The organism is Vibrio sp. CJQ_6 (assembly GCF_043106745.1).
GTDB classification, from domain to species: domain Bacteria; phylum Pseudomonadota; class Gammaproteobacteria; order Enterobacterales; family Vibrionaceae; genus Vibrio; species Vibrio furnissii.
Map to the genome: position 1 here is coordinate 1 of NZ_JBICMV010000037.1, position 57,671 is coordinate 57,671.

52 protein-coding genes, 1 tRNA gene, 1 rRNA gene and 1 other RNA gene (1 of these 55 running past the window's edge) are annotated in these 57,671 nt (G+C 51.0%); 35 read left to right on the forward strand and 20 right to left on the reverse strand.

The features are described from left to right. Nucleotides 1-57: 57 nt before the first annotated feature. Together ACF8PK_RS21680 and rrf are read left to right on the forward strand one after the other, a co-directional pair. Nucleotides 58-133, forward strand: a tRNA-Thr gene (locus ACF8PK_RS21680). A gap of 35 nt (nt 134-168) precedes the next feature. After that, nucleotides 169-284, forward strand: a 5S ribosomal RNA gene (rrf, locus tag ACF8PK_RS21685). A 126-nt stretch (nt 285-410) separates the two neighbouring features. Here rrf and ACF8PK_RS21690 read toward each other — a convergent pair. The 5 genes from ACF8PK_RS21690 to leuA form a co-directional block, all read right to left on the reverse strand. Next, the gene (locus ACF8PK_RS21690) at nt 411-1,196 is read right to left on the reverse strand and encodes a DUF547 domain-containing protein (RefSeq protein WP_014204423.1); all 786 of its coding nucleotides are present in this window, start codon (nt 1,194-1,196) and stop codon (nt 411-413) included. A 94-nt stretch (nt 1,197-1,290) separates the two neighbouring features. After that, entirely contained in the window at nt 1,291-1,893 is a 603-nt protein-coding gene (gene leuD, locus ACF8PK_RS21695; protein ID WP_004729205.1) for a 3-isopropylmalate dehydratase small subunit, read from the reverse strand. Between the two features lie 18 nt (nt 1,894-1,911). After that, nucleotides 1,912-3,318 (reverse strand): 3-isopropylmalate dehydratase large subunit, encoded by a 1,407-nt coding sequence (leuC, locus tag ACF8PK_RS21700; protein WP_208550287.1) that lies wholly within the window; start codon nt 3,316-3,318, stop codon nt 1,912-1,914. Nucleotides 3,319-3,376: 58 nt separating this feature from the next. Further along, entirely contained in the window at nt 3,377-4,468 is a 1,092-nt protein-coding gene (leuB, locus tag ACF8PK_RS21705; RefSeq protein WP_004729200.1) for a 3-isopropylmalate dehydrogenase, read from the reverse strand. Nucleotides 4,469-4,530: 62 nt separating this feature from the next. Continuing rightward, the gene (gene leuA, locus ACF8PK_RS21710) at nt 4,531-6,081 is read right to left on the reverse strand and encodes a 2-isopropylmalate synthase (RefSeq protein ID WP_392443538.1); all 1,551 of its coding nucleotides are present in this window, start codon (nt 6,079-6,081) and stop codon (nt 4,531-4,533) included. Between the two features lie 393 nt (nt 6,082-6,474). Between leuA and ACF8PK_RS21715 the strand changes: the two genes are divergently transcribed. The 7 genes from ACF8PK_RS21715 (at nt 6,475) to ilvN (ending at nt 14,746) form a co-directional block, all read left to right on the forward strand. Beyond that, on the forward strand, nt 6,475-7,107 hold the full coding sequence (locus ACF8PK_RS21715; protein WP_041942479.1) for a TetR/AcrR family transcriptional regulator: 633 nt from the start codon (nt 6,475-6,477) through the stop codon (nt 7,105-7,107). A 102-nt stretch (nt 7,108-7,209) separates the two neighbouring features. Then, nucleotides 7,210-7,743, forward strand: a complete 534-nt coding sequence (locus ACF8PK_RS21720; protein ID WP_004729194.1) for a phosphatase PAP2 family protein — start codon at nt 7,210-7,212, stop codon at nt 7,741-7,743. Next, on the forward strand, nt 7,740-8,786 hold the full coding sequence (locus tag ACF8PK_RS21725) for an MJ1255/VC2487 family glycosyltransferase (protein WP_158140172.1): 1,047 nt from the start codon (nt 7,740-7,742) through the stop codon (nt 8,784-8,786). Before ACF8PK_RS21720 ends, ACF8PK_RS21725 begins: the two co-directional genes overlap by 4 nt. Before the next feature lie 362 nt (nt 8,787-9,148). Next, nucleotides 9,149-10,108 carry a transcriptional regulator LeuO gene (gene leuO, locus ACF8PK_RS21730; protein WP_004729191.1) on the forward strand — a complete coding sequence of 320 codons (960 nt, stop codon included), beginning with the start codon at nt 9,149-9,151 and terminating at the stop codon, nt 10,106-10,108. A gap of 176 nt (nt 10,109-10,284) precedes the next feature. Further along, nucleotides 10,285-12,099 (forward strand): AMP-dependent synthetase/ligase, encoded by a 1,815-nt coding sequence (locus ACF8PK_RS21735; RefSeq protein ID WP_392443543.1) that lies wholly within the window; start codon nt 10,285-10,287, stop codon nt 12,097-12,099. 426 nt (nt 12,100-12,525) lie between these two features. Next, on the forward strand, nt 12,526-14,247 hold the full coding sequence (locus ACF8PK_RS21740; protein WP_004729188.1) for an acetolactate synthase 3 large subunit: 1,722 nt from the start codon (nt 12,526-12,528) through the stop codon (nt 14,245-14,247). Nucleotide 14,248: 1 nt separating this feature from the next. Then, nucleotides 14,249-14,746 (forward strand): acetolactate synthase small subunit, encoded by a 498-nt coding sequence (gene ilvN / locus ACF8PK_RS21745; protein ID WP_004729186.1) that lies wholly within the window; start codon nt 14,249-14,251, stop codon nt 14,744-14,746. Nucleotides 14,747-14,839: 93 nt separating this feature from the next. On the opposite strand, the gene serA is transcribed toward ilvN, so the two are convergent. The 5 genes from serA to zapA form a co-directional block, all read right to left on the reverse strand. Continuing rightward, a complete protein-coding gene (serA, locus tag ACF8PK_RS21750) occupies nt 14,840-16,069 on the reverse strand; it encodes a phosphoglycerate dehydrogenase (protein ID WP_004729184.1) in 1,230 nt (409 codons plus the stop codon). Nucleotides 16,070-16,322: 253 nt separating this feature from the next. Then, on the reverse strand, nt 16,323-16,979 hold the full coding sequence (rpiA, locus tag ACF8PK_RS21755) for a ribose-5-phosphate isomerase RpiA (protein WP_014204428.1): 657 nt from the start codon (nt 16,977-16,979) through the stop codon (nt 16,323-16,325). 119 nt (nt 16,980-17,098) lie between these two features. Further along, the gene (locus ACF8PK_RS21760) at nt 17,099-17,689 is read right to left on the reverse strand and encodes a 5-formyltetrahydrofolate cyclo-ligase (protein WP_014204429.1); all 591 of its coding nucleotides are present in this window, start codon (nt 17,687-17,689) and stop codon (nt 17,099-17,101) included. A 2-nt stretch (nt 17,690-17,691) separates the two neighbouring features. After that, a non-coding RNA gene (ssrS, locus tag ACF8PK_RS21765) (6S RNA) lies at nt 17,692-17,875 on the reverse strand. Between the two features lie 17 nt (nt 17,876-17,892). Continuing rightward, complete coding sequence (gene zapA, locus ACF8PK_RS21770) at nt 17,893-18,201, reverse strand: cell division protein ZapA (protein ID WP_004729178.1); 309 nt, start codon at nt 18,199-18,201, stop codon at nt 17,893-17,895. A 242-nt stretch (nt 18,202-18,443) separates the two neighbouring features. Between zapA and ACF8PK_RS21775 the strand changes: the two genes are divergently transcribed. Genes ACF8PK_RS21775 through ACF8PK_RS21785 form a run of 3 tightly spaced genes read left to right on the forward strand, consistent with a single transcriptional unit; the run spans nt 18,444 to nt 21,458 of the window. Continuing rightward, entirely contained in the window at nt 18,444-19,019 is a 576-nt protein-coding gene (locus ACF8PK_RS21775; protein ID WP_004729176.1) for a YecA family protein, read from the forward strand. A gap of 11 nt (nt 19,020-19,030) precedes the next feature. Further along, a complete protein-coding gene (gene ubiH / locus ACF8PK_RS21780; RefSeq protein WP_392443548.1) occupies nt 19,031-20,215 on the forward strand; it encodes a 2-octaprenyl-6-methoxyphenyl hydroxylase in 1,185 nt (394 codons plus the stop codon). 13 nt (nt 20,216-20,228) lie between these two features. Further along, nucleotides 20,229-21,458: an FAD-dependent 2-octaprenylphenol hydroxylase gene (locus ACF8PK_RS21785; RefSeq protein WP_004729173.1), complete on the forward strand. Its 1,230-nt coding sequence runs from the start codon at nt 20,229-20,231 to the stop codon at nt 21,456-21,458. A gap of 67 nt (nt 21,459-21,525) precedes the next feature. Here the strand turns inward: ACF8PK_RS21785 and ACF8PK_RS21790 are convergent, their stop codons facing one another. From ACF8PK_RS21790 to ygfZ, 3 genes are all read right to left on the reverse strand, one after another. Beyond that, the gene (locus tag ACF8PK_RS21790) at nt 21,526-21,732 is read right to left on the reverse strand and encodes a DUF1107 domain-containing protein (RefSeq protein WP_014204432.1); all 207 of its coding nucleotides are present in this window, start codon (nt 21,730-21,732) and stop codon (nt 21,526-21,528) included. 568 nt (nt 21,733-22,300) lie between these two features. Then, nucleotides 22,301-22,777 carry an aminoacyl-tRNA deacylase gene (locus ACF8PK_RS21795; protein ID WP_154181304.1) on the reverse strand — a complete coding sequence of 159 codons (477 nt, stop codon included), beginning with the start codon at nt 22,775-22,777 and terminating at the stop codon, nt 22,301-22,303. After that, nucleotides 22,770-23,741 (reverse strand): tRNA-modifying protein YgfZ, encoded by a 972-nt coding sequence (gene ygfZ, locus ACF8PK_RS21800; RefSeq protein WP_392443553.1) that lies wholly within the window; start codon nt 23,739-23,741, stop codon nt 22,770-22,772. Before ygfZ ends, ACF8PK_RS21795 begins: the two co-directional genes overlap by 8 nt. A 149-nt stretch (nt 23,742-23,890) precedes the next feature. Here ygfZ and ACF8PK_RS21805 point away from each other — a divergent pair, with 149 nt between their 5' ends. Then, nucleotides 23,891-24,151: a succinate dehydrogenase assembly factor 2 gene (locus tag ACF8PK_RS21805; RefSeq protein ID WP_004729165.1), complete on the forward strand. Its 261-nt coding sequence runs from the start codon at nt 23,891-23,893 to the stop codon at nt 24,149-24,151. A 130-nt stretch (nt 24,152-24,281) separates the two neighbouring features. Next, the gene (locus ACF8PK_RS21810; RefSeq protein ID WP_231623435.1) at nt 24,282-24,512 is read left to right on the forward strand and encodes a hypothetical protein; all 231 of its coding nucleotides are present in this window, start codon (nt 24,282-24,284) and stop codon (nt 24,510-24,512) included. A 15-nt stretch (nt 24,513-24,527) separates the two neighbouring features. On the opposite strand, the gene nadB is transcribed toward ACF8PK_RS21810, so the two are convergent. Next, entirely contained in the window at nt 24,528-26,138 is a 1,611-nt protein-coding gene (nadB, locus tag ACF8PK_RS21815; protein ID WP_004729161.1) for an L-aspartate oxidase, read from the reverse strand. A 460-nt stretch (nt 26,139-26,598) separates the two neighbouring features. On the opposite strand from nadB, the gene rpoE reads away from it, so the two are divergent. The 11 genes from rpoE to acpS all read left to right on the forward strand — a co-directional run bounded on the left by rpoE (nt 26,599) and on the right by acpS (nt 35,743). After that, nucleotides 26,599-27,171 carry an RNA polymerase sigma factor RpoE gene (rpoE, locus tag ACF8PK_RS21820; protein WP_004729159.1) on the forward strand — a complete coding sequence of 191 codons (573 nt, stop codon included), beginning with the start codon at nt 26,599-26,601 and terminating at the stop codon, nt 27,169-27,171. Between the two features lie 30 nt (nt 27,172-27,201). Continuing rightward, nucleotides 27,202-27,831: a sigma-E factor negative regulatory protein gene (locus ACF8PK_RS21825; protein WP_041942481.1), complete on the forward strand. Its 630-nt coding sequence runs from the start codon at nt 27,202-27,204 to the stop codon at nt 27,829-27,831. Then, nucleotides 27,828-28,796 (forward strand): sigma-E factor regulatory protein RseB, encoded by a 969-nt coding sequence (gene rseB, locus ACF8PK_RS21830; protein ID WP_004729155.1) that lies wholly within the window; start codon nt 27,828-27,830, stop codon nt 28,794-28,796. Before ACF8PK_RS21825 ends, rseB begins: the two co-directional genes overlap by 4 nt. Then, entirely contained in the window at nt 28,793-29,263 is a 471-nt protein-coding gene (locus ACF8PK_RS21835) for a SoxR reducing system RseC family protein (protein ID WP_004729153.1), read from the forward strand. Before rseB ends, ACF8PK_RS21835 begins: the two co-directional genes overlap by 4 nt. 113 nt (nt 29,264-29,376) lie before the next feature. After that, nucleotides 29,377-31,170 carry a translation elongation factor 4 gene (lepA, locus tag ACF8PK_RS21840; protein WP_004729151.1) on the forward strand — a complete coding sequence of 598 codons (1,794 nt, stop codon included), beginning with the start codon at nt 29,377-29,379 and terminating at the stop codon, nt 31,168-31,170. Between the two features lie 92 nt (nt 31,171-31,262). Continuing rightward, nucleotides 31,263-32,159: a signal peptidase I gene (lepB, locus tag ACF8PK_RS21845; RefSeq protein WP_004729149.1), complete on the forward strand. Its 897-nt coding sequence runs from the start codon at nt 31,263-31,265 to the stop codon at nt 32,157-32,159. A gap of 35 nt (nt 32,160-32,194) precedes the next feature. After that, the gene (gene rnc / locus ACF8PK_RS21850; protein ID WP_004729147.1) at nt 32,195-32,872 is read left to right on the forward strand and encodes a ribonuclease III; all 678 of its coding nucleotides are present in this window, start codon (nt 32,195-32,197) and stop codon (nt 32,870-32,872) included. Further along, on the forward strand, nt 32,865-33,830 hold the full coding sequence (era, locus tag ACF8PK_RS21855; protein ID WP_004729145.1) for a GTPase Era: 966 nt from the start codon (nt 32,865-32,867) through the stop codon (nt 33,828-33,830). The genes rnc and era overlap by 8 nt, the downstream gene beginning before the upstream one ends. A gap of 76 nt (nt 33,831-33,906) precedes the next feature. Next, entirely contained in the window at nt 33,907-34,632 is a 726-nt protein-coding gene (gene recO / locus ACF8PK_RS21860; protein WP_004729143.1) for a DNA repair protein RecO, read from the forward strand. After that, entirely contained in the window at nt 34,629-35,360 is a 732-nt protein-coding gene (pdxJ, locus tag ACF8PK_RS21865) for a pyridoxine 5'-phosphate synthase (protein ID WP_004729141.1), read from the forward strand. The genes recO and pdxJ overlap by 4 nt, the downstream gene beginning before the upstream one ends. A gap of 5 nt (nt 35,361-35,365) precedes the next feature. Then, the gene (gene acpS, locus ACF8PK_RS21870; protein WP_004729139.1) at nt 35,366-35,743 is read left to right on the forward strand and encodes a holo-ACP synthase; all 378 of its coding nucleotides are present in this window, start codon (nt 35,366-35,368) and stop codon (nt 35,741-35,743) included. Nucleotides 35,744-35,813: 70 nt separating this feature from the next. On the opposite strand, the gene barA is transcribed toward acpS, so the two are convergent. Next, nucleotides 35,814-38,615, reverse strand: a complete 2,802-nt coding sequence (barA, locus tag ACF8PK_RS21875) for a two-component sensor histidine kinase BarA (protein WP_392443559.1) — start codon at nt 38,613-38,615, stop codon at nt 35,814-35,816. A gap of 173 nt (nt 38,616-38,788) precedes the next feature. On the opposite strand from barA, the gene rlmD reads away from it, so the two are divergent. The 5 genes from rlmD to eno all read left to right on the forward strand — a co-directional run bounded on the left by rlmD (nt 38,789) and on the right by eno (nt 46,549). Further along, nucleotides 38,789-40,111 carry a 23S rRNA (uracil(1939)-C(5))-methyltransferase RlmD gene (rlmD, locus tag ACF8PK_RS21880; RefSeq protein ID WP_392443562.1) on the forward strand — a complete coding sequence of 441 codons (1,323 nt, stop codon included), beginning with the start codon at nt 38,789-38,791 and terminating at the stop codon, nt 40,109-40,111. Nucleotides 40,112-40,175: 64 nt separating this feature from the next. Continuing rightward, nucleotides 40,176-42,401, forward strand: a complete 2,226-nt coding sequence (gene relA / locus ACF8PK_RS21885; RefSeq protein WP_014204441.1) for a GTP diphosphokinase — start codon at nt 40,176-40,178, stop codon at nt 42,399-42,401. A 123-nt stretch (nt 42,402-42,524) separates the two neighbouring features. Continuing rightward, complete coding sequence (mazG, locus tag ACF8PK_RS21890; protein ID WP_154180397.1) at nt 42,525-43,325, forward strand: nucleoside triphosphate pyrophosphohydrolase; 801 nt, start codon at nt 42,525-42,527, stop codon at nt 43,323-43,325. 205 nt (nt 43,326-43,530) lie between these two features. Further along, nucleotides 43,531-45,168, forward strand: coding sequence for a CTP synthase (locus tag ACF8PK_RS21895; RefSeq protein WP_004729128.1), 1,638 nt, complete (start codon nt 43,531-43,533; stop codon nt 45,166-45,168). Between the two features lie 79 nt (nt 45,169-45,247). Further along, nucleotides 45,248-46,549: a phosphopyruvate hydratase gene (eno, locus tag ACF8PK_RS21900; RefSeq protein WP_143680329.1), complete on the forward strand. Its 1,302-nt coding sequence runs from the start codon at nt 45,248-45,250 to the stop codon at nt 46,547-46,549. A 117-nt stretch (nt 46,550-46,666) separates the two neighbouring features. Here eno and ACF8PK_RS21905 read toward each other — a convergent pair whose 3' ends face one another. After that, on the reverse strand, nt 46,667-47,881 hold the full coding sequence (locus ACF8PK_RS21905) for a multifunctional CCA addition/repair protein (RefSeq protein WP_392443565.1): 1,215 nt from the start codon (nt 47,879-47,881) through the stop codon (nt 46,667-46,669). A gap of 89 nt (nt 47,882-47,970) precedes the next feature. Between ACF8PK_RS21905 and ACF8PK_RS21910 the strand changes: the two genes are divergently transcribed. Then, nucleotides 47,971-49,563, forward strand: coding sequence for an AAA family ATPase (locus ACF8PK_RS21910; protein WP_392443568.1), 1,593 nt, complete (start codon nt 47,971-47,973; stop codon nt 49,561-49,563). Further along, the gene (locus ACF8PK_RS21915; protein WP_392443569.1) at nt 49,563-50,450 is read left to right on the forward strand and encodes a general secretion pathway protein GspB; all 888 of its coding nucleotides are present in this window, start codon (nt 49,563-49,565) and stop codon (nt 50,448-50,450) included. The genes ACF8PK_RS21910 and ACF8PK_RS21915 overlap by 1 nt, the downstream gene beginning before the upstream one ends. 40 nt (nt 50,451-50,490) lie before the next feature. On the opposite strand, the gene ACF8PK_RS21920 is transcribed toward ACF8PK_RS21915, so the two are convergent. The 3 genes from ACF8PK_RS21920 to ACF8PK_RS21930 form a co-directional block, all read right to left on the reverse strand. Further along, nucleotides 50,491-51,099 (reverse strand): TIGR04211 family SH3 domain-containing protein, encoded by a 609-nt coding sequence (locus ACF8PK_RS21920; protein ID WP_038152710.1) that lies wholly within the window; start codon nt 51,097-51,099, stop codon nt 50,491-50,493. Between the two features lie 167 nt (nt 51,100-51,266). Further along, a complete protein-coding gene (locus ACF8PK_RS21925) occupies nt 51,267-52,526 on the reverse strand; it encodes an inorganic phosphate transporter (protein ID WP_004729118.1) in 1,260 nt (419 codons plus the stop codon). Between the two features lie 152 nt (nt 52,527-52,678). Further along, a complete protein-coding gene (locus ACF8PK_RS21930) occupies nt 52,679-53,359 on the reverse strand; it encodes a TIGR00153 family protein (protein ID WP_038152709.1) in 681 nt (226 codons plus the stop codon). A gap of 205 nt (nt 53,360-53,564) precedes the next feature. Between ACF8PK_RS21930 and ACF8PK_RS21935 the strand changes: the two genes are divergently transcribed. Continuing rightward, on the forward strand, nt 53,565-55,082 hold the full coding sequence (locus ACF8PK_RS21935) for a CYTH domain-containing protein (RefSeq protein WP_392443573.1): 1,518 nt from the start codon (nt 53,565-53,567) through the stop codon (nt 55,080-55,082). A gap of 24 nt (nt 55,083-55,106) precedes the next feature. Here ACF8PK_RS21935 and ACF8PK_RS21940 read toward each other — a convergent pair whose 3' ends face one another. Then, entirely contained in the window at nt 55,107-55,892 is a 786-nt protein-coding gene (locus ACF8PK_RS21940; RefSeq protein WP_041942666.1) for a potassium channel family protein, read from the reverse strand. 93 nt (nt 55,893-55,985) lie between these two features. Here ACF8PK_RS21940 and ACF8PK_RS21945 point away from each other — a divergent pair, with 93 nt between their 5' ends. Together ACF8PK_RS21945 and glnE are read left to right on the forward strand one after the other, a co-directional pair. Then, nucleotides 55,986-57,242, forward strand: a complete 1,257-nt coding sequence (locus ACF8PK_RS21945; RefSeq protein ID WP_014204449.1) for a methyl-accepting chemotaxis protein — start codon at nt 55,986-55,988, stop codon at nt 57,240-57,242. A 101-nt stretch (nt 57,243-57,343) separates the two neighbouring features. After that, nucleotides 57,344-57,671, forward strand: the beginning of a protein-coding gene (gene glnE / locus ACF8PK_RS21950; protein WP_158140190.1) for a bifunctional [glutamate--ammonia ligase]-adenylyl-L-tyrosine phosphorylase/[glutamate--ammonia-ligase] adenylyltransferase. The gene runs 2,519 nt beyond the window's last position; only the first 328 of its 2,847 coding nucleotides appear in the window; its start codon is at nt 57,344-57,346; the stop codon falls past the right edge of the window.

Here is a 57,671-nt window from a genome sequence, read left to right on the forward strand (position 1 = left end):
TTTGAAGAGCCCGTTGCTAAACGGGCTTTTTTAGTCCACGGACAAAAGATTTCGTGTGCTGATATGGCTCAGTCGGTAGAGCGCATCCTTGGTAAGGATGAGGTCCCCAGTTCGATTCTGGGTATCAGCACCATTTATTCGACACGCGATACGCGGTCAAAAAATTTGTTTGGCGACCATAGCACTTTGGACCCACCTGATTCCATTCCGAACTCAGAAGTGAAACAAAGTAGCGCCGATGGTAGTGTGGGGTCTCCCCATGTGAGAGTAGGACATCGCCAGGCTCAATTCCAAAGCCCTGACTGAAAAGTCGGGGCTTTCTCGTTTCAGATGATAAGTTTTGCGAACGATCAGCATTATCCAATAGCAAACCTCAATAAAAAGCCTCGATGATTCGAGGCTTTTTATTATCAGTGTTTTTTGTCGTTCAGTTGCCAGTTGTATTCATAGCGTAACTCACCTTGATAATCTTTGAGTTCAGGGCGGTAGGTGGCCAAATGTTGAATTAAGGCGCGTTTAGAACCAAAGTCGTCACTGAACCAGTCATAAATAGAAGAAATCACCCACTGCTCTTCCCTTTGTTGTGCGCCTTTATTGCTATTAATAAACGTATGCGCTGCTCGTTCCAGTAGATGTTCACTGTTGTGAGCCGTGAACGCTTCACTTTGCAAATTGGGGCAGCCTAAGCTGGCACAATTCACAGCATAGTGCGTGCGAGGGTCGCGCCAGATAGGGCGCAAAATACGATGCTCAATGTCATTCAAGGAGATGTTCTGACCTTGAATGGTGAGCAGCTCTTGATCCCAAGGCCCAAAACTCAGCCATCCGCCCAGCTTTTTGATCGAAGAGATGGGGTAATTTTCTAGGATCAATTGCACGGTGAGCGCGTTATATAGGTTGACCCAATAGGCGTATTGCTGAGATTTGGTGAGCTGGCGAGGATCAAGCGTGCTGAGGCCTTGGATGTAACGGCTCAATGATTGTTGATCGGCATGCGTGACGGCTGCATAGTCAAATAAGGTGTTTTCACCTTGCGTCATGAGGTAACGGTCAAGTAATTGCTGCCAGGCTTGGTGCGAAACCGTCAGCGATTGTGTCGTGGCGCTACGGTTCCAGAATGGCCACAGCTCTGCGTTAGGCGCCGCCCAACTGGTTGTGGAGAGTGTGGACAGTAAAATGGCGATAAAAGGTTTCATAACATGGGACCGGTTTAGTATCGTGCTGATAAGACCCGATGCTGTTGAACTTTCTTTCAGGGATAAAAAAAGGGCTGCAAAGCAGCCCTGATGGTTATTTCAGAAAGCTTGGAATCTTCGCTTCATAATCGGCAATTTTGCTCTCATGTTGCAGGGTTAGACCAATGTTGTCCAAACCATTGAGCAAGCAGTGACGACGAAACTCGTCAATCTCAAATGAATACGTTTGACCATTAGCAGACACGGTCATCGATTCCAGATCTACAGTGATTTCTGCGCCTTCGTTGGCGTGAACATAAGTAAATAGCTCATCCACTTCCTGTTCGGTGAGGCGCACCGGCACCATCTGGTTATTGATGGAGTTGCCGTAGAAGATATCCGCAAAGCTGGGTGCGATCATGACGCGAATACCATAATCAGCCAGTGCCCAAGGTGCATGCTCACGCGATGAACCACAACCAAAGTTTTCTCGCGCCAGTAAAATACTCGCGCCTTGGTAACGTGGTTGATTCATGACGAATTGCGGATTTGGCTGTTTGCCAGCATCGTCGAGGAAGCGCCAGTCGTGAAACAGGTGCTGACCAAAACCGATACGGTTTACCTTCTGTAGAAATTGCTTTGGAATGATGGCATCCGTGTCGACGTTTGCTGCGTCCAGAGGAACCACTAAGCCTGTATGTTGTTGAAAACCTGCCATTGAATATGTCCTCTGTCCTTAGTTAATTTCACGAATATCGACGAAGTGACCTGCAATCGCGGCGGCGGCGGCCATCGCTGGGCTGACCAAATGCGTACGTCCATCACGACCTTGACGGCCTTCGAAGTTCCGGTTGGAAGTCGAAGCGCAACGTTCCCCAGGCCCTAAGCGGTCGTTGTTCATCGCTAGGCACATCGAGCACCCCGGCAAACGCCATTCAAAGCCTGCTTCGATAAAGATCTTATCTAATCCTTCCGCTTCCGCCTGTGCTTTGACTTGCTCTGACCCCGGTACGATCAACGCTTGAACGTGGCCTGCCACTTTTTTACCTTTGGCTACGGCAGCGGCGGCGCGCATGTCTTCAATACGTGAGTTGGTGCACGAGCCGACAAATACTTTATCAATCTTGTAATCGGCCAGCATTTTGCCCGCTTCCAAGCCCATGTAAGCCAATGCTTTTTCAGCTGAAGCGCGCTCAACCGGATCGTGGAATGATGCAGGTGTCGGAATTGGTTGGTCGACCGCGATCACTTGGCCTGGGTTTGTCCCCCAGGTGATTTGTGGTTTGATGTCGGCGGCATTGAGTGTCACCACGGCATCAAACTGTGCGTCTTCGTCCGTTTTAAATGTTTTCCAATAGGCCACGGCTGCATCCCAATCCGCGCCAGTTGGGGCGAACTTACGCCCTTGAATGTAGTTGAACGTGGTCTCATCTGGGGCAATTAAGCCCGCTTTTGCTCCCAGTTCGATCGCCATGTTACATACGGTCATACGACCTTCCATCGACAGATCGCGAATCGCTTCGCCGCAGAACTCAACCACGTACCCTGTGCCGCCTGCTGCGGTGGTTTTACCAATGATTGCCAGTACGATGTCTTTCGCGGTAATACCCGGCGCTACTTTTCCCTGAACATCAATTTTCATGGTTTTGGCACGCGCTTGCTTTAACGTTTGGGTTGCCAGGACATGTTCCACTTCGGAGGTTCCGATACCAAAGGCAAGGGAACCAAACGCGCCGTGAGTTGCGGTGTGGGAGTCACCACACACGATCGTCATTGCTGGTAGCGTAATGCCCAGTTCTGGCCCCATGACGTGAACGATGCCTTGATACTTATGGTTGATGTCGTACAAGGTTACACCGAACTCTTCACAGTTTTTCGACAGCGTTTCCATCTGGATACGCGCCATCTCGCCAGACGCGTTGATGTCTTTGGTGGTGGTGGATACGTTGTGGTCCATGGTGGCGAACGTTTTGCCGACCTGACGCACTTGGCGTCCTTTTTCACGCAAGCCATCGAAGGCTTGCGGTGAAGTCACTTCATGCACTAAGTGACGATCGATGTACAAAATTGGGTTTTCGCCTTGCGCCGCCACGACAACGTGCGCATCGTAAATTTTTTCGTATAAGGTTTTTGCTTGTGACATTGCTTCTTCCTTGAGCTCAAAGAGCTAGATGGAGCCGGAGCATCGCCGGCTCTGCGAATTATGCGTTTTGAATATAGGCGGCGATCACATCGCCCATCTCGCTAGTCGATAGCGCTGGTTTGTTTCCTGCCAAATCGCCAGTCAACTGACCAGCAGACAGTGCTTTGCTGACTGCGGTTTCAATCGCTTGCGCGGCGTCTTCTTCTCCGAGGCTGTATCGTAGCATCAGCGCGGCTGACAGGATCTGGGCAACCGGGTTGGCGATGTTCTTACCTGCGATATCTGGCGCGCTGCCGCCTGCAGGTTCATACAGGCCGAATTTGCTTTCGTTCATGCTTGCGGAAGGCAGCATGCCCATGGAACCTGTGATCATCGCGCATTCATCAGAAATAATGTCACCGAAGATGTTGGAACACAGCATCACATCAAATTGGGATGGATCTTTAATCAACTGCATGGTCGCGTTATCGATGTACATGTGTGATAGCTCGACATCTGGGTAATCTTTGGCAATTTCGCTAACCACTTCACGCCACAGAATTGAGCTTTGCAGCACGTTGGCTTTGTCAATCGAGCAGACTTTCTTGCGGCGCAGACGAGCAGATTCAAACGCTATTTTAGCGATGCGTTCGATTTCAAAGCGGTGGTACACCTCGGTGTCGAATGCTTTTTCATTGGCGCCTTCACCTTCACGGCCTTTGGGTTGGCCGAAGTAGATGCCGCCGGTTAACTCACGAACCACAACAATATCAAAGCCGCGGTCAGAGATGTCAGCACGCAGCGGCGAGAATGCTTCTAGCCCTTTGTGAATTTGCGCTGGACGTAAGTTGCAGAACAGTTGGAAGTGTTTGCGCAGTGGCAATAGTGCGCCGCGTTCCGGTTGATCGTTCGGGGGCAGATGTTCCCACTTTGGTCCGCCAACTGAACCAAAGAGCACGGCATCGGCTTCTTCACACGCATGCAGTGTGCTGTCGGGCAGTGGACAACCGTGGTTATCAATCGCAATACCACCGATATCATGTTCTTCACGCACAAACGCTAACTGAAACTTCTGTTCGATAGCATCCAGCACTTTGTGTGCTTGCTGCATTACTTCAGGGCCGATGCCGTCACCGGGAAGTACGGCGATCTTGTAAGTCTTGTCTGTCATGCGATTCCTTCACTTATAAAATAGTTTGTTCGTTTCATGTTGTGTCTGTTGTCGCAGCGAGATTACGCCGATGCGACTTTCTTTTTCTGTTTGATTTCGGCGATTTGGTCGGCGCGATGAATGCTGTTGATCACATGCAGCAACGCTTGACCCGAGGCTTCAACGATGTCGGTTGAGACGCCTGTACCGTGATATTTACGGCCTTTGTAATTCGCGATGATGTCGGCTTGGCCCAAGCCATCTTCCCCTTCACCTTTTGCTGTCAGATCGAATTTATCCAAAACGATCTCGTAACCGGTGACGCGGTAAATACATTGATAGAGCGCATCGACCGGCCCGTTCCCAACAGCCGCTTCACATTTCTCTTCATCGCCGCATTGCAGTTTGATTGATGTGGTCGCCATTACACTACCAGATTGCACGCTCAGATAGTTCAATTTAAAGAAATCATCTTCTTCACGGAGGTTGGAGAAGTGCATCAACGCTTCCAAGTCGTAATCAAACACCTGGCCTTTCCGGTCGGCCAATTTTAGGAAGTCTTCATACAACGCATCCAAGTTGTATTCGTTGTCGTTGTAACCCAGTGAATCCATGTGGCTCTTCACGGCAGCACGGCCGCTGCGACTGGTGAGGTTCAGTGCTTGGTTTTTCAGGCCAATCGATTCAGGGGTCATGATTTCGTAGGTGTTCTTGTTCTTCAACATGCCATCTTGGTGAATGCCCGATGAATGGCTGAAGGCATTTGCGCCGACAATGGCTTTGTTGCTTTGAATCGGCATGTTGCACAGTTGGCTCACCAATTTACTGGTACGGCTGATTTCATCGTGTTTGAAGTTCGTGGTCACGCCCAGCAAATCCTGGCGCGTTTTGATGATCATCGCAATCTCTTCTAGCGCACAGTTTCCGGCACGTTCACCGATACCGTTGATGGTGCCTTCAATCTGACGAGCACCGGCTTGTACTGCGGCAATGGAGTTGGCAACAGACAAGCCTAAGTCATCGTGGCAGTGCACGGAAATCACGGCTTTATCGATGTTGGGGACGCGATTAAACAGTTGTTCAATGATGCCACCGAATTCGCTTGGCAGGGTGTAACCTACGGTATCAGGAATGTTGATGGTGCTGGCACCGGCATCAATGGCAGCTTCGACCATGCGGCACAGATTGTCGATGGGGGTGCGCCCTGCATCTTCACAGGAGAATTCCACATCGTCAGTGTATTGGCGAGCGTGTTTCACCGCCTTCACCGCCATCTCGACGACATCGTCGTAGGTACGGCGCAATTTGTCTTTAACGTGAATGGTAGAGGTAGCAAGGAAGGTGTGAATGCGGAATGCTTCTGCGACTTTTAACGCTTCAGCTGCGGCATCAATGTCTTTCGCAACGGCTCGCGAAAGGGCACAGATACGGCTGTTTTTAATGTGTTTGGCAATGGTTTGTACGGATTCAAAATCGCCCGGTGATGATACAGGGAAGCCTGCCTCGATCACGTCAACGCCCAAACGCTCGAGTGCGAAAGCAATTTGCAGCTTCTCTTTGACGGTTAAGCTGGCTGACAATGCTTGTTCACCATCGCGTAAGGTGGTGTCGAATATAATGACCTGATCGTTCATGTTTGCTTCCTCATTCCGAGAGTTAATCGTTTACTTCCTGGATTTAGTTATAAAAAAACCCGCATCAAGTGCGGGTTTTTGTGATTCTGTTGTGGTGTTTTTCTGCCACTACCTACCCGCGCGATGGATTCACGATAAGGAGGAGGCTAAGGAGCAGTGAAAAACGTGTTGTCATTAGTAACAATCCACAAATTTAAGTTAACAAATTAGTACCGCACTCGCTGATTCACGTCAACCCTAAAGTTGATTTTTTATTCATGCTCAAGAGCTTTTGGTTTTAACGCGGTAAAAATTAGTATTTTCTACTGAGTCGGCGGTTTTTTATCCTGATGCTATTCAGTGCCCGCAGATGCTTCTATAATTCATCGATTGATGAATAGAGCGGTGTCGAGCATGAGTACAAGAAAAGCGGGGCGCCCGCAACAACCCACGGATGTGCGTGAGCTACTGTTGCAACAAGCCACGGAACTATTCACCGTGATGGACTACGACAAGGTCTCAACGCGCTTGATTGCCCAGAAAGCCGGTGTCGATATTGGCATGATTCGCTACTACTTTGGAAACAAAGGCGGCTTGTTTGAAACCATGCTGCGTGAAACGTTGGCGCCGATGAAAGCGCAGATCACGCAACTGCTGGCAGACAGCAATCACAAGAACCTGACGGAACTGATGCGTACTTACTATCGCGAGATGATCAAAGTGCCGCATTTTCCCCGTTTGATCATGCAAGTGATGCAGATGCCACCTTCTGAACTGCAACGCCAACTGATCGAAAAGGTTATATTGGATGTGACGAAGCCGGTACAAGACATGATGTTTCAAAAGCTGATTCAACGGGGTGTGATTCGGCCCGATGCGGATCCCCAGTTGTGTCGTGTCTCTTATATAAGCCTGATGGTCTTTCCGTTTATTGCGCCTCGAGCGTTACTTGCGGTGCATGGCATTGAACTGAATGAAGAATTTTTGGACCGGCTCATTGAGCACAATATTCGTTTAATGGAAGATGGTTTTTTGCTGGTGAAATAAACGGCAATTGTCATCCATTTACAAACAAAGCATCACGGAGTTGTCATCTCTCCCTCTTATCTTGTGCCTAGATAGGAGACTCAACAGGGAGAGGAGATGCGGATGCGTACCATCGAGCCTATCGCTAAGCTGGACTTAGCCTTTTCAATTTTCTGCTTACAACACAAGTTTAACCAACCCATTGCTCGGATAAGCAAAGCGGTATCGCACACGGGCGATGGCCATCTCTACGCGTTGTTTGGTGTTCTGGCTTGGTGGCTGGATGGCCAACACGGGCAATATTTTTTACTGGCGGGATTGCTCGCATTCGCGATTGAACTGCCGATTTATTGGGGCCTGAAAAACAGTTTTCAGCGCCGCCGACCTCAAGAGCTATCCCCACTGCTCACCGCTTTCATTACCCCTTCGGATCGCTACAGTTTACCGTCTGGCCATACGGCGGCTGCGTTTGTGATGGCGACTTTGATTGGTCAATGTTATCCCGATATTTATGGCGTCGCGTTGATGTGGGCGGCGCTGATTGGCAGCGCTCGAATTCTGCTTGGGGTGCACTTTTTATCGGATGTGATTATTGGCGCGCTGCTGGGAATGGGCTGTGCGACGTTGGCGATGACGTGGTTGGAGACGATGGCTTGAACATTTTGTATGGCGTGCAAGGCACTGGAAATGGACACATTACGCGTGCCCGCGTGATGTGTGAGGCGTTTCGTGAACGAGGCGTTCAGGTTGATTTTCTATTTTCTGGCCGCGACGAGAGCAAATACTTCTCGATGGAATGCTTTGGCCGCTACCAAACTCGCCGTGGACTGACGTTTGCAACCCAGCAAGGCCAAGTCAATTACGTCAAAACTGCTTTTAACAACAGTCCTGCGCAATTATGGCAAGAAATTAAACAGCTTGACCTCTCTGACTACGACCTCGTGTTGAATGACTTTGAACCCGTGTCTGCTTGGGCTGCCAAGCGACAAGGTATTCCGTGCATTGGGATCAGTCATCAAAATGCCTTTCGTTATCCCGTGCCGCTCAAAGGGGCGACGTGGTTGGATAAGCTCATCATGCAGCGCTTTGCACCCGCCGATTATCACTTAGGATTGCATTGGTATCACTTCGATCAGCCGATTCTGCCACCGATTGTTCACACCGCGGACACGGCCAATGTCAACCAAGATTACATTTTGGTGTACTTGCCATTTGAGCAGATTGAACAGGTGTGTGAAATGCTTTTTCGCTTTGTAAATCAACACTTTGTTTTCTATCACCCTCACGTCATTGAAGCGGAGTTGATTGAAAACGTGGAGCTTCGCCCGTTGTGTCACGCGCAGTTTCATCAGCATCTTCAATGCTGTGCGGGCGTGATTGCCAATGGTGGATTTGAATTGCCTTCCGAAGCGTTGTCGTTGGGGAAAAAGTTGTTGCTCAAGCCACTCAATGGCCAATTTGAGCAGCAGAGTAATGTGGCTACCCTCGATATTTTGGGGTTGGCCTCTGTGATGGACTTTCTGGATGCGTCGGCTGTCAGCAAATGGTTGGATGAAAAACAAGCAGAACGCGTCGTGTATCCAAACGTTGCCAGTGCGATAACAGAATGGGTGATGAAGGGACGCTGGGATGATCATTCTGAGCTATGCAACACATTGTGGCAACAAGTTGACTTCCCCAGTTACGTTTCGACAAACTAATGATGCTGTCGATTAACTTGCTCACCTCTCATAGCGCATGTGAATATTAGGTTTCGCGCATAATCCTATGTATTAATCTCGTCAATGTTTTGTAAAAATAGCATAAAAGTGATTTTTTATGTTTTTTTATAAAACATCAAATCATTGAAAAATATTGGATTTTTTTGGTGCTTGGTAAAATAAACTGAGATTTTATCAATCTTATTGCTATTCGATAAATGAATGGTTGATAGTAGCGTACCCCTTGGAAGTATCCGGGTAATAAATACTACAAACGACGGTTATCTATTCGCCAACCGAAATCATTTATGTCGTTGGGTCTCCGGCGACAGATATCAGAATAAAAATAAGAGGCGTGCCTAATGTTAGACAAAAAAGATCCGATGAGCGCGATTGCGAGCTATCGAATGGAGAGTACACTGCGTGGTGTGGACCTCAACCTACTGACTGTGTTTGATGCAGTAATGCAAGAGCAAAATATTACCCGTGCAGCGCACAACTTGGGAATGTCACAGCCAGCAGTGAGTAACGCCGTTGCGCGTTTAAAAGTGATGTTTAACGACGAACTGTTTATGCGCCAAGGTCGCGGGATTCAACCGACTCAGCGTGCGCGTCAACTGTTTGGTCCGATTCGCCAAGCGCTGCAATTGATTCGCAATGAGCTGCCAAGTTCGGTGTTCTCACCAGAAACGTCAACACGTTTGTTCAAGTTGGCGATCTGCAGCCCATGTGACATTCGTTTTGCACCTAAAATCATGTCCAGCATTTACGAACAAGCACCGAACGTGCAACTGCACTTGGATGCAGAATTCGACCGTAAACTGGCGGAGCGTATGCGCTACCAAGAAATTGATTTTGTAATTGATTACGCTCGTTTTGATGAGCAAGGTTTCTCAAGCACTGAAATCTTCCAAGACGAATTGGTGGTAGTGGCGGCGAAATCGCACCCACGCATTCAAGGTGCCGTGAGCCCAGAAGCGCTAGCGAATGAGCAACATGCAAAATTGTCAAAAATTCATGGTCAACGCAGCTTCTCTGAGCAAGCGTATCGTGACCTTGACTGCCAACCAAGCTACGAAGGTACGAGCCTAAGCAACGTGCTGTACGTGGTTGGTCAGTCTGAGTTGGTGACCATTGCACCTCGTTGGATGGTTGAAAACGCTGCCAACAAAGATCAGCTGCAAGTGCTCGAATTCCCATTCGATAACGGCAACATCAGCGGTTACCTGAGCTGGCATGAATCGAGTGAAAAAGACAAAGGCCACATCTGGCTGCGCGATCAATTGATGATGATCTGCGGCGAAGTGGTTGCATTCAAATAGTACTAAATGCCTCTTTATTTAGCCTTAGATTGGGTTGCCCCGATCTAAGGCTTTTTTATTGCGCTCACGCCAGACTTTCATCCATAACTATGACATCTGTCAGTTGCCTTTTTTATCACTGAATGTACACTTGTGCGCTCAAAAGAGCTTACATGTGTAAGCTATAGGTAAAGAAGATGGCCAATTTAGATTTTCATATCGTTAAACGCATTCGAGAGCAGGTTGCTCTTGGCGGTAGTCGTATCGCGTTGAAACATCAAGTGGACAACGAATGGCAAGGCATCAGCTGGACTCAGTTCGGTGAAGAGATGGATGCAATGTCGATGGCGTTACTGGCATTCGGGCTGGATGTTCAGGACAAGATCGGGATTTTTTCCAACAACATGCCACAATGGACGATCGCCGATTTTGCTGCACTGCAGATTCGAGCGGTGACCGTGCCGATTTACCCAACCAATACTGCTGAACAAGCGGCTTACATTCTGCAAGATGCGGATGTCAAAGTGCTGTTTGTTGGCGAACAGCCGCAGTTTGATGCGGCGGTGACCATGTTTGAACAATGCGATCAGCTGCAGCTGATCGTGGCCATGAGCGATGCGATTGCGCTTGGCGACTGTGATTTCGCCATGAGCTGGCAGGCGTTTGTTGCTTTGGGCGAGAATACATCCGGCGAACTGCTCGATGAGCGTTTGGAACAGGCCAATGATGATGACCTGTTTACCCTGATTTATACCTCCGGCACCACGGGCAAGCCGAAAGGTGTGATGCTCGATTATCGCAACGTTGGCGCGCAGCTCGAAGGGCACGATCAACGTCTGAACTTGAGCCAAGACGATGTCTCGCTCTGCTTCCTACCGCTGTCTCATGTATTTGAACGCGCCTGGAGTTTTTACGTGCTCTACAAAGGCGCGACCAACTGTTATTTGCAAGATGTTGGTCAGGTCCGTGACGCACTGAGTCAGGTTCGTCCTACCGTCATGTGCGCAGTGCCACGCTTCTACGAGAAAATCTTCTCGGCGATCCACGAAAAAGTGGCGCGTGCGCCATTGCACCGCAAAGTGATGTTTACATGGTCTGTGAACATGGGCGCTAAAATGGCGCGCTGTCATCAGGAAAAACGCACGCCATCTTGGGCGCTGAAACAGTGCCATCAGTTGGCCGACAAATTGGTGCTCAGCAAACTGCGTGGGCTGCTGGGAGGGCGCATTAACTTTATGCCGTGCGGTGGCGCGAAGTTGGATGAAACCATTGGCCGTTTTTTCCATGCCATCGGCATCAATGTCAAATTGGGCTACGGTATGACCGAAACCACCGCGACGATTTCGTGTTGGGATGACCAGTGTTTTGACCCAGACTCGATCGGCATGACCATGCCGGGCGCTCAAGTGAAAATTGGTGAGAACAACGAAATTCTGGTGCGTGGCCCCATGGTGATGCGTGGCTACTACAAAATGCCAGAAGAAACCGCGCAGACGTTTGATGAACATGGATTCTTGAAAACGGGCGATGCGGGTCATATCGATGAGCAGGGGAATTTGTTTATTACCGATCGCATCAAAGAGCTGATGAAAACATCTGGCGGCAAATACATTGCGCCGCAGGTGATTGAAGGCGCGATTGGCAAAGATCATTTTGTGGAACAGATTGCGGTGATTGCCGACACACGTAAGTTTGTCTCGGCACTGATTGTGCCGTGTTTTGATGCGCTTGAAGAGCATGCCAAAGAGCTGAACATCAAATACCACGATCGCTTGGAACTGTTGAAACACAGCCAGATCATCGAGATGTTTGAAAAGCGGGTGAATGAGTTGCAACATGGCTTGGCGAAGTTTGAGCAAGTGAAGCGGTTTAAGCTACTGCCAAAAGCCTTTTCCATGGATGATGGCGAACTGACACCAACGCAAAAACTGCGTAGAAAAGTCATTCATGACCGTTATCAGCACGAAATCGAAGAAATGTACCAAGACCGCCCAAAAGATAAACACTCTTAAGTGCCTTTGGCCGCCATGGTGATAAACGACATCCTCGCAGAGTGACCCTCGCGGGGATGTTTGTTTTTCTAGCGCTGAAAAATTGAATCACTCTGCGATTTTCTGTGGTTTTAATTGCCCCTCGACAAAATATTCCACTTTTTTTTATCCACTTCATTGTTCTCTCGCCTAATTCTGCTCCTACATTTGGAATTGAATACTTAATATCCGTTTTTTTGCCATATCTTATTAATAATGCGCCATTTTCGCCGTTAGACCTGATGAAAATAAAGCGTTACAGTTGTTGCGTTACCTTAGCGCTTGTTATGACAAGTGCGGGACATAGCCGAAAGCGGAGAGTTTTCGAATTAGGCTACGAATAAGCCCTAACTATGTATAACCAGAACCGTTGACTGACCTTGTGTTCGGCTCTGGTAAGGAGAAAATATGGCAATGTTATCCGGCGCAGAGATGGTGGTTCAATCTCTGATCGAAGAAGGCGTAGAGCAAATTTTTGGATACCCCGGTGGTTCCGTTCTTGATATCTACGACGCCCTCCACGAAAAAACCGACAAAATCAAACACGTCCTCGTTCGTCATGAACAAGCGGCAACCCACATGGCCGATGGTTACGCTCGCGCAACCGGCAAGCCGGGCGTGGTGCTTGTTTGCTCTGGTCCTGGTGCCACCAATACCGTCACCGGTATTGCGACGGCCTACATGGATTCCATTCCGATGATCGTTATCTCGGGTAACGTGGCGACCAATCTGATCGGTAATGACGCGTTCCAAGAGTGTGATATCGTCGGCGTCTCACGTCCGATCGTAAAACACAGCTTTTTGGTGAAAAAAGCGGAAGATATCCCTGAAACGATCAAAAAAGCATTTTACATCGCATCAACTGGCCGTCCTGGTCCGGTCGTGATCGACTTGCCCAAAGATGTGATGAATCCGCAGATCAAACTCCCGTACCAATACCCAGAATCGGTCAAAATGCGCTCTTACAACCCGACGACATCGGGTCATAAAGGTCAGATCAAAAAAGCACTCAAAGCGTTGTTGGACGCCAAAAAACCGGTGCTGTACATCGGCGGCGGCGCCATCATTTCTGAAGCGCATCAGCAAATTTTCAAACTGGCAGAGGCCTTGAATCTGCCCGTCGTGAGTACCTTGATGGGGTTGGGCGCGTTTCCGGGCACCCACAAGAATTTCCTAGGCATGTTGGGGATGCACGGTGTGTATGAAGCCAACATGGCGATGCATAACGCTGATCTGATCTTTGGTGTGGGCGTGCGTTTTGACGATCGCACGACCAATAACCTCGAAAAATACTGCCCGAATGCAAAAGTGATGCACATTGATATCGATCCATCGTCGATCTCGAAGAACGTCAAAGTGGATCTCCCGATCGTGGGGTCGGCAGATCAAGTGCTGGAAACCATGCTCAAACTGCTGGCGGATCTCGACACGCGCAACGATGAACAAGCCATGGATCATTGGTGGAGTGAGATTCAAAGTTGGCGTGAACGTCAATGCTTGGCGTATGAAACCTCATCTGAGCGCATCAAACCTCAGCAAGTGATTGAAACCTTACACAAGCTCACCAATGGCGATGCGTATGTGGCGTCTGATGTGGGCCAGCACCAAATGTTTGCAGCGTTGTACTATCCGTTCAATCAACCGCGTCGTTGGATCAACTCAGGTGGCCTTGGCACCATGGGCTTTGGTCTGCCTGCGGGTATGGGCGTGAAGTTCGCAATGCCGGATGAAGAAGTGGTCGTCGTGACGGGTGACGGCAGTATTCAGATGAACATTCAAGAGTTGTCGACTGCGCTGCAGTACGATATTCCGGTGAAAATCATCAACCTGAACAACCGTTTCCTTGGCATGGTGAAACAGTGGCAAGATATTATTTATCAGGGGCGTCACTCCAACTCATACATGAGTTCTGTGCCTGATTTTGCAGCGATCGCAGAAGCTTACGGTCACGTGGGGATCCGCATCTCAACACCAGATGAATTGGAATCTGGGTTGAAACAGGCATTGGAGATGAAAGATCGCCTGGTCTTTGTGGATATCAACGTCGATGAAACGGAGCACGTCTACCCAATGCAGATCAAAGGCGAGGGGATGGACAAAATGTGGTTGAGCAAAACGGAGCGTACTTAAGATGAGACAACACATTATTTCAATACTGCTAGAAAACCAGCCGGGTGCGTTGTCTCGTGTGGTGGGGTTGTTCTCTCAACGCGGTTACAACATTGAAAGCCTCAACGTGTCACCGACAGACGATGAAACCTTGTCACGCTTGAACATCACCACAACGTCAAGCGACATGCAGTTGGAGCAAATTCAGAAACAGTTGCACAAACTGATTGATGTTCTGAAAGTGCAAGATGTGACGGAGTTTGACCACATTGAGCGTGAACTGATGTTGGTAAAAGTCAAAGCCAGCGGTTTTGCGCGTGCGGAAGTTAAGCGCACGGCGGATATCTTCCGCGGCCAAATCGTTGATGTGACGGCTTCGCAATACACGGTGCAAATTGCAGGCGCGAGTGAAAAACTCGATGCGTTTATCCATGCGATTGCGGAAGTGACCGATGTGATTGAAGTTGCTCGCAGTGGAGTGGTTGGTATTGCACGCGGTGAACGTGCGCTACGTGGTTAACCCATGCTCGCGACTCACATAAAAAAAACCAGCCGAATGGCTGGTTTTTTTTGCTTTTAGCCAAGCGGCGTTGATACGCCGCTGGCGGGGCGCTTAGTGCAGGATACGCGCGCGAATGGTGCCGTCGATCCCTTTCAGTTTCGCGAGGGCTTCTTCTGAGCGCGCATTTTCAACGTCAATCACCACATAACCAATATTGGCTGAGGTTTGCAGGTACTGCGCGGCAATGTTAATGCCGTCTTGCGCAAAGATGGTGTTGATTTGCGTCAGAATACCGGGACGGTTCTCGTGAATGTGCAGCAGACGAGACGCTTGACGATGTTCTGGCAGCGACACTTCAGGGAAGTTAACGCTTGAGAGCGTTGACCCGTTGTCTGAGTATTTCGCCAGCTTGCCAGCCACTTCAATCCCGATGTTTTCTTGTGCTTCCTGAGTGGAGCCGCCTACGTGCGGTGTCAGGATCACGTTGTCAAATTGCATCAGCGGAGATTCAAACGCTTCTTTGTTGGACGCAGGTTCTGTTGGGAATACGTCAATGGCCGCGCCAGCCAGATGACCCGATTCCATCGCATCACACAACGCTGGAATGTCGACCACGGTGCCGCGTGCGGCGTTGATGAAAATTGAACCGGGTTTCATGCGTGCAAATTCGTCTTTGCCCATCATGTTCTTGGTTTCTGGTGTTTCTGGGACGTGCAGCGAAATCACGTCACATTTGTTCAGTAGCTCGCTCATGGTGTGCACTTGAGTAGCGTTGCCCAACGACAGTTTGTTTTCGATGTCGTAGAAGTACACGTGCATCCCCAAGTTCTCCGCAATGATACCCAACTGAGTACCGATGTGGCCGTAACCGATGATACCTAGGCGTTTACCACGAGCTTCGTAAGAGTTGTCGGCGCTTTTCTTCCAGATACCGCGATGAGCCAGGGCGTTTTTCTCTGGAATGCCACGCAGCAGCAATAGGATTTCACCCAGAACCAGCTCAGCCACACTACGAGTATTGGAGAACGGTGCATTGAACACTGGAATACCGCGTTTGGCGGCTGCATTCAGGTTGACTTGGTTGGTACCGATACAGAAGCAGCCGATTGCGACCAGTTTCTCTGCCGCGTTGATGACTTCTTCCGTCAAGTTTGTGCGTGAACGGATACCAATGAAGTGAACATCTTTCACCGCTTCGAGCAATTCTGATTCTTCTAAGGAGCCCTTGTGGTATTCGATGTTGCTATAGCCAGCAGCTTGCAGCACTTCAACTGATGATGGGTGAAGTCCTTCAAGGAGTAGGATTTTAATTTTGTCTTTTTCCAGTGAAACTTTGGCCATTATTCTCGTCCTTAAATATGGGAAGGTGGGCAAATGAAGCGAACATCAAGCGAAACGTGTAATAACTGAGCCTTTTATGGTAAAGCAAACGTTTGCATTGCGTATCTTCTACGCAATAAATTAACAAACTTTTTTTGTTTTGGGTAAGAAAATTACGGAATAAGGCATAATTTTCTTCGAGAAAAGAAATAAAAAACGGCACCCAGTGTGCCGTTTGTAATCTAATGACGGAAAGAAGACGTTTTTTCCAATCTTATTCTTCGATTTTCGCCCCTTCAGGGGTACCGGTAATGACCACATCCGCTCCGCGGTGAGCGAACAGACCGTTGGTCACCACGCCTGCAATCGCGTTGATTTTGCTTTCCAGATCTTTGGCGTCCGTGATGCGCATATTGTGCACGTCTAGAATGATGTTGCCGTTGTCGGTCAGAACACCTTCACGATACACCGGATCACCGCCCAGTTTGACCAGTTCACGTGCCACATAAGAGCGCGCCATTGGAATCACTTCTACGGGAAGTGGGAATCCTCCCAGGACGTCAACCGCTTTGGTGCCATCGACGATACAGATGAATTTGTCGGCAATGGCCGCCACAATTTTTTCACGCGTCAGCGCCGCACCACCGCCTTTGATCATTTCGCGGTGCGGGTTAATTTCGTCCGCGCCATCGACGTACACGTCCAAGCCAGCCACATCGTTACAATCGAACACCTCAATGCCGAGGCCCTTGAGTTTCTCGGTGGACGCAATTGAGCTTGAAACTGCGCCTTTGATGTCATCTTTGATCGACCCCAAAGCATCGATGAAGTGATTCACCGTTGAACCGGTACCGACACCAACAATGCTGCCTTTTTCTACATATTTCAGTGCAGCCCAACCGGCGGCTTTTTTCATTTCATCTTGAGTCATGCCTTTCTCCTGATTTCGATTCTGTGGGGGAACGCGTTTGCGCGGCGCGATTATACCCTCAAACCAACGGGAGATGTACTCCGATAGCGGCATTATCCGTGCTCTTAATTTTGCAGTGATCACGCTTTCCAGTGCCAAATCTGGCTCGGCGTGACAATCTTCGGTAGGGGAACATCCCAGGTTTCGACTGGCAGTTGATCAACATGTTGGCAATCATGCGCCAATCCCAAAGGCATGGCGCCTTCACCGGTTTGAAACCAGTGCGCGAGGGTGCGATCGTAGTAGCCGCCTCCCATGCCGAGACGATGGCCGTGGGAATCAAACGCCACCAATGGTGTGCAGATCAGGTCGAGTTCTTTCACCGGTTTGACTAAGGTTTGGTTGAGCTTGGGCTCGAGAATACCAAATTTGTTATAAGTCATCGGTGTGGTGCTTTGATAGTGAAGAAACAGCAGGTGACCGGCAGAAAACGGATGCAGCACGGGAAGATAGACGGCTTTGCCTTGTGACCACAACCAGTCGATCAGCGGCTGGGTGTCGAGCTCGCCATCGGTGGATAAATAGAGCGCAATATGATGGCTGGTCTGCATTTCCGGCAGCGTTGAAAAGCGGCGAATCAGATCCTGACTGGCTTGGTATTGCGTGTCGCTGGACAGTTGATTGCGTTGCTGACGAATGCGCTTACGTAGCGCCTGACGAGAGTATTGCATAGAGGAACCCCAGAGTGCCGTTGAGGATTGTAGCCCTTGAACCAGCTGGTTCAAGGCGGATCAGCAAGGATAACCGTAGGCTTCTCGGTACGAGCCGAGCATGCTCAATAGCTACCAAGTACTAACCCTTACGTGTTGCTTATCGGCTCAGGGACATAAATCCGCTGACGAACACTCCAGGGTAAAACTTTGGATGGTAAAGGCTACAGCTCTCCTGGCTTGACTTTACTGAGTGCTTCTTCAAGTGAAGCGGTGAGCTTTTCCATTCGCTCATTGATGGCCGATTGATGACCGTCTTTCTCTTGCTGCTTGGTTTGCAGCTCGTAACAGATGTTCAACGCGGCGATTGTCAGTAGCTTTACCTCATTCGATACCTTAGTACGATCGGCCATATCTTTCAATCGTTGGTCGAGGTCCTGTGCGGCACGTAACAGGGATTCTTCTTCGCCTGCCGGACAATTAACCCGTGTCACTTTGCCTAAAATTTCAACGTCAACCGCTTGATTACTCATGATAAATGAACTCTATTGGCGTAACTAAAGATGATATCGCTTACGTGACCATCGAGGGTCAAACTATAGGTAAAGCGTTCCTAAGATTCAAGCTTTTCACACGCGTAAGCTGGATTTGATTGGGCAAAAACACAGTTCTTGGGCAATTTGCATAAAAGCTGGTCACAATTGCTGACGTGAGCGTTTTCGCCGGATCGTTGAAGTGGTACGATTAAACATATTTTTTCAACGACGAGCCCATTATGAGCGACAACACGTTTCCAAATTATGCAAACTTAGCCTCCGAACTGCAATCGGCATCGCTGGGGGTCACACCAGCAGAATTGCACGGCTTACTGACCGGCATGCTGGCTGGTGGTTTGAGTTTGAATGATAAAAGTTGGCAGCCGCTGATTTTTGATTATACCAATGATGGGATGGGCTGGCCGATGCAAGTGCTGGCGCTGGCAGAGCAAACGCTTACCGCGACCAACGCAGAATTGACCAGTACGGATCTGGAAGTGACCCTGATGCTGCCAACAACTGACGGTGACGAAGCGCTCTTTCAGTTTGCCGACAGCGTGGCGGAATGGGTGAACCATTTTATTTCTGGCCTCGGTTTGGTGGGGGCGAAAGTACAAAGCGCCTCCAACGTCGCCAAAGAAGCGTTAGAGGATCTGGAAGAGATCTCGAAGCTGGGCATTGATGAAGACGATGACATGGACGAGCAAGCGCAATTGCTTGAGCAAGTCATTGAGCATGTGAAAGCTTGCGTTTTGACGCTGCACGCAGAGTTTGGCGCCAAACCGCAACAAGCTTCAGAACCAACAATTCACTAAGTGAGGCGGCAGTGAGCGAGGCAAAATCTTTTGATGTGATTATTGCTGGTGGCGCCATGGCTGGCGCAACGTTGGCGTTAGCGCTAGATACGTTGAGTCAGGGGCGTCTCAACATCGCGGTGATTGAAGCATATCAGACGGATCATCACGCGCATCCGGGGTTCGATGCCCGCTCGATTGCACTCTCTTATGGGACGGTGGGTATTCTGCGCCAGTTGGCTTTATGGCCAGCGATTGCCCCTGTGGCCACGCCGATCACCCAGATTCATGTGTCGGATCGCTCGCATGCCGGTATGACCGATATCACGCGCGAATCGGCTGGCGTGGATGCGCTGGGATATGTGGTTGAATTGGCACACGTGGGCCGCATTTACGCAGAAAAAATGGCGCAAAGTGCTGCGATTCATATGTTCTGCCCAGCCAGCGTCTCCACGGTCGAACGTCACAATGATGCGGTGACGGTCACGCTCAATAGCGGTGAATCGCTGCGAGGCCAATTGCTGGTCGCGGCCGATGGTGCCGTGTCGACGTGTTGTCAGCAAATTGGATTGGCACTCACCGAACACGACTTTAACCAAGTGGCGATCATTGCCAATGTAGTGGCGAGCGAGCCACACCGAGGCCGTGCTTTTGAACGCTTTACATCGACCGGCCCAGTGGCGCTGCTGCCGATGAGTGACAACCGCTTGTCGCTGGTGTGGTGTTTACCTCCTGAAGTGGCGGCGCAAGTCATGCAATGTAGCGATAGTGAGTTTTTAGCGCGATTGCAAACGGCCTTTGGCTGGCGTCTAGGGCGCTTGACCAAAGCGGGCGAACGCAGTGCTTACCCACTGTTGCTGCGTTACCGTGAACAGAACATTTCTCACCGCTTTGCGATTGTCGGCAATGCGGCGCAAACGCTGCATCCGATTGCGGGGCAGGGATTCAATTTAGGCATTCGCGATGTGACAACACTGGCCGAAGAACTCACCGCCGGCGATGCGATCGGCAGTTATGCGCAGCTCAACCGGTTTAGGCAGCGCCGTGAAGCGGATCGCGAAGCCACCATTACACTGACGTCGGCGCTGGTACACCTGTTTTCCAACGACTGGCTGACGTTGAGCATTGGGCGAAATCTGGGCTTGGCTGCGATGGATAATCTGCCAATGCTGAAATCTCCGTTGCTGCGCCGCACGCTGGGTGTGGTGAATCGATAAAAGGTACGAAATTATGATGCAAAGCGTGGATATTGCGATTGTTGGCGGCGGCATGGTCGGGCTTGCTCTCGCCGCGGCATTTAAAAATACCGAACTACGAATTGCGGTGATTGAAGGCAAATTACCCCAAGAAGGATTGAGCGAGTTGCCGGACGTGCGTGTGTCGGCGCTCAGCCGTTCTAGCGAGATTATGTTGCAAAACCTCAATGCTTGGCAGGGCATCACCGCCCGCCGCGCCGCGCCCTATCAGGCGATGGAAGTGTGGGAGCAAGATAGTTTCGCGCGCATCGAATTCAATGCGAACCATCTGACGCAGCCAAATCTAGGCCACATTGTTGAAAACCGCGTGATTCAGTTGGCGCTGCTGGAGCAAGTGAAGCAGCAGTCGAATGTCTCTTTGTACATGCCGGCAACGTGCCAAAGTTTAGCGATTGGCGAAAGCGAAGCGTGGCTGACGCTTAATAATGGACAGGCGCTGACAGCCAAGTTGGTGGTGGGCGCTGATGGCGCCAACTCTTGGGTGCGCAAGCAACAAGATATTCCGCTCACGCATTGGGATTACGGCCACAGTGCTGTGGTTGCGAATGTGCGCACCACCGAACCGCATGAATCGATCGCGCGCCAGATCTTCACTCCACAAGGGCCTTTGGCTTTTTTGCCGCTGGGGAATCCGTACATGAGTTCGATCGTGTGGTCGACCGACCCAAATCGTGCCGAGCACTTGGTCGGGCTTGATGCTCAAGCGTTCAACAAAGCACTGACGGCGGAATTTGACGCCAAACTGGGCGTGTGCGAAGTGGTGGGCGAGCGTCATGCGTTCCCGCTTAAAATGCGTTATGCCCGAGACTTTGTCGTCGAGCGCGTTGCGTTGGTCGGCGATGCAGCGCACACCATTCACCCCTTGGCGGGTCAAGGTGTGAACCTTGGTTTGCTGGACGCGGCGAGTTTGGCGCAGGAAGTGATGGCGTTGTGGCACCAAGGGCAAGATATCGGCAGCAAGCGCAACCTACGTGGGTATGAGCGCTGGCGCAAAGCGGAAGCGGCGAAGATGATTGCGGCGATGCAAGGTTTTAAAGACTTGTTTGCAGGCAATAACCCAGCCAAGAAATTGATTCGTGGTATCGGGATGCGCCTGGCAGGGCAATTGCCGGGTGCGAAAGACGAAATCATGAAATATGCACTGGGACTCAAAGGCAATCTGCCGGAACTGGCGAAAACGCAGCGGACGTCGCCGACGGCGTAATCCATACAATGCAAAAGGGTTGGCGCGATGGCCAACCCTTTTTTTCATTCTATCGTTGTGAAGTCAATTATGCGTATGCGCAGCGTAGTCGCATGATCTCTTGGTTGACCTCTTTGACGGTTTGGTAGTGGCGCCGTTCTGCGCGGTCCGGCAATATCAGCTTGCCGTTATCAAATTCAAACTTACCAACCCCGTAGATATAAATTCTTCCTTTAAAAAGACGACTTACGTGTTTAGCAATCATACCTGGCGTATAGCGCTTAAACAGTCTCATACTTCGATCCTTTGTTGTTTTCACACCGCAGATTATAAGAAATTCCCCAAGAAAATAGTGTGATTGAGCTAGGGATACATGCAGTGTTTACTGACTAAATTAGATATTTGTGCTGCCTTGAGCAAATTTATGGATAAATATCCATAATTGCGTGACCTTTACCTCAAATAAATAGGGTGGATAAAACTTCTCCGTGGCTTGAGACGGCGCTTATTTAGCCACAGCAATATGACAGTTTTAAGAATAGTTGGCTTTCAGCAAAAAAGGTAAAAAAGATGTCATGTTTTTGTATAAAAAAAGCCCGCAATCAGATGCGGGCGAAATAGTCACAGATGCATTACACAAAAAGTGGATGTCCTGAAACAATCAGTGGATTCACTTTTTTGTTGGCGAAGGATATCAACAGAGTCGTACCTCTGCGTGAACTTTAACCAACGCAGGAGAGAGTAAACTAAAAAAAAAGTTGTGACTATTTATGTTTGTAAATTGTATAAAAATTCATAGCAAAATGATCTTAATTTAGAACTTGATCACGATCACATGTAATGGATTGCATGGTTTGCATCACTTATTCACGTTGAATGTGTGCAAACTGAGGGCGACAAAGGTGGACGAGATCGTTTACGTCGAGTGCAATGCCTGCCAACGTCGATCCGCTGCTGATGGTGACGAGCGTGTGTTGCAAAATTGCATGATCAAAAATGATCGGCATCGGTGTTTTGAGTAACAACGGGGTGACGGTGCCGATGGCATAACCCGTGAGGGGCTCGACTTGCGAAAGATCCACGCAGGTCATTCGCCGCCAATGGAGCAGCGCGCGCACTTTTTTGGGATCCACACTGCGATCGCCAGGCGCGCACGCTAAGGCCAGCTGATCGCCCATATCGCGCAGTAAAATGCATTTGACCATCTGAGCGGGCTCAATGCCGCGTTGGCGGGCCGCCGCCTCGATGGTGGTGGCGTGCGTTGCATGCGGCAGCAGGCGATAGGGCACCTGCTGCGCATCCAGATACTGCGTGATTGGCGTGCTGAATGCGTTATTCATCATCCAATGAATAAGGCAGCGGTTGAATCGTCCAACGGGTGGAGGGTTGCGCCGTCAAACGCAGTTCCGTGCCTTCTTCCAGATTGTTAGGTAATACAATCAAACCCATAGCGGTGTTATCGGCAAAGGTGTAGTGCGCCATCAGGCGACCCGTACTGCGCCAGTTTTCACCCACAGAGCGTTCCATCTCGTGTGCGTCACTGTCGGACAGTGACGTGGTTACATTGCCCGAGACAATGTACATTGCCCGTTTGTTGATGCCGCGGTATTTCGCGCGCGCAACGGTTTCCTGACCGGTGTAACAGCCTTTGGTAAAGCTGATGCCATCGACTGCCTGAACGTTCACGGCTTGCGGAATGTGTTCGTTTTGATCGGCACGTTCAATCACGGGGATCGCGTCTTCGATGTCAAAACGAGTCCACAGTGCGGCGTCGACTCGCGTGGCGTCGGTGTTGGTGGCTAGCTGCTCTGCGGTCTGTTCATTGACCAGCAGCAGCCAACGTTGTTCGCTAATGCGAACGGCTGTTCCGCCGTCAATCGCGCGTACATCCCCCTGCGCATCGCTGAGGCGATCGATGTAGGCTTGCGCCTGCGTGCCGATCACGCCGAGTGCGATGTCTGGGCTTTCGGCAATCTCGACTTTGGAGAAAATGGCGTATTTTTTCAGTTCGCGCAGTTCGGCTTCAATCGCAGATTTGGGCTGGAACATGGCGTACCCATCACGATGATGGAACAAACGAAATACCGACCACACTTTCCCTTTGGCATCACAGTGTGCACCAAAGATCGATTGATCGGCGGTTAGGGTGACGACGTTACAGGTCACTTGGCCTTGCAGGTAGTTTTTCTTGTCAGCGCCGACCATGGTGATCGCACCCCAAGAATCGAGATGAGTGAGCATCAGTTCAGGCAGCGTATCGCTGGCGTTGACACTGAGCGGAGCAAATGTAGTTTTCCAGTTCATGTCCTTCACCTAAGTGAAATAATTTCCACTATGTTAATCTGGATCAACTTTTTTGTCAGCTTGAACAGGGACTGTGACTGAGCTACTAGTTGAGCAAGCCCGGTGTTTGATAGACTTGGCGGAAAATAATCATAAGGTGAGGATAACCGATGTACACCGCGGAAGAAAAAGCGCGTATTAAATGGGCCTGTCGTCGTGGAATGTTAGAGCTTGATGTGGTCATCATGCCATTTTTCGAAGAGTGTTTTGATACGTTGAGTGAATCAGAACAGCAAGACTTTGTGTCTTTGCTTGAGTGTGATGATCCGGATCTGTTTACTTGGGTCATGGGCCATGGTCGTTCCGAGAATCTTGGTCACGCCGCGATGGTAGACAAGATTGTCGCTCATAACCTCAGCAAAGTGCGTTAAGCTCCACCTCACACCTTCTTATCACGCCTGCATTGCCGCCATCCTTGTTTGGGGAGGGGGGCTGTGGGCGTTACTTCTCTCTCCGATTCCCCTTGTTGTTACATTACTCATTATTGGCATGAGCCTGCGTGTGCCGCTGCATCATTGGTTGACGCCAGCACTGCGTGGTGAGGTCGCGTTCGATTTTTCTGGCTACTTAGTGATAGGAGAGGCGCGTCATGCGATCACACGCGTGCAATGTTTGTTTGCGGGGGCGTTTGTGATCATCGAAGGGCCAGGGCTGCGTTGGTTGTTGTGGCGTGATAGCTGTTCAGAGGTTGAATATCGTCAATTGTTGGTGAGATTAAAACGGGAGCTGTAGCGCTCCCGTTGGATGTTATGCTTGATCCGGCGTCAAAATCGTCGGGCCGCTGTCTTCTGCAAGCTCCGGATAGTCCAGCGTGTAGTGCAAGCCACGGCTCTCTTTACGCTGCATCGCACAACGCACCATCAGTTCTGCCACTTGCAGCAAGTTACGCAGTTCCAGCAGGTTGTTCGACACACGGAAGTTGCTGTAGTACTCGTGGGTTTCTTGTTGCAGCAGTTGAATGCGACGTAAGGCGCGCTCCAAGCGCTTGTCGGTGCGCACAATGCCCATGTAGTCCCACATAAACAGGCGCAGTTCGTGCCAGTTATGCTGAATCACCACTTCTTCATCCGAGCAAGTGACCTGACTTTCATCCCAACCGGGTAGGCTAGGGGGCAACTGCGCGTCTTTCAGTTTGCTGAGAATGTCTTTGGCCGCCGACCACGCGTAAACCACACACTCCAGCAAGGAGTTTGAGGCCATGCGGTTGGCACCGTGCAGGCCGGTGTAGCTGACTTCGCCAATCGCGTAGAGCTGCTCAAGGTCGGTTTGCCCGTTCTGATTCACCATCACGCCGCCGCAGGTGTAGTGCGCGGCGGGAACAATCGGAATCGGCTCTTGGGTCATGTCGATGCCCAGATCCATCAAGCGGCTGTAGATCATCGGGAAATGCTTTTCGATGAAGTCGGCCGGTTTGTGGCTGATATCGAGATACATGCAGTCTGCGCCCAGACGCTTCATTTCAAAGTCAATCGCGCGCGCCACGACATCACGCGGCGCCAGTTCGGCGCGTTCGTCAAAATCGGGCATAAAACGTGAGCCATCCGGGCGACGCAAGTAAGCGCCTTCGCCGCGCAGCGCTTCGGTCAGCAGGAAGTTTCGCGCATCTGGGTGATACAAACAGGTCGGGTGGAACTGGTTAAATTCTAAGTTGGCCACGCGACACCCGGCACGCCATGCCATCGCAATGCCGTCACCGGAAGAGACATCGGGGTTGGAAGTATACTGGTACACCTTCGATGCCCCGCCGGTTGCCAAGACAACAAACTTCGAATGAATCACTTCCACGTGTTCTTCGTTGCGGTTCCACACATAGGCGCCAACCACTTTATCGGCGCGGCCACCGATTTTATCCTCGGTGATCAAATCGAGCGCGTTGTAGCGTTCCAACAAGGTGATATTTGGATGATTGTGGACGTTGTCTTGCAAGGAGGTTTGCACGGCCATGCCGGTCGCATCGGCAGCATGCAGAATGCGGCGATGGCTGTGACCCCCTTCGCGAGTGAGGTGATAACGCGGCTCTTCTTCGTCGCTATCTTCTTCTTTATCGAACGGCACGCCGCCGTCGATCAACCACTGCACGCACTCTTTGGCGTGCTCCGCAATAAAACGAACGGTCTCTTGCTCGCAAATCCCTGCGCCAGCGATAAGGGTATCTTGGACGTGTGAATCAATGCTGTCTGATTCATCAAACACCGCGGCAATCCCGCCTTGAGCGTAATAGGTCGACCCTTCGCTGCGAGGTCCTTTACTCAGTACGATGACGTTGCAATGTTTGGCTATACGCAGGGCTAACGACAAGCCTGCTGCACCACTTCCCACGACTAATACATCGCACTGATGTTCTCGGTTAGCGTTCATAAAATGTTTATATTCCCGAACTCCAGTTAGAGTTATCCTACTCTAAGTTTAAAATACAGCACGCTGAGTTCCCATTGGCCGTGAGCGGGCAATGTGTCATCTGAGTAACCTATGGTCAGGGAACCATGCAACGTGAGTCCATTGACCTCAAAATGTTCGGTTGAGATGGGCATGACCGACATGCTCTTGAGGGTATTATCTTCGCGCTAAAAGCAATACATTGTAAATGCTATTGTCTTTTCTGACTCCTGTCCCCACTATTCAGGGAGATTTCCAGGAACCTAGATTACATCACAATGCGGTGGGTGAATGGTAAAAAAATTCACACAGAATTGAACTTTCCCTGCGCGGCTGAGTCACAATAGTGCTCATGTAGGCAGTGGTGTCAAGGCAACATTTTGCATCATTAGAGTCCATATCTGAGAAGGTACGGAATATAACAATAGGAGTAACCGCTCGAATGAACGAGCAGCTGACCGATCAAGTGTTGATTGAGCGAGTTCAGAACGGAGATAAGCAAGCGTTTAATCTTTTGGTACTGAGATATCAAAACAAGGTCTGCAATCTTATTTCCAGGTATGTGAGCAATTCAGGAGATGTGGCGGATGTTGCGCAGGAAGCCTTTATCAAAGCTTACCGTGCGATTCCGACCTTTCGCGGCGAAAGTGCGTTTTACACTTGGCTTTACCGTATTGCTGTTAATACTGCAAAAAATCACATCGTGGCACAAAGCCGTCGTCCGCCGGCAAGCGATGTTGATGCTGAAGAAGCTGAATTTTACGAAAGCGGCAACGCATTGAAAGAAATATCGAACCCAGAAAACATTACGCTGTCCAAAGAGTTAAAGCAGGCGGTGTTTAGTGCGATAGAAGCGTTGCCTGAAGATTTGAAAACCGCGATGACATTGCGAGAGCTAGAAGGCTTAAGCTATGAAGACATCGCTGAAGTCATGGATTGCCCCGTAGGTACGGTGCGTTCTCGTATCTTCCGTGCTCGTGAGGCGGTAGAAAAAAGAATTAAACCTCTTTTATAGCGCTAACGAGCAACAACAATGGTGAAAATAATGGCTGACAAAGAGAAACTTTCAGCGCTCATGGATGGAGAACTGGTCGATAAGCTGCTAATTCAAGAATTGGCCAGCGACCGCGACGGTCTCGACACGTGGAAAAATTACCATCTGATTGGTGATGTGCTGCGTGGTGAGGCGCCTGAGCGACCAGAATGGAATATCGCTGAAAGTGTCGCACTCGCGTTGGAAAATGAACCGGCGCATTCGACGTTTAGCACTGCCACGACCCATATTACCGATATCAACCAAGCTCGCATTGAGTCTCAGCCTAAGCCTGAGCAAGCGCGTCGTCAGTTACCGGCTTGGTTATCCCAGTTTGGTCAAGTCGCGGTCGCGGCTTGCGTATCTTTAGCGGTAATTTTGGGCGTTCAGCAATATGGTGGCACCGATGGTGCGACGCCACAGCAAGATCAATTGCCAGTGCTTCAAACGATTCCGTTTTCAGGCAGTGCAGAACCTGTTAGCCTGACGCGCGAATCTGTTGAACGCCACAGCAATGAAGCGAACGTGCAAGAACAACGTCGCCGTGTGAATGCGTTGCTGCAAGACTATGAACTTCAATTAAGATTGAACAGTGAGAACTTAGGCTCTCATTCCGATCCAGTCGAACCGGTAGTTGAATGAAGAAATTTCTGATCAGTGCACTGACACTGTTCAGTTTGAGCATCAATCCAGCCTTTGCAGAGGAAGAGTCTGCAGAGGCTTTGTTGCATCAAATGAACGATGCCAGTCAGCATCTCAATTATGAACTGTCTTATATCCTGATTAAGAAAAACAGCATTGAACCGTTGTTGTATCGTCATGCGCGTGAAGCCAACGATCAACAGTTGGCTCACTTGGTGTACCTCAGCGGTCCGGTGCGCGAAGTGATTCGTCGCGGCAACGAGGTCAGTTATGTTGAGCCGGGAGTGGAGCCCTTTACTATCGAATCGGGCAACATGGTCGCCCCGACCATTCCGATGCTCAACAGCGATGTGAATGAGCTCAGCCAATATTACGATTTCGTCAAAGTGGGTCGAGCCCGAGAAGCGGGCGCGGCATGCCAAGTGCTGCGTATTGTGCCGAAAGATGGCCTGCGTTACTCCTATGTGTTGTGGGTCGACGAGCACAGTAACCTGCCGTTGCGCGCCGATCTGGTGGATCGTGATGGGGAAGTGCTGGAGCAATACCGCACCATTTCTTACTCCATCAGTGACAAACTGGCGGAGCTGATGTCTGGGCTGAACAAAGTCCAACTGCCGGAAGTCCTGTCGCTGCCGAAAGGCAATATTACCGACACGTTTTGGTCGGTGGGTTGGACGCCGGAAGGCTTTAAACCATTGGAACTGAACCGTTACCGCATGGCGATTACCGAACGCTTGGTGGAAAGCCAAATGTTCTCGGATGGGCTATTTAGCTTCTCGGTGTACGTCTCTGCCAGTGACAACTATTCACTCAAAGGTCAGTTGGTTCGCCAAGGCCGCCGCACGTTGCACAGCTTTGTGAAAGGCGACAGCGAAATCTCGGTGGTGGGCGACATTCCGCCTGATACCGCCAAACGCATCGCTCAGTCTGTGGTGTTTCATACCGACGGAGCGCCCAAACCATGATGACCGCCTTAGCCACCGTGACCGCCGTTGCCAGCCAAAAACACGGCTATCATGTTGAACTCAGTTGCGAGCAACAAACCAGTTGCAGCGGTTGTGCGTCTTCAAAAAGTTGTGGTACGGGCATTGTTTCCAAAGCGGTGGGCAATAAAGCGCTGTTCTGGCAATTGGATACCGATAAAAAAGTAGAGCAAGGCCAGGTGGTTGAAATTGGTTTTCCTGAGAAAAGCCTGCTGCAATCGGCCGCGCTGGTGTATCTGGTGCCGCTGCTGATGATGATCCTCGGCGCTTGGTTAGCGGACGCGTGGTTAGCTCCGCTGCTTGGCATGGGGGAGGGCATCATCATTCTTACCTCGCTGCTGTTTATTGGATTAGGCATCGCGATGGCCAAACGGGGTTCGACACAACTGGAGAAACGCTCTGCACAAGAGGTGGTTCTGCTGCGCGTGCTTGGGCAACCCATCGCCTAAATTATGGTGCGAACCCCAACGAAATTGGGTAGAATCGGCCAACTTGAATGAAATGCCGCCAGATGCGGCCTTTCTTATGTCCTAATTAGTAAGAGTTTAGTCATCCCAAACCTATGAAGCACATTCGTAACTTTTCGATTATCGCCCACATTGACCATGGTAAATCGACCCTATCTGACCGTTTAATCCAAGTCTGTGGTGGATTAAGCGACCGTGAAATGGCCGAGCAAGTTCTGGACTCCATGGATCTTGAACGTGAGCGTGGCATCACCATCAAAGCGCAGAGTGTGACTCTCGATTACCATGCAAAAGATGGCGAAACCTACCAACTTAACTTCATCGACACTCCTGGACACGTGGACTTCTCGTATGAAGTGTCCCGCTCTCTAGCGGCGTGTGAAGGCGCACTGCTGGTGGTCGACGCAGGTCAGGGCGTAGAAGCTCAGACCTTGGCAAACTGCTATACCGCGATCGAAATGGATCTGGAAGTGGTGCCAATCTTGAACAAGATTGACCTGCCTGCCGCAGAACCTGAGCGCGTGGCTGAAGAGATTGAAGACATCGTCGGCATCGATGCGATCGATGCGGTGCGTTGTTCCGCCAAAACCGGCGTGGGCGTGGATGAAGTGCTGGAAAAAATCGTGTCTGCGATTCCAGCGCCAGAAGGCGATCCTGATGCACCCCTGCAAGCCCTAATCATCGACTCGTGGTTCGATAACTACCTGGGCGTGGTGTCGTTGGTACGTATCAAAAACGGTAAGCTGAAGAAAAACGACAAGATCAAAGTGATGAGCACTGGCCAGGTTTGGGGTGTGGATCGCTTGGGTATTTTTACACCAAAACAAGTCGACACGAACGATCTCGAAACGGGTGAAGTGGGCTGGGTTGTGTGTGGTATTAAAGACATTCTCGGCGCGCCTGTGGGCGATACCCTGACGCTGGCGAAGAACGGCTGTGACAAACCACTGCCGGGCTTTAAGAAAGTGAAACCTCAGGTTTACGCGGGTCTGTTCCCGGTGTCGTCTGATGATTACGAAGCGTTCCGTGATGCACTGGGCAAATTGAGCCTGAATGATGCCTCGCTGTTCTACGAGCCAGAAACGTCGGCCGCACTGGGCTTTGGTTTCCGTTGTGGTTTCCTTGGCATGCTGCACATGGAAATCATTCAGGAGCGTCTGGAACGTGAATACGATCTGGATCTGATCACCACGGCACCAACCGTTGTGTATGAAGTTCTGAAAACCGACAAAGAACTGATGCTCGTGGATAGCCCGGCCAAACTGCCGGCCATTAACGATATTGAAGAAATTCGTGAGCCGATTGCGCGCTGTAACATTCTGGTGCCAGCCGATTACTTGGGTAACGTGATTACCTTATGTATCGAAAAACGCGGCATTCAGGTCGATATGGTGTACCACGGGAACCAAGTGGCATTGACCTATGATATTCCGATGGCTGAAGTGGTCTTGGATTTCTTTGACCGTCTGAAATCAACGTCTCGCGGTTATGCGTCACTCGACTACGGCTTCCAGCGTTTTGAGGCGTCGAACATGGTACGTGTAGACGTACTGCTCAACGGCGACAAAGTGGATGCGCTGGCGATCATCACGCACAAAGATCAGTCTCAGTCACGTGGTCGTCTGCTGGTTGAGAAGATGAAAGAGTTCATTCCTCGCCAAATGTTTGATATCGCGATTCAAGCGGCGATTGGTAACCACATCATCGCGCGTTCTACGGTGAAACAGCTGCGTAAAAACGTTCTGGCGAAATGTTACGGTGGCGACGTGAGCCGTAAGAAGAAACTGTTGAAGAAACAGAAAGAAGGTAAGAAACGCATGAAGCAAATCGGTAACGTTGAGCTTCCTCAAGAGGCGTTCTTAGCCATTCTTCACGTAGGCAAAGATTAAACTCTATTGGTGACGGTCAGTTGCTTGCATTAACTCTCAAGTGAAAGGGTCTCGGCTCTTTCACTTTTCGTATTTTTAGATAAGGGAAGTCAATGGCGAATACATTTTCACTCTTTCTGGTCATCTTCACACTCGTGACAGGTGTCATTTGGGCACTGGAAAAATGGGTGTGGGCGAAGAAGCGTCAAGCAAAAATGGCGCAACTGCAAAGTGAAACCCACGGTATTGATGCCTCATTGACGGCGAAAATTCATCCACAACCTTGGTGGGTGGAAAACGCGGTGTCGATTTTCCCTGTGATTGCGTTTGTGCTGGTGCTGCGTTCATTTGTGTTTGAACCGTTTCAGATTCCATCGGGTTCGATGATGCCAACCTTGCTGGTGGGCGATTTCATTCTGGTGGAGAAATACGCCTACGGCCTGAAAGATCCAGTGTGGCGGACACAATTGGTCGAAACGGGTAAACCGCATCGTGGCGACATTGTGGTCTTCAAATACCCCAAAGAGCCAAGTGTTGACTACATTAAACGTGTCGTCGGCATGCCGGGCGATACCGTGCGTTACAGCAGCACCAAAGAAGTGTGCATTCAGCCCAAAGGCGAAGCGCAATGCAAACAAGTGAAGCTTTCCAACGTGGTGGAGAGTCCGTTCATTCAAAATAACATCCCCCTGATTCAGCTTGATGAGCAGTTGGGTGAAGTGAAGCACAACATTCTGATTAACCCGCTGCGTATTGATAACGTCAACGACTATCAACCGCGCCGTGGCGTGAACGAATGGGTGGTTCCACAAGGGCACTACTTTGTGATGGGTGATAACCGTGACAACAGTGCTGACAGCCGTTTCTGGGGCTTTGTTCCAGAAGCAAACTTAGTCGGTAAAGCGGTGGCGATTTGGATCAGCTTTGAGTTTGATCGTGCGTCAGACAGCGTGCTACCGGCTTGGATTCCAACTGGTGTGCGTTTTAACCGCATTGGTGGCATTAACTAGGTCAGCGAGCGCTGATCGCAACACATCGAGAGAGTATGAATTCTCCAATTAGTAGACTAGAAACTAAGCTTGGCTATCAGTTTAACAATGCTGAGCTTATCTCTTTGGCGCTGACACACCGCAGCGCCAATGGTAAACACAATGAACGTCTTGAGTTTCTGGGCGATTCAATTTTAAGTTTTGTCATTGCAGATGATCTTTACCATCGTTTCCCGAAAGTGAACGAAGGCGACATGAGTCGCATGCGTGCCACTCTCGTGCGTGGAAATACGCTTGCAGAACTGGGCCGTGAATTCGACCTAGGAGATTACTTAAAATTAGGTCCAGGCGAGTTGAAAAGTGGCGGTTTCCGTCGTGATTCAATTTTGGCCGATGCAGTAGAAGCGATTATCGGTGCGATCTATCTCGATAGCGATATCGAAGTGGCGCGCGCGACAGTGCTGAGCTGGTATCAGTCTCGTCTGGAAGCGATTAAGCCGGGCGTTTCGCAGAAAGACCCGAAAACGCGCTTGCAGGAATTCCTTCAAGGCAGAAGAAAACCGCTGCCTGTCTACACTGTGACTAATATTAAAGGTGAAGCACACAATCAGGAATTCACTGTCGCGTGTGACATTGCAGGCATCGGAGCGCCTGTGATCGGTAAAGGTACGAGCCGCCGCAAGGCAGAACAAGCGGCTGCGGAAACGGCACTAGAGCAATTGACAAATGTCTGATCAAGAATTCGATATCGATGCATATTTTGCATCCAGTGGTGAAAGTTCATCTTCACCCGACAATCAACACTGTGGTTTCGTGGCGATCGTGGGTCGTCCGAACGTGGGGAAATCAACGCTGCTGAATAACATTCTCGGCCAGAAGATTTCGATCACGTCGCGCAAACCACAAACCACGCGTCACCGTATTATGGGTGTGGACACCGATGGTGATTATCAGGCGATTTACGTCGATACACCGGGGCTACACATTGAAGAAAAACGCGCCATCAACCGCCTGATGAACCGTGCGGCGAGCAGCTCGCTCAGCGACGTGAATCTGGTGTTTTTTGTCGTGGAAGGCACGCACTGGACCGCCGATGATGAGATGGTGCTGAATAAGCTGAAGAATGCCAACTTCCCGGTCGTACTGTGTGTCAACAAAGTCGATAACGTCAAAGACCGCAACGACGTCATGCTGCACATGATGGAGCTGTCGAACAAGATGGACTTCGTCGATGTAGTGCCAATTTCCGCCAAGCTTGGCAAGAACGTCGAGGTGCTGCGCAAGCACGTGCGCGATCATCTGCCAAAAGCGGTACACCATTTCCCGGAAGAGTACGTCACCGACCGCTCACAGCGCTTTATGGCATCAGAAATCATTCGTGAAAAACTGATGCGTTTCACCGGTGAAGAGTTGCCCTACTCAGTGACCGTGGAAATTGAACGCTTTGACTACAATCCGGACACCGACGGTTTCCATATCAACGCCCTGATTCTGGTGGAACGCATCGGCCAGAAAAAAATGGTGATTGGTAACAAAGGTGAAAAGATCAAAACCATCGGCAGCCAAGCGCGTCTGGATATGGAAGAGCTGTTTGGCCGCAAGGTGTATCTGGAAACTTGGGTCAAGGTGAAATCGGGCTGGGCGGACGACGAACGTGCGCTGCGCTCACTGGGTTACATCGACGACCTATAATCTCTCCTGCACTGGCTCCGTTATGGGGCCAGTGTTTTATTGACGCTTTGCCCACTGCGAGAACGGATTGCCCACTATGTCAGACGGTCTACAACGCTGCTTTGTGCTCCATCGGCGTCCGTATAGCGAAACCAGCCTGATTCTGGATGTGTTCAGCGAAGAGTACGGACGACTGACGTTGCTCGCCAAAGGCGCGCGTAGCAAGCGCTCCAACCTCAAAGGGGCCTTGCAGCCGTTTACGCCACTGTTGCTCAAATGGTCGGGCAACAGTTCGATGAAAACCCTGCGCCAAGCCGAAGCGATCAGCCTCGGGCTGCCGCTGACCGGCATTCACCTCTATTCAGCCATGTACGTCAACGAATTGGTTGGCCGCGTCTTGGCGCCGGAAGTGCCGTCGCCGGGTCTGTTTCATGATTACCTGTTTGCCCTGACTGAGCTGGCACAAAGCGATAACCCTGAACCACCGCTGCGCCGTTTTGAGTTGGCGCTGCTGTCGTCGCTTGGGTATGGCGTTGATTTTCTTCATTGCGCGGGAACGGGGGAGCCGGTAGACCCAGCGATGACCTATCGTTACCGCGAGCAAAAAGGCTTTATTGCGTCGGTGCGGCGCGATAACCTGACATTTCTTGGCAATGAACTGATTGCGATCAGCGAACGCCGCTTTACCACCAAAGAACAACTGCAGGCGGCAAAACGCTTTACACGCATTGCCTTAAAGCCGTATCTTGGCGGTAAACCTTTAAAAAGCCGGGAATTGTTCCGGCAAGCAATGCAACCCAGAGCACGGAGTGTAGGAAAATGAGCTCAATTCTTTTAGGTGTGAATATCGACCACGTCGCCACTTTGCGTAACGCACGCGGCACCAAATATCCGGATCCTGTGCACGCGGCTGAAATTGCGGAGCGCGCGGGAGCGGATGGTATCACCGTTCACCTGCGAGAAGACCGTCGCCATATCCTGGACCGTGACGTACGCATTCTGCGTGAAACGATTCAGACTCGAATGAACCTAGAAATGGCCGTGACCGATGAAATGGTTGAAATTGCGCTGCAAACGCAACCAGAGTTTGTGTGTCTGGTGCCGGAAAAGCGTGAAGAGTTGACCACTGAAGGTGGCCTTGACGTGATGGGCCAGTTAGAGAAAGTTAAAGCCGCGACGCAAACACTGACTGCAGCGGGCATCAAAGTGTCACTGTTCATTGACGCCGACCGCGAACAAATCGACGCGGCGAAAGCGTGTGGCGCGCCATTCATCGAATTGCACACGGGCCATTATGCCGATGCAACGTGCGAAGTGGATCAACAAAACGAACTGAAGAAAATTGCAGCGGCAGCAAGCTACGCGGCTGATCAAGGCATCATGGTTAACGCAGGTCACGGCCTGACGTACCACAACGTGGCGGCGATTGCGGCAATTCCGGAAATCTACGAACTCAACATCGGCCATGCGATCATTGGTCGCGCGGTGTTTGATGGATTGTCGAAAGCGGTTGCTGACATGAAAGCCGTGATGGACGACGCACGTCGTTAATTCGCATGATTGTTGGACTCGGCACAGACATCGCAGAAATTGAGCGCATTGAAAAAGCGCTCGCTCGCAGCGGCCGCGCGTTTGCTGAGCGCATTCTTACGGCGCAAGAACTCACGCAGTTTGATGGCCTCAAGCAACAAGGGCGTTATCTGGCTAAGCGTTTTGCTGCCAAAGAAGCCGCTTCCAAAGCTTTGGGGACGGGCATCGCGCAGGGCGTGAGTTTCCAAGATTTTGCCATCAGCAATGATGAGCAGGGCAAGCCACTGCTTCGCTTGAGTGGCAAAGCCGCGGAGCTGGCGCAGCGCAGTCACGTGGTGTCGGTGCATCTGACCATTTCGGACGAGCGCCATTATGCGGTGGCGACGGTGATCCTCGAAGCGTGAAGCAGAACGCTCTCTCAACAATAAAAAAGAGGTGCTGAGCACCTCTTTTTTTGTTTGCGGTAGCAGCCCTCTACTCGGGCTGCTCGGTTAAGTAAGGTTGCGCGGTGGCGATGACCTTGTCCATCTCATCCTGCAGTTCAAACAATTCCGGCTCGACATCGCTGATGCTGGCGCCTGAGCGCAGTGTTTGCTCCAACGTGGCACATACTTTCTTCAAGCGAGGGACCCCACTGTACGAACAACTGCCGTGCAGTTTGTGCACGTGATGCAGCAGATCGGCAATCGAATATTCATCGTCTTCGAGCGCCATGGCCACCACCTGATTCACTTCCGGAATCGACTCGACCAGCATACTCAGCATCTCGCGTGCTAAGTCTTCCTTATTGGCCGCCTGTTTGAGTGCCGCCTGCCAGTCAACGATGATGTTGCGGTGTTCCGGCTCTTCACGGTGGATGGTGGTGGCATCAAAGGCAATCGGCTCGGGCAGTTCCAGTTTGTCGACATCGTGTCGCAGCGAATCAGGACTCCAGTGCACCAGAACCTGTTGCAGAATGTGCTCTTCGATCGGTTTGGTGAGGTAATCGTCCATACCCGCTTTCAGCAGGCGATCACGTTCGCCAGACATCGCATGGGCGGTGACGGCAATCACGGGCGTATTCTGATTGAGTTCCAGTTGTTTAATTGCCTTACACGCCGTCACGCCATCCATGTGCGGCATCTGAATGTCCATCAAAATGATATCAAAATGACGCTGGCGTGCTTGCTCAATCGCATCTTGGCCGTTGGTGCAGGAGACCACCGCCTCGACGCGCTCTTGCAGCAGCGCAGTGATGAGTTTCAGATTGGCCGGGTTGTCATCGACCGCCATCACGGTGAGTGGCATCTTGTCTTGTTTCACCGGCACGGCTTGCGTGGGCGCGTCGATCACCACAGGTTGATGGGCGATCAGGGTTTGCAGCAGTTTCTTACGCGACAGCGGCTTGGTAATGCATTGCACCGGATACTGCTTCATCAGCAGGTCGGCCAGCGCCAGCTCGGTACTTGGCGTCCCGATAATCACGTGTGATGAAATGCCAATCGAGCGCTGCACCCACTGTTCTACCAACTCGACATCGGTCTCTTTGCTTGGCGCGAGGTTGAGCAGTACATAATCGAAGTGATCCGACTCTTCCGGCATCGCTGAGCGGTACGTCACCGTCAGGCCCGCTTGTACCAACAATTGCTGCACAATCGATGCCGCTTGCATGTTCGGTTCCACCAATAGCAACTGTTTTTGGCTCAGCGCTTTTGGATCCAGCCAGTCGCTCATCGGCATTTCGGTGATGTGCAGGCGCAGGGTAAACCAGAAAGTAGACCCTTGGTGCAGTCGGCTGGTCAGGCTGATTTCGCCACCCATCTGACTGACCAGTTTCTGAGTAATCACCAAGCCCAGCCCGGTGCCGCCGTAGCGGCGAGAAATACTGGCGTCGGCCTGACTGAAGGCTTGGAATAGCTGCGCTTGCTGACGCTCGGAAATCCCGATGCCGGTGTCGCGCACCATAAATTGCAACTCCACCACATCATCACGCTGCGAGCGCATTTCGACGCTGATGTCGATGTTGCCACGTTCGGTAAATTTGATCGAGTTGCCGACCAAGTTGGTCAGAACTTGTTGAATGCGCAGCGGGTCACCCACCAAACCGGCCGGGATCTTCGGATCCACTTTCAGGGTGATTTCCAAGCCTTTCTCGTGCGCGCTGGTGGCTTGCAGGTTAACCACCTCTTCCAGCGTTTCTTGGAACTCAAATGGAATGTTTTCTAGCGCCAGTTTGCCCGCTTCTAGTTTCGAAAAGTCGAGAATGTCGTTGATGATGGTCAGCAGATTGTTGGCCGATTTTTCAATCGTTTGCAGGTAATCGGCCTGACTGTTGGTCAATTGGGTTTTCAGCATCTGACGGGTAAAGCCAATCACGCCGTTGAGCGGAGTGCGCAGCTCGTGCGACATGTTGGCCAAGAATTCCGATTTCACCCGCGCGGCTTCTTGCGCACGTTTTTTGGCGATGTCCAATTCGACGTTTTGAATCTCGAGCTGCTCTAGGGTTTCACGCAAATCGGAGGTGGCTTGGTCGATGCTGTGTTGCATCTCCACGTGGTATTCCGACAGCGACACCGCCATCGCGTTGATGCCTTTTTTCAGCGAATCCAGCTCGCCATGCATTTTGCCTTCAATTCGCACATCCAAGTGGCCTCGACGAATGCGGTCGACCATGTTCTTCATGTGTGTGATGGGGCGCGTCACATCGTGCATCAAACGGAAAGCAAACACGCCCGAGAGCAGCAGGCCCATGATCAGCACCAAGCAAGCGGAGAAAATTTCCTGATATTGCTGCAAACGCAGCGATGAGAGGTCGAGCTCAATCGCGATATAGCCCAGCACTGGGGTCGATTGCGCGTTGAGGCTGTCTTCAACCAAGCGGCCTTCAGCCAAAATGGGGGTGCGCAGAATGAGGGTGTTGTCGTCAAGTTGCGAGCTGCTGAGCACCGGAATCGGTTTGTCTTTCGGGTACATCAGTGCTTCGAAATTCGGGTGGAAGTTCGAGGTCACGAACAGCTCATGACGCGCATCGAACACGGCGATACTGCGAACAAATTTCGAATTTTTGCGGTGCGCGTAGCTGATGATGCGACGCACGGATTCACGGCTTTGATTTTTCAGCGAATCTTCACTGGCAATCGCCAGCGGTTCAATGATGCTTGCCCCGGCATTGAGGACCTGCGTTTCCAGATCGTGATAGCGGTTGAACGAAAACAGAGCGCTGAGCAGCAGCCCGATAATCAAGGTCGGAGCCAGAGTGAGAGTAATTACGCGCGCACGTAAGCCATATCGGGTCATTATTGTCTAAACATCGTGGTGTGGATATGGGAAAATAGCCGGCAAAATGATTCGCCGACGTTTCGAATAAGCGGTTAGCTTAATTCAAGTACAGTAACTTCGACAATCTTCCCCAAGCAGAATAGTGATGCTGGGGCGAAAACCATCATATAAATCACACTTAGGCACAGAGCATGGCACGTTTTTTCCAACCGAAAAAGAAAACCACCCTCAATCAGAAACACCAATCCGTCGCGGTGACGAAACTCGATCATCAAGGCGCAGGCATTGCGTATCACGACGGTAAACCGGTGTTCATTGAGGGCGCGTTGCCCGGTGAAGACGTGCTGATGCAACTGACCGAAAGCAAAAGTAAGTTTGCTCGCGCCAAGCTGATTAAGGTGCTGAAACCCAGCGCGCAACGGGTCACGCCGTTTTGCCCGCATTACGCCGAGTGCGGCGGCTGCGACTTACAGCATCTGGCGCACGCTGCGCAAATTGAACACAAGCAACAGGCGCTCAGCCAACTGATGGCTAAATTTGCCGGTCAGCAACTGGCGTTGTCGCCGCCGGTGAGTGCTTGCGATACCGGTTATCGCCGCCGCGCGCGCCTGAGCCTGCTTTGGGATAAAAAAACGCAGCAGTTGCAGTTTGGTTTTCGTCGCAAGCAGAGCAAGAGTATCGTCACCGTCACCGACTGTGCGGTGCTCGAACCAAGCTTGAATGCCCTGTTGCCAGCGCTGCACGCATTGCTGAGCGGCTTTGCGCATCCGGAGCAATTGGGCCACGTTGAATTGGTCAAAGCCGACAACACGCGCGTGTTGGTGCTGCGTCATCTGGCGCCGCTGGTCGCCAAAGACCAAAGCGCATTGGCGGCGTTTGCCGCTCAGCACGACCTCACGCTGTATTGCATGCCCAGCAGCGAGTCACTGGAGCACGTTTGCGGTGACGGGGCCGTCTATGGTGAAGCGGGGGTGACGATTCCGTTTTTGCCCAGCAACTTTATTCAGGTCAATCAGCAGGTCAATCAAGCCATGGTTGCCCAAGCGCTGGCGTGGTTGGCGGTTACTCCCGAAGAGCGCGTGTTAGATCTGTTCTGTGGTTTGGGTAACTTTAGTTTGCCACTGGCTAAGCTTGCCAAACAGGTCGTGGGTGTTGAAGGGATTGACGACATGGTCGAGCGAGCCAAGGCCAATGCCACGCGCAATGATCTGCATAACGTCTCGTTTTATCAGGCGAATTTGGAACAAGATATGACTGGCGAGACGTGGGCAGCGGAAAAATTTGATAAAGTATTACTCGACCCGGCCCGAGCCGGTGCGGCAGGGATTGTTGACCAGTTGGCGGCTTTGGGCGCCAAACGCGTGGTTTACGTCTCGTGTAATCCTGCTACGCTTGCTCGTGACAGCCAAAGCTTGCTGAGCCAGGGATTCCAGTTGGTGAAATTGGGAATGCTTGATATGTTCCCTCATACCAGTCATCTGGAATCGATGGCTTTGTTTGTAAAAAATCGGTAAGCGTCGAACTTCCGGGAGCGGAAGGGAGTCGAATACCACAAAATATAAGAATTAGGATAATCCCATGGTTGCGGTACGTAGCGCACACTTAAACCCAGACGAACAGTTTGAGCTAGAAAAATGGATTTCTAGTCTGCACCAGGAGCCAAAAACCTCCGCGAAGCTGACCGAGGTGTATCGCCAGTGCGAGCATCTGCTGGAAGGCAACCCTCAGGGGCCACTTTTGTTGTGGCGCGGTCGCGAGATGATCGAAATTCTGATCACGCTCTCGATGGATCGCCCCACATTAGTGGCGGCGGTGCTGTTTCCAATTGCGACCAGCGGTTTACTGGATCGTGAAGAGCTGGAAGAACATTACGGCAAAGAGATCATTAAGCTGATCAACGGCGTGGAAGAGATGGCCGCCATCGGCCAGTTGAATGTCACGGTCCAAGGCAGCGAAGCCTCGGCGCAGGTCGATAACGTGCGCCGCATGCTGCTCGCGATGGTGGATGATTTCCGCTGCGTGGTCATCAAGCTCGCTGAACGCATCTGTAACCTGCGTGAAGTGAAAGATCAGCCAGATGACGTCCGCCGCGCGGCCGCGAAAGAGTGTGCCAACATCTACGCGCCGCTGGCAAACCGCTTGGGCATTGGTCAGCTCAAATGGGAAATCGAAGATTACGCTTTCCGTTATCAGCAGCCGGATACCTACAAACAAATCGCCAAGCAACTCTCTGAGCGCCGCATTGTGCGCGAGCAGTACATTCGTGATTTCGTCAACGATCTGCGTAACGAGATGAGCGTCTCCAGCATCAACGCGGAAGTGAGCGGCCGCCCGAAACATATCTACAGCATCTGGCGCAAGATGCAGAAGAAAAACCTCGCGTTTGACGAACTGTTCGACGTGCGCGCGGTTCGCATCATCGCCGACAAACTGCAAGACTGTTACGCGGCGCTGGGCGTGGTGCACACCAAATATCGTCACTTGCCAAGTGAGTTTGACGACTACGTGGCCAATCCGAAACCCAACGGCTATCAGTCGATCCATACCGTGATTCTGGGGCCGGAAGGCAAGACCATCGAGATTCAGATCCGCACCAAGCAGATGCACGAAGAGTCGGAGCTGGGGGTGGCGGCGCACTGGAAATACAAAGAAGGCGCCAGCAGTGGCCGTAGTGGCTACGACGAGAAAATTACGTGGTTGCGTAAACTGCTCGATTGGCAAGAAGAGATGTCCGATTCTGGCGAAATGCTGGATGAACTGCGCAGTCAGGTGTTTGATGATCGCGTGTATGCCTTTACGCCGCGCGGTGATGTGGTCGATCTGCCGATGGGCGCGACGCCACTGGATTTCGCTTACCACATTCACTCTGAAGTGGGCCATCGTTGCATCGGGGCCAAAGTGGGCGGTCGTATCGTGCCATTCACCCACAAACTGCGCATGGGCGATCAGGTGGAAATTATCACCGCCAAAGAACCCAACCCATCGCGCGACTGGCTAAACCCGTCGCTGGGCTTTGTGCATTCCGGCCGTGCGCGTGCCAAGATCAACGCGTGGTTCCGCAAACAGAGCCGCGAGAAAAACCTCGAAGCGGGTCGTGAGATTCTGGAAGCGGAGCTGGTGAAAATCGGTGCCACGCTCAAAGACGCTGAAGCCTACGCACTGAAACGATTTAACGTGAACACCGCTGACGAGCTGTATGTCGGTGTGGGTAGCGGCGATCTGCGTATCAACCAAATCGTCAACCACATCAATGCGTTGGTGAACAAACCAACGGCCGAAGAAGAAGACAAGCTGGTGCTTGAAAAACTTCAGGTTGGTGAAAACAGAGCCGCTGGCGCGCCGCATCGCACGCACAAAGACGCGGTGGTGGTGGAAGGGGTTGATAACCTCATGACCCACTTAGCGCGCTGCTGTCAGCCGATTCCGGGCGATGAAATCAAAGGCTACATCACACAAGGGCGTGGCATTTCCGTGCACCGCAGCGACTGTGAACAGCTGGAAGAGCTGAGCCATCATGCGCCGGAACGCATCATCGATACTGTGTGGGGCCGAGGGTTTGTGGGTACTTACCACATCACGCTGCGCATCGAAGCGATGGAGCGGGTGGGGCTGCTAAAAGACATCACCACCTTGCTCAGCAACGAGAAAGTGAAAGTCACCACCATGAAGAGCCGCAGCGATTACAAGCGTCAAATCATCATCATGGACTTTGAGCTGGAAGTGAACAGTGTCGAAGTGTTTGAGCGTGTCTCGAAACGCATCGAACAGATCAAAGATGTGATGCTGGTGAAACGCCTTGGCTAAAGTGCTGGTGGTCTAAAGCGCCCATCAGCGAAGCTGGCAATCACAATCAATTGAAGGCGAGTGGGGGAATCTGCTCGCCTTTTTCATATTTAGACCGGGTTTTAGAAAAAGGACATCTGTCGTATGCCTCATCCAATCGAACACCTTGAACACATCATGGCCAGCCTGCGCGATCCGCAAACCGGCTGTCCGTGGGATCAACAGCAAACCTTCGACACCATTGTGCCGCACACCATCGAAGAGACGTTTGAGGTGGTGGATGCCATTCACAATCAAGATTGGCCGAATTTGCAGGAAGAGTTGGGGGATTTGCTGTTTCAGGTGATTTTCTACAGCCAACTGGCCAAAGAGCAGGGACTGTTTGAGTTTCGCGATGTGGTGGATTCGGTCAATGAGAAGCTCACTCGCCGTCATCCGCACGTGTTTGGCGACGCAAGCTTTGCCGACGAAGCGGCGCTCAATGCCAACTGGGAAGCGGAAAAAGCCAAAGAAAAAGCCAAGGCAGGCAAAAGCGAACAAAGTATTCTAGACTCTATACCACACTCATTACCGGCGTTATCCAAGGCCAATAAAATCCAGAAAAAGTGCGCGAAATACGGCTTTGACTGGAAAACGCTTGGGCCGGTGGTGGATAAAGTTCACGAAGAGATCGATGAAGTGATGGCCGAAGTGCTACAGGTCGATGTGGATGAACAGAAAGTGGAAGAAGAGCTGGGTGATCTGCTGTTTGCGACCGTCAATTTAGTGCGCCATTTGGGCAAGGATCCGGAAGTGGCGCTGATGAAGGCCAATCACAAGTTTGTGCGTCGTTTTCAAGGGGTGGAAGCCCAGGTTCATGCGCAAGGTAAACATCTGCAACATTTTTCTTTGTCGGAGCTCGATGCGATGTGGGAGACCGTCAAACGCCAAGAAAAGGCGCAGTAGCGGCGTTTGCAGGGTGTTGCGTTGTCCTTCCGCAGGAAGTGAAATAAAAACGAATGGAAATCCCTGAACTTCACTTTGATTTGAAGCAAAAAATAAAAAACTGAGTGTGATAGATTTCACGTTGTGGCGATAAATGGGTTCTGGTATAGTTTCGTCCCGTCCAGAAGAAATCCATTTCCCTCATTCAACCAATTTCAGGTTAAACATGACGACAAATTATATTTTTGTTACTGGCGGGGTTGTATCCTCTCTAGGTAAAGGTATTGCAGCAGCATCTCTTGCAGCGATTTTAGAAGCTCGTGGTCTTAAAGTGACTATGATGAAGCTTGACCCTTACATCAACGTTGACCCAGGCACAATGAGCCCAACTCAACACGGTGAAGTGTTCGTTACGGAAGATGGCGCGGAAACTGACCTAGACCTTGGTCACTACGAGCGTTTCATTCGTACCAAAATGACCAAGCGCAACAACTTCACTGCAGGTCGTGTTTACGCTGACGTTCTACGTAAAGAACGCCGTGGCGACTACCTGGGTGCAACCATTCAGGTTATCCCTCATATTACAAACGCGATCAAAGATCGTGTCATTGCTGGCTCTGAAGGCCACGATATCGCCATCGTTGAAGTTGGCGGTACAGTCGGTGACATCGAGTCACTGCCATTCATGGAAGCAATTCGTCAGCTTGCGATCGAAGTGGGCCGCGAAAACGCGATGTTCATGCACCTGACGCTGGTTCCTTACCTCGCTGCAGCAGGCGAGGTGAAAACGAAGCCAACACAACACTCAGTGAAAGAACTACTGTCTATCGGTATTCAGCCTGATATCTTGGTTTGCCGTAGCGATCGCATGATCCCTGCCAACGAACGTAAGAAAATCGCACTGTTCTGTAACGTGGCTGAAAAAGCTGTGATCTCCATGAAAGACGTGGATTCGATCTACAAGATTCCTCAACTGATCCGCTCTCAAGGTCTAGATGATCTGGTGTGTACTCGTTTTGGTATCAGCGCGCCAGAAGCGGACCTGTCTGAATGGGAACAGGTGATCTACGAAGAAGCAAACCCAACCGGTGAAGTCACGATTGGTATGGTCGGTAAGTACATCGAACTGCCGGATGCGTATAAATCGGTGAACGAAGCGTTGAAACACGCAGGCCTGAAAAACCGCCTAAGCGTGACCATTAAATACATCGATTCTCAAGATGTTGAGACCAAAGGTGCTGATATCCTTGATGGTCTTGATGCGATTTTGGTACCAGGTGGCTTTGGCGATCGTGGTATCGAAGGGAAGATTCGTGCGGCGCAATACGCACGTGAAAACAACATTCCTTACCTGGGTATCTGTTTAGGTATGCAGGTCGCACTGATCGAATACGCGCGCAACGTCGCGGGTATGGAAGGTGCACATTCAACAGAATTTAACAAAGACACCAAATACCCTGTGGTAGGCTTGATCACCGAATGGGTCGACGAGCAAGGTAACGTTGAAGAACGTACTGAAGCGTCAGATCTGGGTGGTACCATGCGTTTGGGTTCACAGCTGTGTCACCTTGCAAAAGGTTCAAAAGCTTACGAACTGTACGGCAGCGCTACGATTCACGAGCGTCACCGTCACCGTTACGAAGTGAACAACAACCTGCGTCCACAAATTGAAAAAGCAGGTCTGAAAGTGTCTGGTTTGTCTGCTGATAAGAAACTGGTAGAAGTGATTGAGAACCCGGCTCACCCTTGGTTTGTCGCGGCTCAATTCCACCCAGAATTCACATCAACGCCTCGCGATGGCCACCCATTGTTTGCAGGCTTTGTGAAAGCTGCAGGTCAGTTCCAGCGCGGCGAATTGAAGTAAAAAAGGATATGGGTAGCGGCTTGCGTTGTGCGGCTACCCGTTTAGTTTTGACATTTAAATTCAATGAGAGGAAACATTAATGTCTAAGATCGTTAAAGTTCTAGGTCGTGAAATCATCGACTCACGTGGTAACCCAACTGTTGAAGCTGAAGTTCACCTAGAAGGCGGTTTCGTAGGTATGGCTGCTGCACCATCAGGTGCATCAACTGGTTCTCGTGAAGCTCTTGAGCTGCGTGATGGCGACAAATCTCGTTTCCTAGGTAAAGGCGTACTGAAAGCGATCGCTGCAGTAAACGGTCCTATCGCTGAAGCGCTAGTGGGCAAAGATGCGAAAGACCAAGCAACTGTTGACCAAATCATGATCGACCTAGATGGCACTGAAAACAAATCTAACTTCGGTGCAAACGCAATCCTAGCTGTATCTCTAGCAAACGCGAAAGCAGCAGCAGCTTCTAAAGGCATGCCTCTGTACGAGCACATCGCTGAACTGAACGGCACTGCAGGTCAATTCTCTATGCCTCTACCAATGATGAACATCATCAACGGTGGTGAGCACGCAGACAACAACGTTGATATCCAAGAATTCATGATTCAACCAGTTGGCGCGAAAACTCTGAAAGAAGCGGTACGTATCGGTTCTGAAGTATTCCACAACCTAGCTAAAGTTCTGAAAGCAAAAGGTTACAACACTGCAGTTGGTGACGAAGGTGGTTTCGCTCCTAACCTGAAATCTAACGCAGAAGCACTAGAAGTTATCGCAGAAGCAGTTGCAGCAGCTGGCTACGTTCTGGGTAAAGACGTGACTCTAGCGATGGACTGTGCAGCATCTGAGTTCTTCGACAAAGACGCTGGCATCTACAACATGAAAGGCGAAGGCAAAACCTTCACTTCTGAAGAGTTCAACCACTACCTAGCAGAGCTAGTTGAGAAGTTCCCAATCGTTTCTATCGAAGACGGCCTGGACGAGTCTGACTGGAATGGTTTCGCACACCAAACTCAACTGCTGGGCAACAAGATCCAACTTGTTGGTGACGACCTGTTCGTAACTAACACTAAGATCCTTGCTGAAGGTATCGAGAAAGGCATCGCGAACTCTATCCTGATCAAATTCAACCAAATCGGTTCTCTGACTGAGACTCTAGCTGCAATCAAGATGGCTAAAGATGCAGGTTACACTGCAGTAATCTCTCACCGTTCAGGCGAAACTGAAGATGCAACTATCGCTGACCTAGCGGTAGGTACTGCAGCAGGCCAAATCAAAACTGGTTCTATGAGCCGTTCTGACCGCGTTGCTAAGTACAACCAACTGATCCGTATCGAAGAAGCACTGGGCGAACGTGCACCTTTCAACGGTCTGAAAGAAGTGAAAGGCCAAGCTTAATTCAAAGCTTAGCGTTGACGCTTAAAAAAGCCCCGCATTGCGGGGCTTTTTGCGTTTAAGCCACTGGGTTTAGCGCGGTGGCGTTTCGAGCTTGGGCTCGGCGCCAAACCTCTGCGTTTAGCCCCCATTCTGAATGGCATGGACTCGGCGCTTATCCAGCTCGTCACGAATCAGCTTGCCACCAAAGCCTGCGGCGATCACCTGCTGCACATCCACGTTGAGCGCGGCGCGATACGCGCGCAGAAAGATATCCCGTTGTGGATAGGGGTTCTGTTCTAGCCCCAAACGTCCCCGATGGTCCGCTTCGCAGCACAGCAGTACTTCATCGAGTCGCTGCGGTTTACGCCAGACATCCAGTTGATTGAGCACTTTGAGTTTGGTTGCCGGTTTGAGTTCGGCGGCGCGATGAACATTGGAATGTTGCGCGCACACCGCCAAGGCTAAGTCACGAAACTCATTGGGCACTTTGACGCGCGCGCACAAGGCTTCAATCAGCTTCAATCCGGTATGGCAGTGCAACTTGTGACTCGGCCATTCGCTGGCTGGCGTCACGCCTTTGCCGAGGTCGTGCACCTGCGCGGCAAAGCGCACCGTGAGCGATTCCGACAGCAGCGCTGCTTGTTCGGCCACCATCAGCGTGTGCACGCCGGTATCGATTTCCGGATGCCATTTTTCAGGCTGAGGCACACCAAACAAACGGTCGAGTTCTGGCAGTACGATCTGCAATGCACCGCACTCACGCAGGACTTGCAGAAAAATATGCGGGCTTTGCGTCGACAGCGATTTGTGCCACTCCTGCCAGACGCGCTCGGGTGTCAGGTGTGCCAGTTCACCTGAAGCGCTGATGCGCTGCATTAAGGCCAGGGTTTCATCGGCGACGGAAAACCCCAGATGCGCGAGTTTGGCGGCAAAACGGGCCACCCGCAGCACTCGCAATGGATCTTCGACAAACGCTTCCGAGACATGACGCAGCACGCGATCATGCAGATCACGTTGGCCCCCGTAGGGGTCGATCAGCGTGCCGTCTTGATCTTGCGCCATGGCGTTGATGGTAAGATCGCGGCGCTGTAGATCTGCTTCTAACGTCACATCGGGCGCAAAATGGCAGGCGAAACCGGTATAACCCGCCCCCGTTTTACGTTCCGTGCGCGCTAGGGCGTGCTCTTCACGGGTTTTCGGATGCAGAAACACCGGAAAGTCTTTGCCGACGGCCTGAAAGCCAGCCTGTAGCATGGCGTCTGGGCTACTGCCCACCACGACCCAATCTTTGTCATATACTGGAAGCTGAAGCAATTGGTCGCGAACTGCGCCGCCCACGAGATAAATTTGCACCACGGAACCTCAATAATTACGTTTATGGCGTTGGATAATCATAGTCACAATGATACTTTGCGCCTAATGACATTCAAAGAGACGAGCGCATGTATCCAGAATTTTTCGGCCTGATAGAACATCCGTTCTCGATTGTGCCCAATTCTCGGTATTTATATTTAAGTCAACGACATAAAGAAGCGATGGCTCACCTTCAAGCCGGACTGGGCGATGGTGGTGGCTTTGCCATGTTGACCGGTGAAGTGGGCACAGGCAAAACCACGGTCGCCAAAGCCATCTTAGCGGGCTTGCCCGCCCAGACTCGCGCAGGGTTTATTCTCAATCCCACTTTTTCTGAGCGCGAGCTGCTCGAAGCGATTTGCGATGAGTTTGCGATCAAATACCCAGCGCAGGCGACGCTCAAACAACTCAGCCAAGTGCTGTATCAGTTTCTGCTCAATGAATACGCCAACGGCATTCAAGTGTTGCTGGTGATTGATGAAGCGCAGCACCTAGCGCCCGATGTGCTGGAGCAACTGCGCTTGCTCACCAATTTAGAAACTGAAAGCCGCAAGCTGTTGAAAGTACTTTTGATTGGCCAGCCTGAACTGCAATACAAATTGCAATTGCCCCAGTTGCGTCAGTTGGCGCAGCGCATCACCGGGCGTTACCATTTGCTGCCGCTCGATGTCAGTGAAACCGCACACTACATTCGTTTTCGCCTACAACAGGCTGGTGGGGACGGCCATTTGTTCTCTGCGCGCAGCGCCAAATGGATTGCACAGCAAACTCATGGGATTCCGCGTTTGATCAATCTGGTGTGCGATGCCGCATTGAAAAGCGCGTATCAGGCAGGAGAACGCACCCTCAGTTTGGAGCGGGTACAGCAAGCGTGTACGCAAATCATGAGTTTCCAGTCGACGGTGTATCAGCCTCAGGGGCAGGCAAGGGCGCGACGTTTTCCGCTTGTCGGCGTGATGTCTGCGCTCCTTGGGATTGGTTTGGCGGCAGCAATCGCTTATGGGATGCCGCCATACCTTAACCAGATGATTCAACACCAGTGGCCATTGCCAGCGCCCGTACAAGCGTCTGAGCAGACGGTTTTCCCCAAAACGGTCGAAGATGCGTTGAAAGGTGCCACCGACCGTGAGCAGGCGATGAGAGCCTTGTACGCTGTTTGGGGATATGAGGCGTCCGTGATCGAAAGTTTTTGTCAGCGTTCGGCGTCATCGTCATTAGAGTGCGAGCAGAACATGGGGGATTGGCAACGCTTAGCGGCATTGAATCTGCCCGTGGTATTGACGCTCAACTGGCAGGGGCTGCGCACGTACGCCGTGCTGTACCGCATGCAGGGAGAAGACGTTGAACTGTTGATCCAAGGGCAGCGCGTGCGCATTGGCCGCGAGTGGATCGAGCCGTTATGGCAGGGCGAGTATCGCGTGGTCTGGCAACCGTCGTTCTATCAGACATTGCGCACGGGCATGCGCGGTGAGGCCATCACGCTGCTAGACGCTAAGTTGTCTCGTTTACTGGGCGAACCTGAGCGCCATGTCACCGAGTATGACCAAGAGGTGAAACGCAAAGTAGAAATTTTTCAGCGTTGGCAGCATATGCAAGTCGATGGGATTGCCGGACGCCAGACGCTACGTCAGTTGGATTTGCTCACGCAGCAACACGGCCCACGCCTGATGGAGGTGCAGTAATGTCTCAGGTGATGAAAGCGCTGCAGCGCTCTGAGCTCAGCCATCAACAATACACCGGATATGCCATGGGCATGGCGCCGATGGAGCAAGCGAGCGCACCACAGCGAGGGTTTCGTTGGTATCACGCCTTGTGGCTTACACTGCCGGGCTTGGCCACAGTTGCCGTGCTCGGTTACCAAGGAATTGAACGCCAGCAACTTGCGATTGCGCAGCAGGCCGCTACTCCGCCAGCGGTGATTGATGTGGCGGCGCCGTATCAGCAATTGGCGTATCCCGACTTTGGCCCGCTCATTCGCACCCATGTTGAGGTGCCCAGATTTGATGAGGAATCCAAGTTTGATGACGTGGCGAATGGGGCCAACGTTGCGCTAAATCAGACTGAATCGAACAAGGCGCAACCTGATCGCGCCGAAGCGACTACCACTACCGCAGCCCAAAAGCGTCAGCCGATTCAATCCACGGCGACAGTCGTGACCGCCAAAGCGGCACCGAGTTCGAACGCACAAGTCGAGCAGCAGAGCCAGATGGCGCTGAGTGAATTGGATCTCAGTCAGCTGTCGCCTGAAATGGCCGCCAGAGTGGAATCGATTCTTAAAGCCAATCATGAAGCAGACCACAGCGCACCAGCGTCATCGACAGCGCAAGCGCTGCCCTTGGTGCAACACAGCGATGAGTTGACGGGGAGATTACCAGCGATGAACTTTCAAACTCACGTGTACGCCAGCAATGCGGTGAAGCGGTGGGTCAAAGTCAACGGCGTCGAGTATCACGAAGGGGATAAGATGGGGGATGACGTGCAGTTAGTGGCAATCAAGCCGCAAAGCACCATTGTGCGGTTTAGAAATCAGCAGATAGAAATTCCAGCGCTTTACGATTGGCGCGGATAAAAAAACGGTCACTGCGAAGTGACCGTTTTTTACATCAGGCTTATGCCCAACCCGCCGGGTTGCGTTTACGACGAGGGATAATGTGTGGCAGAACCAAGCCAAATAGCAGGCCGCCCCCTGCAACACCACCACCGTACATGAAGTATTTCAGCAGCAGGTCTTCTTTTTGCGTGTCTAGCTTGGCGCGCAGCTCACGCACTTCGCTTTGTGAGGCGGTCAGCTGTTTGCTGATGTCACTGTAGTTCTTTTCCAGCTCAGCAATCTGTTTGTTACGCACTTCCAGAGAGTCAACCAGACCGGCCTTTTCGCTGTCAGCATTTTGACGAGCATTCGCCAGTTTGCTCTTCACGTCAGTCAGTTCTTTTTCCAGTTGCGGCAGGCGCACCGCCATGCTCACATCGCGTGTTACGAAACGGCTCTCTACCCAACCGGTGCGGCCACGTTCGTCGACGATCTGAGTGTAATCTGTCTCTTTGTTTGTGTTGATGAGTTTCACTTTCTCACCCGCATCAATACTGCCAATAATGCGATATTGGTTACTCGGGCCTGAGTGCATGTAAGTAAACAATTTGTCCGCAATATAGCGGTCTTGTGCAAACGTTGGTGCAGCCAACATGGAAAATAGCACCATGCAGATCAGTTTTTTCACGGTAAATCCCTTGTTATGACGAGTTTGGCATGAAAAGCCATTGTGTTTGATTGCCAAATAGTAAGAACTTTCCACATGCGGTGCAACAAAGAAGGGAGGCAAAGCCTCCCTTTCTGTGCGTTTGAGTCAATAATGACAAAGCGCTTACATACGACTGACGTGGCGGTTTATGCGAAAACAGCCTGAATTGCGTAGAAGAAGACCACGGCCAGCAATGCACCTGCAGGCAGAGTCACAATCCATGACGCCACGATATTACGCACGACGCCCAAGTTCAATGCCGCGATACCACGTGCAAAACCGACACCCAGAACCGCACCAACCAGTGTTTGTGTGGTTGAGATAGGCAGGCCAGTTCCTGAAGCGAGTACAACGGTTGAAGCAGTTGCCAACTGAGCGGCAAAGCCACGGCTTGGTGTCAGCTCGGTGATACCGGTACCGATGGTTGCCATCACTTTGTGACCCAGTGTGGCGAGACCCACCACGATGCCCAGACCACCCATTGGTAGAATCCACCATGCGATAGAACTTTTCGCAGTCACTTCACCCAGATGGCTTACAGTCGATACAACCGCTGATAGGGGACCAATCGCGTTGGCGACGTCGTTTGAACCATGCGCAAATGCCATTGCACACGCGGTGATCACCATCAGAATACTAAAGATGCTTTCGACGCCACTGTAGCTGCGGTCTTCATCGCGGTTCGCGAATTTTTTCTGAATATACAGGTAGCCACCCACCATCACGATGGTAGAAATGATCGCAGCGCACACCCAAGCTTCAGAGCTAGAGAGGTGCAGACCCACGTGTTTAAGACCTTTCTTGATGGTTACCAGTGCAATCACCATGGTGGTGATGAACATGTACACAGGGACGAAGCGTTTCGCGTTGAATAGCGGGTCTTCGGTATCAAAAATCAGGCGTTGTGCGCTGACGAAGATGATGTAAGCAAAGATACCAGAGATTACCGGTGTCACAATCCAACTGCCCACGATGCCTTGAACTGAACCCCAGTCCACCGCTTCTGTACCCACAGAAACACAAGCAAAACCGATGATGGCACCAATGATAGAGTGCGTGGTTGACACGGGCCAGCCCATGTAAGATGCGAGAAGAAGCCAAGTACCCGCTGCCAGCAGTGCTGACATCATGCCGTAGACTAGAACGTCGGGTTGGCTCGCAAAAAGAGATGTTTCGATAACACCGTTACGGATGGTTTCGGTAACTTCGCCGCCCGCCAGATAGGCGCCCGCAAATTCAAAGATCATCGCGATGATGATCGCTTGTTTCACGGTCAGTGCTTTAGAACCAACGGAGGTGCCCATTGCATTGGCCACGTCGTTCGCGCCAATACCAATTGCCATGAGAAAACCGAAGATCGCAGCAACAATAATCAGGATAGTACCGTAGTTCGTAAGGATATCCATCGTAATACCTAGTTGTTTATAACAAGCGGAGCGTATTCGAATCGTGCTTTTTTTGACACGAGAAAAGCCCATCAGCGAGGAAAATATTCAACGCCTAATCCGTGGTCTTTTCGAAAAATAGTGCTCTTAGTTATTTGGTTAACTTTAATGATTTAAGAACGAGACAGCATGACTTCCAGACGAGCACCAACGCGCTGTGCCTGGTCGGCAATACCACCTACCCACTCAAAAATTTTGTATAAGAACATCACATCGATTGGGTTCATGGTAGATTCAATCGCCATCAGTTGTTGGCGCAGGCGAATCTGCATGGCATCGGTGTCATCTTCAATCACATCCAGTTGATGGATCATCTCAGCCACAAGTGTTACTTCACGGCCTTTAAATCCAGTTTCCAATAACTCATCGAGCTCATTGATGACTTTCTGTGCTTGGTTTGCTGCATCGAGACAACGTTTAATATAAGCAAGGAAGTTTTCTTGAAGAGGCTCAGGAATAACGAGTTGACGACCGTAAACACGGCCAGCGATGTCTTTCGCAAGGTTGGCAAGTTTATCTTGTTGAGTCAGAAGTTCGAGCATGTCGGTACGATCAACTGGCAAAAACAAACCGCGAGGAAGTTTTAGACGAATTTCACGCTTTAACACATCAGCTTCTTTCTCAAGATGAGAAATTTGTGCGCGAATTTCTGCTGCTTTTTCCCAATCACCTTTGGCACAAACTTCAAAGAAGTTGATGAGGTGAGAGCAACATTCATTGACACACACAACGTGTCGTTGCAAAGGCTTAATAGGGGACTTTGCAAATAACCCCATGATTGTATTTACTGGCATGGTCATTCAACCTAATTGCTATAACCTAAAAAGAACATAAACCATTCTATGGTGAAATGTTGAGCGTTGGCTATAAAGGCGCGCATGTTAACCCATTCAATGGCGCATTTAAACTGTTTTAGATCATCAAACTGCCGATATTTCTTTCTTGCCCCGGTGTCTATTAGGCAATATCCTGTCGCTATCTGCTTCGAAAGGTATGGCTATGGAAACCGAGATAGAACTGAAGTTTTTTGTTTCTCCTGAATTTTCAGAAGTTTTACTGAAAAAAATTTCTGAAACCAAAGTACTTCAGCATAGTTGTCGTGAGTTAGGAAATACCTACTTTGATTCTCCCGACAACTGGTTACGCCAACATGACATCGGACTTCGTATCCGCCGTTTTGATGACGTGTTTGTTCAAACCGTGAAAACGGCGGGGCGCGTGGTCGCAGGCTTGCACCAAAGACCGGAGTACAACGCAGAACATCATTGTAATGAGCCGGATTTGTCGCTGCACCCTGCAGACATTTGGCCGGCGGAGCGTGATGTGGCGACCCTGCAATCGGAATTGGTTGCGCTATTCTCGACGAACTTTAACCGTGAGCAATGGTTGATTGGCATGCCGGATGGTAGCCAAATCGAAGTGGCTTTCGACCAAGGTGTGGTGGTCGCAGGTGACCGAGAAGCACCGATTTGTGAAGTGGAACTGGAGCTGAAATCCGGTCAGACCGATGCGCTATTTACGCTCGCACGCCAATTGTGTGAACAGGGCGGCATGCGTTTAGGCAACATGAGTAAAGCGGCGCGCGGGTATCGCTTGGCGGCGGACTATCAAGGAGATGAAGTGGCACCGTTGGCCCTGGTGAATACGCAGAGCCAAGATACGGTGGAATCGTGCTTTATTAACTCGTTAGAGCATGCACTGTCGCATTGGCATCACCATGAGCAAATTTACACCGAGCGCGATTCGATTCCTGCCTTGCATGAAATCAGTCATGCCATCAGTTTTATTCGTCAGGTGTTGGCCGTGTACGGCGGGGTGGTACCGCGTCGCGCCAGTGCCATTCTACGCCAAGAGCTGAAATGGCTTGAAGGCGAACTGACGTGGCTTAAGCAATACGATTACCTGAATGAATTGCTTGAAGACAAAGGGTACGCGCTGCGTAAACTGGATGCGCGTAAATTCCTGATCAGCGAACTGAAGCAACTGCAAGATGCTTTGCCGCAGCGTGAAGAGATGCTGAAACTGCTCAACTCGGCTCGCTATACCGGATTACTGCTGGATCTCAGTCGCTGGATTCTAACGCGTGGCTGGCAGCCGTTCTTGGATGACAAAGCGCGCGAGAAAATGGCGCTCAACATTCATCATTTTGCGGTGAAACAACTGAGCCGCGCGTGGGCCGAGTTGCAAGAGGTCTTCCCGCCGGATCGCCAGTTGGCTTGTCAGGAATACATCGACCAGCAGTATCGTTTGATGCGCAGCCTATATACCGGCATCAGCTTTGCCAGCCTGTTCGACCCAGAAGAGCGCCAAGCGTTTCGTCTGCCATTAGCGGACTTGCTGCACGGCATTGATGACTTACTGACGCTCAAACCGGTGGAAGCCATGGCGGAGCGTTTGGAAGGCGACGAGCAAGAGCAGCTCAAACGTTGGTTGATCCGTCAGGAGAACTCCATCCTGCACGCGATGGAACAGACGCGGATTATCAGTCTGGAAACCTCGCCTTACTGGCGTGAATAATCACTACTCGATTGAAAGGGATGCTTAGGCATCCCTTTTGTTTACCCGCGTTTGACGGTCCCGATCGACGCGTTCTTCCAACTCTTTCAATCGCAAAATGATCTCGTGTTGCTGGGTCACCATTTGCTTGATCAAGCGTTCCTGATTTTCCGAGCGCGCCGTTTGGCTGTGATCCGGTGAAGAGAGGAACGAAGCGATCAAACCAGAAATCATACCGAACATCCCCACACCGCACACGATCATCACTGACGCGACAATTTTACCGGCCAAGGTCACTGGATAATGATCGCCATACCCCACGGTCGAGATCGTCACCAGTGCCCACCACAAGGCTTCCCCTCCATCAGTGATGTTGGCGTTGGGATCTTGGGTTTCAAAGAACAGCATCATGCTCGATCCCAGCGTCAGCAACACCACCAACAGCAACAGAATGGTTGCCAAAGTGGTTTCTCGGCGGTTGGCCAACAATTGGCGCAGCACCATGCGCCCGGATCGGATCACCAAGATCACGCGCAAAATGTGAAAGATACGGGCAAAACGCAACGGCTCGATGGCCGGAATGCTGGCCAAAATGTCTATCCAATGGCGTTTCAGAAATTGCACGCGATCTGTGGCGCGGATCAAATCTATGCTGAGTTGCAGGATAAAAATGCTACAGATGACAAAATCAAGGCCGATAAGAACCTGTCGCGTTTCATGTTCAACCGGGACAAACAACAAGCCTGAGATCACAAATAGCGCCATGAATGACAGGATCAGCGACAATAAGCTCATTGGCCGGGTTTCATCTTTGATATCATCGTTTTTCATACGAAGCTCGAAATAAATAAGTTTGCCGCTTGCCTGAAAGTGGCAATCAATCATGAATGTTTTCAATATAAAAGACTTAATGGAGAACTGACAATGGCGAGGATGGTTTTTAAACCGTGGGAGCGTGTGATCACGGACATTCGGCTGGTTCCAAAAATGATCCTGTTGATGGTCTTCAGTACCGCGTTGATCATTGGCAAACAGTTGTCAGATGCCAGCACATTCTATGACTCGCTCTTGGCGGCGACACAAAGCGTTGAGGTGGCACAAAAGCATTACGATGCGTATCTGATGCAAGTGGTGTGGCAAACTGGGTTGATGATTGTGGTGTTTGTGGTGCTGCTGCTGTTTGCCGCGCGCATTATGCTGCGTCAGACGCAATACCTCAGTGATGCGATCAATCAAATGGCAAGTCGCGACCTGTCTGAGCCGATCGGCATGGCATGTAAAGACGAGTACGGCGACGTGGCGCGCGAATTGGAAAAGACCCGTTTGCAACTGCAAGAGTTGATCAAAACGCAAGTTAACGCCTCGCAAGAGCTGACAGCGTTGACCGAAGTCATGACCATGAGCATGTCGGAAACCAAAGAATCGGCGCAAGAAGAATTCCAAGAGATTGACCAACTGGCGACGGCGATGAGCGAAATGTCGTCTACCGTTCAAACGGTGGCCGAGCATGCACAAAATGCCTCCTCGCTCACAGAAAATGCGTCGCACCAAGCCAGCACAGGCCAGCGTTTTGTGAAACAGACCATCGGTAAGATGAGTGAGCTGTCGAAAGACATTTCCGCATCGGCAGGTGCGGTGAATCAGGTTGAAGAGCGCGTGGTGGCGATCGGCAGCGTGGTCGGCACCATTCAAGGCATCTCTGAACAAACCAACTTATTGGCTCTGAATGCCGCGATTGAAGCAGCGCGCGCGGGCGAAGCGGGTCGCGGTTTTGCGGTGGTGGCCGATGAAGTGCGTAACCTTGCGCAGCGCACGCAACACGCGACGGTGGAAATTCAAGACATGATTTCTCATCTGCAAGCGAGTGCCAACTCCGCGGTCGATCTGATGGAAAAAAGCGTGGTGGAAGCTGCTGATGGTGTGGAACTGGTCACCAATGCCGGCCGCGAATTGGATGGTATCGTCCAACAAGTGCAGCAAATTAACGACATGAATTTCCAAATCGCGACGGCGGCCAGCCAACAAACCAGCGTCGCGGAAGAGATGAACCAGAATCTGACCAATGTGCGTGAGCTGGTGGAAGCATCGGTCACGGTGGTCAGTGAATTGCTGGAAACCTCCGAAATCATGCAAAGCAATGCGGAAGAGTTGGATCGTAAAATTACCGTGTTTAAAGTCTGATTGTTCCACACGATGAAAGAACGCCCACAATTGATTTGTGGGCGTTTTTTATTGGTTCAAGTCTGTTATAACTACACTATTCGTAGAGACAAGGATGCATCATGTCATTGCCGCCAAAACTTGAGGCTCATGCCGACCATCAATATCAACTGCTTCTTGAGCAACAGCCGGTGATTGCCGACTGGGACAGCGACTATCAACAGCAACTCAAAACCGTGCTCGGCTTTAGCCAATTTGTCAGCGACGTCTTGCAGCGTGACGCAGGGTTGTGTCGTGAACTACCGGCGATGCTGGCGAGCACGCAGCGCAGTGAGCATTATCGTCAACATCTCAATGTCCTCCTCAGCGAGTGCCAGGATGAAACGCAAGGCCAGCGCGTGTTGCGTCAGTTTCGCAACCGCGAAATGGTGTGCATCGCGTGGCGTGATT

What these genes read in the sequence shown, in the direction of transcription:
- ACF8PK_RS21690 (WP_014204423.1), bottom strand. Translation starts at nt 1,196, where the DNA reads ATGAAACCTTTTATCGCCATTTTACTGTCCACACTCTCCACAACCAGT.
- leuD (WP_004729205.1), bottom strand. Translation starts at nt 1,893, where the DNA reads ATGGCAGGTTTTCAACAACATACAGGCTTAGTGGTTCCTCTGGACGCA.
- leuC (WP_208550287.1), bottom strand. Translation starts at nt 3,318, where the DNA reads ATGTCACAAGCAAAAACCTTATACGAAAAAATTTACGATGCGCACGTT.
- leuB (WP_004729200.1), bottom strand. Translation starts at nt 4,468, where the DNA reads ATGACAGACAAGACTTACAAGATCGCCGTACTTCCCGGTGACGGCATC.
- leuA (WP_392443538.1), bottom strand. Translation starts at nt 6,081, where the DNA reads ATGAACGATCAGGTCATTATATTCGACACCACCTTACGCGATGGTGAA.
- ACF8PK_RS21715 (WP_041942479.1), top strand. Translation starts at nt 6,475, where the DNA reads ATGAGTACAAGAAAAGCGGGGCGCCCGCAACAACCCACGGATGTGCGT.
- ACF8PK_RS21720 (WP_004729194.1), top strand. Translation starts at nt 7,210, where the DNA reads ATGCGTACCATCGAGCCTATCGCTAAGCTGGACTTAGCCTTTTCAATT.
- leuO (WP_004729191.1), top strand. Translation starts at nt 9,149, where the DNA reads ATGTTAGACAAAAAAGATCCGATGAGCGCGATTGCGAGCTATCGAATG.
- ACF8PK_RS21735 (WP_392443543.1), top strand. Translation starts at nt 10,285, where the DNA reads ATGGCCAATTTAGATTTTCATATCGTTAAACGCATTCGAGAGCAGGTT.
- ACF8PK_RS21740 (WP_004729188.1), top strand. Translation starts at nt 12,526, where the DNA reads ATGGCAATGTTATCCGGCGCAGAGATGGTGGTTCAATCTCTGATCGAA.
- ilvN (WP_004729186.1), top strand. Translation starts at nt 14,249, where the DNA reads ATGAGACAACACATTATTTCAATACTGCTAGAAAACCAGCCGGGTGCG.
- serA (WP_004729184.1), bottom strand. Translation starts at nt 16,069, where the DNA reads ATGGCCAAAGTTTCACTGGAAAAAGACAAAATTAAAATCCTACTCCTT.
- rpiA (WP_014204428.1), bottom strand. Translation starts at nt 16,979, where the DNA reads ATGACTCAAGATGAAATGAAAAAAGCCGCCGGTTGGGCTGCACTGAAA.
- ACF8PK_RS21760 (WP_014204429.1), bottom strand. Translation starts at nt 17,689, where the DNA reads ATGCAATACTCTCGTCAGGCGCTACGTAAGCGCATTCGTCAGCAACGC.
- zapA (WP_004729178.1), bottom strand. Translation starts at nt 18,201, where the DNA reads ATGAGTAATCAAGCGGTTGACGTTGAAATTTTAGGCAAAGTGACACGG.
- ACF8PK_RS21775 (WP_004729176.1), top strand. Translation starts at nt 18,444, where the DNA reads ATGAGCGACAACACGTTTCCAAATTATGCAAACTTAGCCTCCGAACTG.
- ACF8PK_RS21785 (WP_004729173.1), top strand. Translation starts at nt 20,229, where the DNA reads ATGATGCAAAGCGTGGATATTGCGATTGTTGGCGGCGGCATGGTCGGG.
- ACF8PK_RS21790 (WP_014204432.1), bottom strand. Translation starts at nt 21,732, where the DNA reads ATGAGACTGTTTAAGCGCTATACGCCAGGTATGATTGCTAAACACGTA.
- ACF8PK_RS21795 (WP_154181304.1), bottom strand. Translation starts at nt 22,777, where the DNA reads ATGAATAACGCATTCAGCACGCCAATCACGCAGTATCTGGATGCGCAG.
- ygfZ (WP_392443553.1), bottom strand. Translation starts at nt 23,741, where the DNA reads ATGAACTGGAAAACTACATTTGCTCCGCTCAGTGTCAACGCCAGCGAT.
- ACF8PK_RS21805 (WP_004729165.1), top strand. Translation starts at nt 23,891, where the DNA reads ATGTACACCGCGGAAGAAAAAGCGCGTATTAAATGGGCCTGTCGTCGT.
- nadB (WP_004729161.1), bottom strand. Translation starts at nt 26,138, where the DNA reads ATGAACGCTAACCGAGAACATCAGTGCGATGTATTAGTCGTGGGAAGT.
- rpoE (WP_004729159.1), top strand. Translation starts at nt 26,599, where the DNA reads ATGAACGAGCAGCTGACCGATCAAGTGTTGATTGAGCGAGTTCAGAAC.
- ACF8PK_RS21825 (WP_041942481.1), top strand. Translation starts at nt 27,202, where the DNA reads ATGGCTGACAAAGAGAAACTTTCAGCGCTCATGGATGGAGAACTGGTC.
- rseB (WP_004729155.1), top strand. Translation starts at nt 27,828, where the DNA reads ATGAAGAAATTTCTGATCAGTGCACTGACACTGTTCAGTTTGAGCATC.
- ACF8PK_RS21835 (WP_004729153.1), top strand. Translation starts at nt 28,793, where the DNA reads ATGATGACCGCCTTAGCCACCGTGACCGCCGTTGCCAGCCAAAAACAC.
- lepA (WP_004729151.1), top strand. Translation starts at nt 29,377, where the DNA reads ATGAAGCACATTCGTAACTTTTCGATTATCGCCCACATTGACCATGGT.
- lepB (WP_004729149.1), top strand. Translation starts at nt 31,263, where the DNA reads ATGGCGAATACATTTTCACTCTTTCTGGTCATCTTCACACTCGTGACA.
- rnc (WP_004729147.1), top strand. Translation starts at nt 32,195, where the DNA reads ATGAATTCTCCAATTAGTAGACTAGAAACTAAGCTTGGCTATCAGTTT.
- era (WP_004729145.1), top strand. Translation starts at nt 32,865, where the DNA reads ATGTCTGATCAAGAATTCGATATCGATGCATATTTTGCATCCAGTGGT.
- recO (WP_004729143.1), top strand. Translation starts at nt 33,907, where the DNA reads ATGTCAGACGGTCTACAACGCTGCTTTGTGCTCCATCGGCGTCCGTAT.
- pdxJ (WP_004729141.1), top strand. Translation starts at nt 34,629, where the DNA reads ATGAGCTCAATTCTTTTAGGTGTGAATATCGACCACGTCGCCACTTTG.
- acpS (WP_004729139.1), top strand. Translation starts at nt 35,366, where the DNA reads ATGATTGTTGGACTCGGCACAGACATCGCAGAAATTGAGCGCATTGAA.
- barA (WP_392443559.1), bottom strand. Translation starts at nt 38,615, where the DNA reads ATGACCCGATATGGCTTACGTGCGCGCGTAATTACTCTCACTCTGGCT.
- rlmD (WP_392443562.1), top strand. Translation starts at nt 38,789, where the DNA reads ATGGCACGTTTTTTCCAACCGAAAAAGAAAACCACCCTCAATCAGAAA.
- relA (WP_014204441.1), top strand. Translation starts at nt 40,176, where the DNA reads ATGGTTGCGGTACGTAGCGCACACTTAAACCCAGACGAACAGTTTGAG.
- mazG (WP_154180397.1), top strand. Translation starts at nt 42,525, where the DNA reads ATGCCTCATCCAATCGAACACCTTGAACACATCATGGCCAGCCTGCGC.
- ACF8PK_RS21895 (WP_004729128.1), top strand. Translation starts at nt 43,531, where the DNA reads ATGACGACAAATTATATTTTTGTTACTGGCGGGGTTGTATCCTCTCTA.
- eno (WP_143680329.1), top strand. Translation starts at nt 45,248, where the DNA reads ATGTCTAAGATCGTTAAAGTTCTAGGTCGTGAAATCATCGACTCACGT.
- ACF8PK_RS21910 (WP_392443568.1), top strand. Translation starts at nt 47,971, where the DNA reads ATGTATCCAGAATTTTTCGGCCTGATAGAACATCCGTTCTCGATTGTG.
- ACF8PK_RS21915 (WP_392443569.1), top strand. Translation starts at nt 49,563, where the DNA reads ATGTCTCAGGTGATGAAAGCGCTGCAGCGCTCTGAGCTCAGCCATCAA.
- ACF8PK_RS21925 (WP_004729118.1), bottom strand. Translation starts at nt 52,526, where the DNA reads ATGGATATCCTTACGAACTACGGTACTATCCTGATTATTGTTGCTGCG.
- ACF8PK_RS21930 (WP_038152709.1), bottom strand. Translation starts at nt 53,359, where the DNA reads ATGCCAGTAAATACAATCATGGGGTTATTTGCAAAGTCCCCTATTAAG.
- ACF8PK_RS21935 (WP_392443573.1), top strand. Translation starts at nt 53,565, where the DNA reads ATGGAAACCGAGATAGAACTGAAGTTTTTTGTTTCTCCTGAATTTTCA.
- ACF8PK_RS21940 (WP_041942666.1), bottom strand. Translation starts at nt 55,892, where the DNA reads ATGAAAAACGATGATATCAAAGATGAAACCCGGCCAATGAGCTTATTG.
- ACF8PK_RS21945 (WP_014204449.1), top strand. Translation starts at nt 55,986, where the DNA reads ATGGCGAGGATGGTTTTTAAACCGTGGGAGCGTGTGATCACGGACATT.